Origin of the sequence: Shewanella sp. NFH-SH190041 (assembly GCF_024363255.1) — a bacterium.
In the GTDB taxonomy this organism is placed as follows: Bacteria; Pseudomonadota; Gammaproteobacteria; order Enterobacterales; family Shewanellaceae; genus Shewanella.
In genome coordinates, this window is the sequence record NZ_AP026070.1 from 3,053,362 (window position 1) to 3,111,032 (window position 57,671).

General features: G+C 43.7%; 43 protein-coding genes, 19 tRNA genes and 2 pseudogenes (2 of these 64 only partly in view). 16 read left to right on the forward strand and 48 right to left on the reverse strand.

Features of this window, described 5'->3' with window-relative positions:
* From NFHSH190041_RS13510 to NFHSH190041_RS13530, 5 genes are all read left to right on the forward strand, one after another.
* Positions 1 to 18, forward strand: the 3' end of a protein-coding gene (locus NFHSH190041_RS13510; RefSeq protein WP_261922319.1) for a hydroxymethylglutaryl-CoA lyase. Its footprint begins 873 nt before the window's first position; only the last 18 of its 891 coding nucleotides appear in the window; its start codon lies off the left edge, out of view; it ends in the stop codon at positions 16 to 18.
* A 68-nt stretch (positions 19 to 86) separates the two neighbouring features.
* A complete protein-coding gene (locus NFHSH190041_RS13515; RefSeq protein WP_261922320.1) occupies positions 87 to 794 on the forward strand; it encodes a CoA transferase subunit A in 708 nt (235 codons plus the stop codon).
* 11 nt (positions 795 to 805) lie between these two features.
* Positions 806 to 1,471 carry a 3-oxoacid CoA-transferase subunit B gene (locus NFHSH190041_RS13520; protein WP_261922321.1) on the forward strand — a complete coding sequence of 222 codons (666 nt, stop codon included), beginning with the start codon at positions 806 to 808 and terminating at the stop codon, positions 1,469 to 1,471.
* 288 nt (positions 1,472 to 1,759) lie between these two features.
* Positions 1,760 to 2,185, forward strand: coding sequence for a hypothetical protein (locus tag NFHSH190041_RS13525; protein ID WP_261922322.1), 426 nt, complete (start codon positions 1,760 to 1,762; stop codon positions 2,183 to 2,185).
* Between the two features lie 178 nt (positions 2,186 to 2,363).
* Positions 2,364 to 3,887, forward strand: a complete 1,524-nt coding sequence (locus NFHSH190041_RS13530; protein ID WP_261922323.1) for a winged helix-turn-helix domain-containing protein — start codon at positions 2,364 to 2,366, stop codon at positions 3,885 to 3,887.
* Positions 3,888 to 4,015: 128 nt separating this feature from the next.
* Here NFHSH190041_RS13530 and NFHSH190041_RS13535 read toward each other — a convergent pair.
* Positions 4,016 to 4,705, reverse strand: a pseudogene (locus NFHSH190041_RS13535) (integrase core domain-containing protein); the annotation flags it as partial.
* A 71-nt stretch (positions 4,706 to 4,776) separates the two neighbouring features.
* On the opposite strand from NFHSH190041_RS13535, the gene NFHSH190041_RS13540 reads away from it, so the two are divergent.
* The 5 genes and pseudogenes from NFHSH190041_RS13540 to NFHSH190041_RS13560 all read left to right on the forward strand — a co-directional run bounded on the left by NFHSH190041_RS13540 (position 4,777) and on the right by NFHSH190041_RS13560 (position 14,905).
* Positions 4,777 to 5,900 (forward strand): IS3 family transposase gene (locus tag NFHSH190041_RS13540; RefSeq protein ID WP_261921917.1). Its coding sequence is split into 2 segments (ribosomal slippage): positions 4,777 to 5,029 and positions 5,029 to 5,900, totalling 1,125 coding nucleotides; the frame shifts between segments, so codons are not numbered across the junction.
* 888 nt (positions 5,901 to 6,788) lie between these two features.
* On the forward strand, positions 6,789 to 8,144 hold the full coding sequence (cadB, locus tag NFHSH190041_RS13545) for a cadaverine/lysine antiporter (protein WP_261922324.1): 1,356 nt from the start codon (positions 6,789 to 6,791) through the stop codon (positions 8,142 to 8,144).
* Positions 8,145 to 8,240: 96 nt separating this feature from the next.
* Positions 8,241 to 10,379, forward strand: coding sequence for a lysine decarboxylase (gene cadA, locus NFHSH190041_RS13550; RefSeq protein WP_261922325.1), 2,139 nt, complete (start codon positions 8,241 to 8,243; stop codon positions 10,377 to 10,379).
* A gap of 1,384 nt (positions 10,380 to 11,763) precedes the next feature.
* A complete protein-coding gene (locus NFHSH190041_RS13555; RefSeq protein WP_261922326.1) occupies positions 11,764 to 13,560 on the forward strand; it encodes an acyltransferase family protein in 1,797 nt (598 codons plus the stop codon).
* Between the two features lie 153 nt (positions 13,561 to 13,713).
* A pseudogene (locus NFHSH190041_RS13560) lies at positions 13,714 to 14,905 on the forward strand (IS256 family transposase).
* 404 nt (positions 14,906 to 15,309) lie between these two features.
* Here NFHSH190041_RS13560 and der read toward each other — a convergent pair.
* From der to NFHSH190041_RS13625, 13 genes are all read right to left on the reverse strand, one after another.
* A complete protein-coding gene (der, locus tag NFHSH190041_RS13565) occupies positions 15,310 to 16,776 on the reverse strand; it encodes a ribosome biogenesis GTPase Der (protein WP_261922327.1) in 1,467 nt (488 codons plus the stop codon).
* Between the two features lie 69 nt (positions 16,777 to 16,845).
* Positions 16,846 to 18,033 (reverse strand): outer membrane protein assembly factor BamB, encoded by a 1,188-nt coding sequence (gene bamB, locus NFHSH190041_RS13570; protein ID WP_261922328.1) that lies wholly within the window; start codon positions 18,031 to 18,033, stop codon positions 16,846 to 16,848.
* Positions 18,034 to 18,044: 11 nt separating this feature from the next.
* Positions 18,045 to 18,674, reverse strand: a complete 630-nt coding sequence (locus tag NFHSH190041_RS13575) for a YfgM family protein (RefSeq protein WP_261922329.1) — start codon at positions 18,672 to 18,674, stop codon at positions 18,045 to 18,047.
* Between the two features lie 17 nt (positions 18,675 to 18,691).
* The gene (gene hisS, locus NFHSH190041_RS13580; protein ID WP_261925128.1) at positions 18,692 to 19,966 is read right to left on the reverse strand and encodes a histidine--tRNA ligase; all 1,275 of its coding nucleotides are present in this window, start codon (positions 19,964 to 19,966) and stop codon (positions 18,692 to 18,694) included.
* Between the two features lie 366 nt (positions 19,967 to 20,332).
* Entirely contained in the window at positions 20,333 to 21,448 is a 1,116-nt protein-coding gene (gene ispG / locus NFHSH190041_RS13585) for a flavodoxin-dependent (E)-4-hydroxy-3-methylbut-2-enyl-diphosphate synthase (protein ID WP_261922330.1), read from the reverse strand.
* Positions 21,449 to 21,495: 47 nt separating this feature from the next.
* Positions 21,496 to 22,494, reverse strand: a complete 999-nt coding sequence (locus NFHSH190041_RS13590) for a RodZ domain-containing protein (protein ID WP_261922331.1) — start codon at positions 22,492 to 22,494, stop codon at positions 21,496 to 21,498.
* On the reverse strand, positions 22,494 to 23,276 hold the full coding sequence (gene pilW, locus NFHSH190041_RS13595) for a type IV pilus biogenesis/stability protein PilW (protein WP_261922332.1): 783 nt from the start codon (positions 23,274 to 23,276) through the stop codon (positions 22,494 to 22,496). Before pilW ends, NFHSH190041_RS13590 begins: the two co-directional genes overlap by 1 nt.
* Before the next feature lie 125 nt (positions 23,277 to 23,401).
* Positions 23,402 to 24,523: a bifunctional tRNA (adenosine(37)-C2)-methyltransferase TrmG/ribosomal RNA large subunit methyltransferase RlmN gene (locus NFHSH190041_RS13600; RefSeq protein WP_261922333.1), complete on the reverse strand. Its 1,122-nt coding sequence runs from the start codon at positions 24,521 to 24,523 to the stop codon at positions 23,402 to 23,404.
* A gap of 173 nt (positions 24,524 to 24,696) precedes the next feature.
* Positions 24,697 to 25,944, reverse strand: coding sequence for a serine/threonine transporter SstT (gene sstT / locus NFHSH190041_RS13605; RefSeq protein WP_261922334.1), 1,248 nt, complete (start codon positions 25,942 to 25,944; stop codon positions 24,697 to 24,699).
* A gap of 332 nt (positions 25,945 to 26,276) precedes the next feature.
* Positions 26,277 to 27,164 carry a chemotaxis protein gene (locus NFHSH190041_RS13610; RefSeq protein WP_261922335.1) on the reverse strand — a complete coding sequence of 296 codons (888 nt, stop codon included), beginning with the start codon at positions 27,162 to 27,164 and terminating at the stop codon, positions 26,277 to 26,279.
* A 180-nt stretch (positions 27,165 to 27,344) separates the two neighbouring features.
* Entirely contained in the window at positions 27,345 to 27,815 is a 471-nt protein-coding gene (locus NFHSH190041_RS13615; RefSeq protein ID WP_261922336.1) for a protein phosphatase, read from the reverse strand.
* Between the two features lie 50 nt (positions 27,816 to 27,865).
* Positions 27,866 to 29,134, reverse strand: coding sequence for a DEAD/DEAH box helicase (locus NFHSH190041_RS13620; protein ID WP_261922337.1), 1,269 nt, complete (start codon positions 29,132 to 29,134; stop codon positions 27,866 to 27,868).
* A gap of 329 nt (positions 29,135 to 29,463) precedes the next feature.
* Complete coding sequence (locus NFHSH190041_RS13625) at positions 29,464 to 29,985, reverse strand: methylated-DNA--[protein]-cysteine S-methyltransferase (protein WP_261922338.1); 522 nt, start codon at positions 29,983 to 29,985, stop codon at positions 29,464 to 29,466.
* Positions 29,986 to 30,397: 412 nt separating this feature from the next.
* Between NFHSH190041_RS13625 and NFHSH190041_RS13630 the strand changes: the two genes are divergently transcribed.
* A complete protein-coding gene (locus NFHSH190041_RS13630) occupies positions 30,398 to 32,227 on the forward strand; it encodes an ABC transporter ATP-binding protein (RefSeq protein ID WP_261922339.1) in 1,830 nt (609 codons plus the stop codon).
* 224 nt (positions 32,228 to 32,451) lie between these two features.
* Here NFHSH190041_RS13630 and NFHSH190041_RS13635 read toward each other — a convergent pair.
* From NFHSH190041_RS13635 to gltX, 20 genes are all read right to left on the reverse strand, one after another.
* Positions 32,452 to 32,527: transfer RNA gene (locus NFHSH190041_RS13635), tRNA-Ala, on the reverse strand.
* Positions 32,528 to 32,560: 33 nt separating this feature from the next.
* Positions 32,561 to 32,636, reverse strand: a tRNA-Glu gene (locus NFHSH190041_RS13640).
* 86 nt (positions 32,637 to 32,722) lie between these two features.
* A tRNA-Ala gene (locus tag NFHSH190041_RS13645) sits at positions 32,723 to 32,798 on the reverse strand.
* 33 nt (positions 32,799 to 32,831) lie between these two features.
* Positions 32,832 to 32,907, reverse strand: a tRNA-Glu gene (locus tag NFHSH190041_RS13650).
* A gap of 86 nt (positions 32,908 to 32,993) precedes the next feature.
* Positions 32,994 to 33,069 (reverse strand) — tRNA-Ala (locus NFHSH190041_RS13655).
* Positions 33,070 to 33,102: 33 nt separating this feature from the next.
* Positions 33,103 to 33,178, reverse strand: a tRNA-Glu gene (locus NFHSH190041_RS13660).
* An 86-nt stretch (positions 33,179 to 33,264) separates the two neighbouring features.
* Positions 33,265 to 33,340: transfer RNA gene (locus tag NFHSH190041_RS13665), tRNA-Ala, on the reverse strand.
* 33 nt (positions 33,341 to 33,373) lie between these two features.
* Positions 33,374 to 33,449 (reverse strand) — tRNA-Glu (locus NFHSH190041_RS13670).
* A gap of 86 nt (positions 33,450 to 33,535) precedes the next feature.
* A tRNA-Ala gene (locus NFHSH190041_RS13675) sits at positions 33,536 to 33,611 on the reverse strand.
* A 33-nt stretch (positions 33,612 to 33,644) separates the two neighbouring features.
* Positions 33,645 to 33,720: transfer RNA gene (locus tag NFHSH190041_RS13680), tRNA-Glu, on the reverse strand.
* A gap of 86 nt (positions 33,721 to 33,806) precedes the next feature.
* Positions 33,807 to 33,882 (reverse strand) — tRNA-Ala (locus NFHSH190041_RS13685).
* A 33-nt stretch (positions 33,883 to 33,915) separates the two neighbouring features.
* Positions 33,916 to 33,991: transfer RNA gene (locus NFHSH190041_RS13690), tRNA-Glu, on the reverse strand.
* A gap of 118 nt (positions 33,992 to 34,109) precedes the next feature.
* Positions 34,110 to 34,185, reverse strand: a tRNA-Glu gene (locus NFHSH190041_RS13695).
* Positions 34,186 to 34,304: 119 nt separating this feature from the next.
* Positions 34,305 to 34,380, reverse strand: a tRNA-Glu gene (locus NFHSH190041_RS13700).
* A 119-nt stretch (positions 34,381 to 34,499) separates the two neighbouring features.
* A tRNA-Glu gene (locus NFHSH190041_RS13705) sits at positions 34,500 to 34,575 on the reverse strand.
* A gap of 119 nt (positions 34,576 to 34,694) precedes the next feature.
* Positions 34,695 to 34,770: transfer RNA gene (locus NFHSH190041_RS13710), tRNA-Glu, on the reverse strand.
* 119 nt (positions 34,771 to 34,889) lie between these two features.
* Positions 34,890 to 34,965: transfer RNA gene (locus tag NFHSH190041_RS13715), tRNA-Glu, on the reverse strand.
* 118 nt (positions 34,966 to 35,083) lie between these two features.
* A tRNA-Glu gene (locus NFHSH190041_RS13720) sits at positions 35,084 to 35,159 on the reverse strand.
* An 86-nt stretch (positions 35,160 to 35,245) separates the two neighbouring features.
* Positions 35,246 to 35,321 (reverse strand) — tRNA-Ala (locus NFHSH190041_RS13725).
* 98 nt (positions 35,322 to 35,419) lie between these two features.
* Positions 35,420 to 36,829 (reverse strand): glutamate--tRNA ligase, encoded by a 1,410-nt coding sequence (gene gltX, locus NFHSH190041_RS13730; RefSeq protein ID WP_261922340.1) that lies wholly within the window; start codon positions 36,827 to 36,829, stop codon positions 35,420 to 35,422.
* A 473-nt stretch (positions 36,830 to 37,302) separates the two neighbouring features.
* Here gltX and NFHSH190041_RS13735 point away from each other — a divergent pair, with 473 nt between their 5' ends.
* The gene (locus tag NFHSH190041_RS13735; RefSeq protein ID WP_261922341.1) at positions 37,303 to 37,524 is read left to right on the forward strand and encodes a hypothetical protein; all 222 of its coding nucleotides are present in this window, start codon (positions 37,303 to 37,305) and stop codon (positions 37,522 to 37,524) included.
* Between the two features lie 453 nt (positions 37,525 to 37,977).
* On the opposite strand, the gene NFHSH190041_RS13740 is transcribed toward NFHSH190041_RS13735, so the two are convergent.
* Positions 37,978 to 39,207: an MFS transporter gene (locus tag NFHSH190041_RS13740; protein ID WP_261922342.1), complete on the reverse strand. Its 1,230-nt coding sequence runs from the start codon at positions 39,205 to 39,207 to the stop codon at positions 37,978 to 37,980.
* Between the two features lie 117 nt (positions 39,208 to 39,324).
* Between NFHSH190041_RS13740 and NFHSH190041_RS13745 the strand changes: the two genes are divergently transcribed.
* Complete coding sequence (locus NFHSH190041_RS13745; protein WP_261922343.1) at positions 39,325 to 40,206, forward strand: LysR family transcriptional regulator; 882 nt, start codon at positions 39,325 to 39,327, stop codon at positions 40,204 to 40,206.
* A 231-nt stretch (positions 40,207 to 40,437) separates the two neighbouring features.
* On the opposite strand, the gene maiA is transcribed toward NFHSH190041_RS13745, so the two are convergent.
* The 5 genes from maiA to phhA form a co-directional block, all read right to left on the reverse strand.
* Positions 40,438 to 41,094 (reverse strand): maleylacetoacetate isomerase, encoded by a 657-nt coding sequence (maiA, locus tag NFHSH190041_RS13750; protein WP_261925129.1) that lies wholly within the window; start codon positions 41,092 to 41,094, stop codon positions 40,438 to 40,440.
* Positions 41,095 to 41,105: 11 nt separating this feature from the next.
* Entirely contained in the window at positions 41,106 to 42,092 is a 987-nt protein-coding gene (locus NFHSH190041_RS13755) for a fumarylacetoacetate hydrolase family protein (RefSeq protein ID WP_261922344.1), read from the reverse strand.
* A gap of 690 nt (positions 42,093 to 42,782) precedes the next feature.
* Positions 42,783 to 44,321: a transcriptional regulator TyrR gene (gene tyrR, locus NFHSH190041_RS13760; RefSeq protein ID WP_261922345.1), complete on the reverse strand. Its 1,539-nt coding sequence runs from the start codon at positions 44,319 to 44,321 to the stop codon at positions 42,783 to 42,785.
* 214 nt (positions 44,322 to 44,535) lie between these two features.
* The gene (locus NFHSH190041_RS13765) at positions 44,536 to 44,877 is read right to left on the reverse strand and encodes a 4a-hydroxytetrahydrobiopterin dehydratase (RefSeq protein ID WP_261922346.1); all 342 of its coding nucleotides are present in this window, start codon (positions 44,875 to 44,877) and stop codon (positions 44,536 to 44,538) included.
* Positions 44,878 to 44,973: 96 nt separating this feature from the next.
* Positions 44,974 to 45,771 (reverse strand): phenylalanine 4-monooxygenase, encoded by a 798-nt coding sequence (gene phhA / locus NFHSH190041_RS13770; RefSeq protein WP_261922347.1) that lies wholly within the window; start codon positions 45,769 to 45,771, stop codon positions 44,974 to 44,976.
* A gap of 287 nt (positions 45,772 to 46,058) precedes the next feature.
* Between phhA and galU the strand changes: the two genes are divergently transcribed.
* The 3 genes from galU to NFHSH190041_RS13785 all read left to right on the forward strand — a co-directional run bounded on the left by galU (position 46,059) and on the right by NFHSH190041_RS13785 (position 48,744).
* A complete protein-coding gene (gene galU / locus NFHSH190041_RS13775) occupies positions 46,059 to 46,964 on the forward strand; it encodes a UTP--glucose-1-phosphate uridylyltransferase GalU (RefSeq protein ID WP_261922348.1) in 906 nt (301 codons plus the stop codon).
* A 3-nt stretch (positions 46,965 to 46,967) separates the two neighbouring features.
* Positions 46,968 to 47,981, forward strand: a complete 1,014-nt coding sequence (gene galE / locus NFHSH190041_RS13780; RefSeq protein ID WP_261922349.1) for a UDP-glucose 4-epimerase GalE — start codon at positions 46,968 to 46,970, stop codon at positions 47,979 to 47,981.
* A 334-nt stretch (positions 47,982 to 48,315) separates the two neighbouring features.
* Complete coding sequence (locus tag NFHSH190041_RS13785) at positions 48,316 to 48,744, forward strand: polymer-forming cytoskeletal protein (protein ID WP_261922350.1); 429 nt, start codon at positions 48,316 to 48,318, stop codon at positions 48,742 to 48,744.
* A gap of 213 nt (positions 48,745 to 48,957) precedes the next feature.
* Here NFHSH190041_RS13785 and NFHSH190041_RS13790 read toward each other — a convergent pair whose 3' ends face one another.
* The 8 genes in view from NFHSH190041_RS13790 to NFHSH190041_RS13825 are tightly spaced (at most 46 nt apart) and all read right to left on the reverse strand, a layout consistent with a single transcriptional unit that may run on beyond the window.
* On the reverse strand, positions 48,958 to 49,962 hold the full coding sequence (locus NFHSH190041_RS13790) for an NAD-dependent epimerase (protein WP_261922351.1): 1,005 nt from the start codon (positions 49,960 to 49,962) through the stop codon (positions 48,958 to 48,960).
* 36 nt (positions 49,963 to 49,998) lie between these two features.
* Positions 49,999 to 51,165 (reverse strand): nucleotide sugar dehydrogenase, encoded by a 1,167-nt coding sequence (locus NFHSH190041_RS13795; protein WP_261922352.1) that lies wholly within the window; start codon positions 51,163 to 51,165, stop codon positions 49,999 to 50,001.
* Between the two features lie 16 nt (positions 51,166 to 51,181).
* On the reverse strand, positions 51,182 to 52,198 hold the full coding sequence (locus NFHSH190041_RS13800; protein ID WP_261922353.1) for a glycosyltransferase: 1,017 nt from the start codon (positions 52,196 to 52,198) through the stop codon (positions 51,182 to 51,184).
* Entirely contained in the window at positions 52,173 to 53,321 is a 1,149-nt protein-coding gene (locus NFHSH190041_RS13805) for a glycosyltransferase (RefSeq protein WP_261922354.1), read from the reverse strand. Before NFHSH190041_RS13805 ends, NFHSH190041_RS13800 begins: the two co-directional genes overlap by 26 nt.
* 33 nt (positions 53,322 to 53,354) lie before the next feature.
* Positions 53,355 to 54,305, reverse strand: a complete 951-nt coding sequence (locus tag NFHSH190041_RS13810; RefSeq protein WP_261922355.1) for an EpsG family protein — start codon at positions 54,303 to 54,305, stop codon at positions 53,355 to 53,357.
* 10 nt (positions 54,306 to 54,315) lie between these two features.
* A complete protein-coding gene (locus NFHSH190041_RS13815) occupies positions 54,316 to 55,413 on the reverse strand; it encodes a glycosyltransferase (RefSeq protein ID WP_261922356.1) in 1,098 nt (365 codons plus the stop codon).
* Positions 55,414 to 55,459: 46 nt separating this feature from the next.
* Positions 55,460 to 57,358, reverse strand: a complete 1,899-nt coding sequence (asnB, locus tag NFHSH190041_RS13820) for an asparagine synthase (glutamine-hydrolyzing) (protein ID WP_261922357.1) — start codon at positions 57,356 to 57,358, stop codon at positions 55,460 to 55,462.
* Positions 57,359 to 57,360: 2 nt separating this feature from the next.
* Positions 57,361 to 57,671, reverse strand: the 3' end of a protein-coding gene (locus tag NFHSH190041_RS13825) for a glycosyltransferase family 4 protein (protein ID WP_261922358.1). 856 nt of this gene lie beyond the right edge of the window; only the last 311 of its 1,167 coding nucleotides appear in the window; its start codon lies off the right edge, out of view — the gene reads right to left on this strand; it ends in the stop codon at positions 57,361 to 57,363.

Sequence of the window (57,671 nt, forward strand, 5' to 3'; positions counted from 1 at the left end):
CTGGCATTGAGCCACTGATAGCCACTTTTTACGCACACAGATACAGCGTCCACGGCAGCAATAAACTGCCCGACAAGGAGAAGACAATGTCAGGACTGAATAAGGTTGTCACCAACTATCAGGCGGCACTGGCCGGGCTGGAAAACGATATGACCATCATGGTCGGCGGCTTTGGCCTGTGCGGGATCCCAGAAGGGTTAATATCACAAATGGTCGCAATGCAGGTCAGAGGTCTCACAGCAATCTCCAACAATGCAGGCGTCGATGATTTTGGCTTAGGTTTGTTACTGCAGCAACACCAAATCCGCACCATGATCGCCTCTTATGTGGGCGAAAATGCCACTTTTGAACAGCAGATGCTCAGTGGTGAGCTGGAGGTAATTTTAACTCCGCAAGGTACCTTGGCGGAAAAAATCCGCGCCGGTGGCGCAGGGATCCCCGCCTTTTTCACCGCCACAAGTTATGGTACCCCTGTCGCTGAAGGGAAAGAGACCCGGCAAATCAAGGGCCGACATTATGTGCTTGAAGAGTCACTGACGGCTGATTTTGCGCTGATCCGCGCCTGGAAAGCCGACACCATGGGCAATCTGGTCTTTCGCAAAACCGCAGCCAACTTCAACCCTATGATGGCAACTGCAGGGCAAATCACTGTCGTAGAAGCAGAAGAGATTGTCGCACCGGGTGAGCTGGATCCGGATCATATTCATACCCCGGGGATTTATGTTGATCGGATCATCAAAGGCCACTTTGAGAAACGTATCGAGCAGCGCACCATAAAAACAGCTAAGGCATAAGGAGAGGCGATATGGCACTGACACGAGAACAGCTGGCACAACGGGTCGCCCAAGAACTACGTGACGGTTATTACGTTAATCTGGGCATAGGTATCCCCACCTTAGTGGCCAACTATATTCCCGCAGGGATGGCCGTGATGCTGCAGTCTGAAAATGGTTTGCTGGGGATGGGCGAATTCCCGACGGAAGAGACTGTGGATGCGGATTTAATCAATGCCGGCAAACAAACCGTCACCGCCGTTGCCGGCGCATCGTTTTTTTCATCCGCAGAAAGCTTTGCCATGATCCGCGGCGGACATGTGGATTTAACCGTATTGGGTGCTTTTGAGGTGGATGTTAATGGCTCGATTGCCTCATGGATGATCCCTGGCAAGCTGGTTAAAGGGATGGGGGGAGCAATGGATCTGGTCGCCGGGGCTGACAATATCATTGTGACCATGATGCACGCCGATAAACACGGAAATTCCAAACTACTGCCTCAATGCCAATTGCCGCTGACAGGCTACGGTTGCATTAAGCGAGTACTAACGGATCTGGCCTTTTTGGCCATTGAAGATGGGGCATTTCATTTATTGGAAAGAGCTCCCGGCGTTACTGTGGCAGAAATTGCCGCTAAAACCGCAGGTAAACTGGTAATCCCTGACCATGTGCCGGAAATGCAATTTCAAGCTTTGTGACAGCAAGATCTGACTAAGTTTGGCGAGGTCGGACTAGGTCGAGAGCAGGCTAGGTGCTGTTGACCTTTTACGCTGATTTTGCAGCCACTTGCCGGAAACCTCTGGCGACGATTAACACGCTTTTATCTTGCACAAAATTTAACAACAACAATGGTTCCCCCACCTCATCACTCATGCCCGGCTCTGCTGCAAACCGGGCTTTGCTTGGCCGCTTTTCGCTATCCTTACTGGACTTGAATGTTGAACAGCTATGATACTTACTGCATAGACAAGCAAGCAGGAGGGATAATGCGTTATTCCAGAGGAGCCAAATTATTTCGGCTCACCGCAGTGTTTAGTATGTTATTTGCCCTGATTGGCTTTTCCTATAATGTCTGGCGCATGGAAGTGACCGAGCAAAATGCCAGCCGACGAGAAGCAGCATTTGAAATGTTGCGGGAAATGGCAGCATTGGAACAAATTATCTTTGCAGCCCATTATGACAATGATACGGTAAACGGTAATCCCCGCCTTGGTTGGGTTAGATTAAGTATGATTTCAGATTTGGCGATTCTAATGCCGATTGGCACACAAGATGCCGCGGCTGAATTAAAGCGAGTTTGGCAGCATAATTGGGCGCTGATCAGCAAAAATAAACCGGCTACCAAGGCCGTATTAGCTGCATTGGAACACACCCGTTTACAGGTGCGCAATACCCTTACCACACTGGAATAAATTTCCAGCCACAATGTGAATTAAAGCATTATTGTTGCAACATTAACCTTTGTTAGTCTGCTAGGTTAGATCGCAGAAACAAACTTTGTTTCTGGTCAGTCCACCTCAAGGGCGTATATTGCTAACGCGCTGTTCTGCCTGGTCTGTTCTGACTGAACACTCTACTCTAGGTTCTTACATGATTGATTTAAAATTCAAAATCAATGACTTTGTCCTTTGCACCAATGAAAGTAAAATTAGTTTTCAGGGGCGGGAAATCTGCATCGAACCCAGATTAGCTAAATTACTGAGCTTCTTAGCCAGCAACCCGGAAACAGTATTTTCCCGGGAAGAGCTGATCAATACGGTGTGGGAAGGGGCAATTGTCACTGAGCAGGTAGTCACCCAATCTATTTTCGAGCTACGTAAAATCCTGACCGAATGCGATCAGGCCAGTATTATCACCACTATTCCCAAGCGGGGCTATAAACTCTCCGCTCAGGTTGAATTGGTTTCCTCTTCACCTCAAACGCTGGTCAATGAGCCTCTTTCCGCTCCAGAGCCAGAAACGGTTTCCCCAACACATATTCCGCAGGAAGCGCCTTTTCCTTCAGGCCCCTTAACTCGGGCGGTCAGTAGTTTTAACAGTGATAGCCAAGGGGATAACCTGATATCTCTGCGGCCGACACTGAATAAAATCGCCTTGCGGATGTTTGATATTCTGATCCTACTGACAGTGGGGATTATTGTCGGATACCAAGCGCTGTATCAAACCGGACATAAACATATGCCCGAATATGACAACCAGCTGATCGCCATTGAAGCGCAAAGTAATCCCAATATCCCAGATGACTGGGGCTATTTGTCCTATGGTATTAGCCGTCAACTGCAGACCGCTCTGCAACAGGTCACCACTTATCGGACACGGTATATTTCCGACAATACCAAAACGCCAGGAAAGCACTTAACTGTCAGTATTGAAAGGCAGGATCAAGGGGTTTACTTGCGAGTTAAACTCTACAGCCAATCAACTGATCAAACGATTTACAGCAATAGCCGCTTGCTGACAGATGACAATCTCAGTCAAGCACTGAACAGAGAAACCATTGATTTGTTGATTGCACTGGGGATCACCCCAGAACCTGCGAGGATTTCACTGCAGCGTACCGGCTTGCCAAATCAGAATGAAGCCCTGAAACAAACACTATTGGCGCAATATTATCTCAGCCAACAGCAACCTATGGTCATGAGTCGCGGCATTACATTAATCAATAACCTGCTGATTAATCATGTGGATAATGGCTATCTGCTCGCACAGCGCTATCTGGGCTATGCCGAGATGCAGGCGCTATCTGGTCAGCCCGCGGCGGATCCACTACAGCAGCAATATGGTAAAGCTCTATTGGATTTTCAGCATAGCCACCCAGCACCACACTCCACTCTGTACTGGAATGCCTTGGCGCTTAATGCCCTATACCGTAATGATGATGCGCAAGCCCGCCAGTCACTGGAACAGGCAAAAAGTCTCATCGGAGATTACACCTCTCTGGGTTACATTATTTTCGGCAAGTTACAACAACAAAGCCACCCAAGGTTAGCCAGTGAAGCCTTTAGTCAGGCGTATTATCTCAATGCCAGTCAGCGAACCTACCTATTATGTAAGTCGCTATTAAAAAACTCGCATCTGAACGATAACGCCCCTATTTTGGCTAACATGCATTAGCCTCTATCTGGCCGGATTTATGATATAAATCCGGCCAGATTTCACACGTTATTATTCCCTACCGTGCGGCAAGATAATCATAAAAGTCACTCACCATTGGCAATCTGCTCTGCCATCAAGTGTGTGATTCATAGAGATCGTTTCAATCTTCTCAGCTCCAATTCAAGCCTGTAGTTTTGTTCTTGAAGGGGTTCTTTTGCTGGTTCATAAAGCTCCTGAACCTCTTCAGAATAAGGCGTTTGCTCAGCCATTTCGAAGTATCGCTCCATGGGTGTTTTCCCATGGTGTGCGCTATGAGGCCTCTCCCAGTTGTAGTAATGCTGCCACTCAGCAAGCAGGTTATCTAAATCGTCTGATGCTAACTCTACCGTTGCATAAAACTCAGCTTTATCCGTTTTCTGCGAGCGCTCTACTTTGCCATTTAGGTGAGGTGAAGCAGGTTTATTTGGTCTGAATTTGATTCCATGGATCTTCAATTTCTCTTGGACTTTAAAGGCAAAGAACTCGCGGCCACGATCTGTTTGAATACGCTGAATTGGAAATGGCATTTCATCAATAACGCAATCAATGAAATCCAGTGTGTTAGCAGCAGTTCTGCGGCTATACAGCCTTAAAACCCTATAGCGGGTGCAATCGTCAATCGAGGTGTATTGATAGAGATTCGGCCCTATCTTGCAGGTATCCATTTGTATTCTATCGCCAGGAACTGGGCGAACATACCTGATGTAATCTGGTTTCTTACGATAGGTAACAACAGGCTTTACCTCATTCCGCGTCAAAATCTTATGAATAGTTGCAATTCCAAGAGAGAAGAAATGGCTCCAATTTTTAAGACAGTGATTAAGAGCAAATAATCTGCTTTAATTGTAAACAACAAAAGGAGCAGAGCATGAGCAAAAAAAGGAAAAATCACTCGCCGACATTCAAGGCTAAAGTTGCACTCGCTGCGGCCAAGGGAAACAAGACGCTGGCTCAACTTTCTTCTGAATTTGGTATCCATCAATCCCAGATTGGCAAATGGAAGCAGGAGCTTCTAGATAATGCCTCGACCCTGTTTGAAAGCAAGGCTGACAAGGCTAAAAAGAACGAAGTCGACTGTGAAAAACTCCATGCAAAAATCGGTCAACTGACCATGGAAAATGATTTTTTAGCCAAAGTGCTCGGTCGTTAACGAGAGCACAACGGAAAAATAAAGTCGACCGTAAGGATAAATTGCCCGTTTTACACCAGTGTCGTTTGTTGGGTATTAGCCGCTCTAGCGCCTATTACGAGCCTGCTCCGTTTTCAGCAGAGCAGCTTGAAATCATGCGCCGGATAGATCAAATTCATCTGAAACACCCGTTTTATGGCAGCCGTAAAATCACGCTGGAACTTTGTGCCAGTGGCTTTCATGTCAACCGTAAACGGGTGCAGAGACTGATGCGTTTAATGGACATTGTGCCTCTGTACCCAAAGAAGCAAACATCTCGGCCCAATCAGGCTCATACCATTTATCCGTACTTACTGCGTGAGCTGAGTATTGAGCGGGCAGATCAGGTCTGGGCCACGGATATCACCTATATTCCGATGGAAAAAGGGTTTGCTTATCTGATCGCCATCATCGACTGGCATAGCCGAAAAGTGCTGGCATGGCGCATGTCCAATACCATGGATACACAGTTTTGTCTTGATGCACTCGATGAGGCATTGGCCAAATACGGTAAGCCTGAGATTTTCAATACCGATCAGGGTAGTCAGTTTACCAGTGATGCGTTTACCGGCAGGCTGAAAGAAATGGATATCAGGATTAGCATGGATGGCAAGGGGCGTTGGGTAGATAATGTGTTTATTGAGCGACTCTGGCGGAGCTTGAAATATGAGGAGGTGTATATCAAAGCTTATGGCACTATTACAGAGGCAGAACTTGCTATTGGTGAATATTTCGTGTTCTATAACGAACAGAGATTTCATCAGGGACTGAATAATCACACACCTGATCAAGTCTATTTCGCTAAAAAGAAGTTTGCCGCTTAACCAAACAGATTATTTCTCTTAAAAGATGAAAAATCTGTCTAACCAATTGGGTCCAGCTTAGGCGAAGGAATAGAATGGCAATCAATTTCCCATCTGATTTAGCGGGGCTTTTCCGTTATTCAGCTTTGTTGCTTGGACCGAACAATATCAATATGAGCTGATACCAAGCCATCTGACTGAAGATTAAAACCAGAATATCGCCTTGATATATCAACTAGTAGATATAATCGTCAGCCCAATGGCAAAACAGGCTTAGTATTTGCTCAACATTATTCAACATGTTTGTATCCTCACGCCTTTCACTTACATTCCCCCCTCTTTTGAGTTTCAGCAATAGTTTTTGAGACAACCTACCCCACTTATCGGGTTGATTTTTGCGCTATTACTTCCATGCGAAAGTAAATCTCTCATGGACAGCTAATGACGCTATCAAGATAGGGTGAAGACGGCGAAAATCTGTACATTTATCTCATCTTGATAATATCAACAAATATTATTATTAACTGAAATTCATGTTTATATTTTATTGATCCTTATCAACATGCTGTTTTAAAACAACTTATTTCATTATTTAATTGAGGAATCCCTGATTTAATCATTTATCTGTCAATGAGTGAATCATGATTTTCCCCGCCTAGATTCGAGGCGTAGTCTTGCTACCGAAACGAAGGCTGCCGCTTTCAACCCAAGCTTTCCGGCAGTTTTCAATCGTCCTTTATTAAATAAGGTGCTTGCCACTTCAACACACATATATAGGTATAGGGCTTAACTAGTAAATAGGTTACTTATATATGATGAGGCTTGTCTGAATAGATAGCCTGCTGAAGCGACAAGACTGTCTATATCTTCAGCCTAAGGGCCGAAGGTGTTCAATGAGATGGAGACAGTATGTCCGCAACTAAAAAAATTGGCTTAATTGCCTGTATCGGTGTGGTAACCGGTAACATGATGGGGAGTGGTATTGCACTGCTGCCCGCCACGCTAGCGAAAGTTGGTTCTATTTCAATTTATAGCTGGATTATTTGTTTGGTCGGTGCACTGAGTTTGGCTTTTGTGTACGCACGACTGGCAACAAACAACCCACAACAGGGTGGTCCAATCGCATATGCCGGTGAAGTGTCACCTGCTTTCGGTTTCCAAACTGGTGTGCTGTATTACCATGCTAACTGGATCGGTAACCTAGCAATTGCGATTACCGGTGTATCTTACTTATCAGTGTTCTTCCCAATCCTGAACGAGACGGTTCCCGCAGCCATCGCTACTATTGCGTCTGTATGGATTTTTACCTTCATCAACCTGCTTGGCGGCAGCTGGGTGAGCCGTTTGTGTACTCTGGGTCTAGTACTGATCCTTATCCCAATTATTGGTACTGCTCTGGTAGGTTGGTCTCACTTTGACCCAACTATCTACACCCAGAACTGGAATACCTCTCACGGAACCAACAGCCACGCTATTGTAAGCGCTGTACTGATCACTCTGTGGGCCTTCGTTGGGGTCGAATCTGCGGCTGTATCTTCTGGACTGGTGAAAAACCCACGTAAAACTGTGCCGCTGGCAACCATGCTAGGTACTGCACTGGCCGGTGTTATTTACATCCTGTCTACTCAAGTTATCTCTGGTATGTTCCCTGCTACTGAAGTGGCTAACTCAGGTGCGCCATTCGCCCTGGCAACCACAGCAATCTTTGGTAAGTGGACCGCACCATTCGTTTCAGCCTTCACTGCGCTGGCCTGCTTTACCTCTCTGGGTAGCTGGATGATGCTGGTAGGCGAAGCCGGTAAACGTGCCGCAGCAGATGGTAACTTCCCTAAAATCTTCGGTGAAACTGATAAGAACGGTGTAGCGAAAAAAGGTTTAATTCTGGCTTCTACCATGATGACCATTCTGATGATTGCCATCACACTGTTCAGCTCAGGTGACGGTCATGCTTCAGGTCTGTTCAACATCCTGACTACTGATGCGGTATTACTGACCATGCTGCCTTACTTCTACTCAGCTGTGAACATGATCCGCTACGAAGGTATGACCACTCGCAACGGTTTCGTAATGCTGTTCTCTGGTGTGGCCTGTGTATTCTGTTTCATCGCTCTGATTGGTGCAGACCCATCCGCACTGAGTGCAACCTTCATCGTATCACTGGCTATCTTCGTCTTCTACGCTCGCAAACTTGGTCTGAAACAACATGTGGACTGGGTTGCTAACAAGCTGAAAGCAAACAAATCTGACGAAGCTACTGCTCACTAGTAATACCTAATATCTAAAAACTCATTTTTTTCCAAGGCATCCTCTCTCTTCCTCTGATTCAGAGGGGGTGCCCTCACTCAGCCTGGAGAAATTCAGATGAACATAATTGCAATCATGAATCACCTAGAGGCCCTGTTTAAAAAGGTGCCCATACAGGAACTGCAAACTGCTCTAGAAGCAAAAGGTTACCAAGTAATCTTCCCAGAAAACGCACAGGATTTAGTAAAACTGATTGAAAACAATGCCCGTATCTGCGGTGTGGTTTTCGACTGGGATTCCTACTCCATGGATCTGTGCAAAACCATTAATGCACTGAACGACAAACTGCCACTGTTCACTTTTGCTAACGAACAGTCCACTCTGGATATCACCCTGACCGACCTGCGTCTGAATATCCATTACTTTGAATACACCCTGAACTCTGCTGCTGACATCAGTGTTAAGATCCAACAGGCTGTTGATGCATATAAAGATGCCATCCTGCCTCCACTGACTAAAGCACTGTTCAAATATGCTGAAGAAGGTAAATACACCTTCTGTACTCCAGGTCACATGGGCGGCACAGCATTCAACAAAAGCCCTGCGGGCAGTATTTTCTACGACTTCTACGGTGCTAACACCTTTAAAGCGGACATCTCCATCTCAATGCCTGAGCTGGGTTCGTTGCTGGACCACTCAGGTCCGCACAAAGAGGCCGAAGAGTATATTGCCCGCACCTTCAATGCTGACCGTTCTTACATTGTGACCAACGGTACCTCTACCGCCAACAAGATTGTCGGTATGTATTCAGCACCAGCCGGTAGCACAGTATTAGTTGACCGTAACTGCCACAAATCACTGACTCACCTGATGATGATGTCAGATGTTACGCCAATTTACTTCCGTCCAACCCGTAACGCCTACGGTATCTTGGGTGGTATTCCACAAAGTGAATTCACTAAGTCAGTGATCGCTGAAAAAGTGGCTGCAACACCTGGTGCAACCATGCCTAACTATGCGGTAGTAACCAACTCCACATACGATGGTCTGTTCTACAACACCAAGTTCATCAAAGACACTTTGGAAACTAAGTACATCCACTTTGACTCAGCTTGGGTACCATACACTAACTTCAACCCAATCTATGAAGGCAAGTGTGGTATGAGCGGTGAAGCTATGCCAGGCCGAGTATTCTATGAAACTCAGTCTACTCACAAACTGCTGGCTGCCTTCTCTCAAGCATCTATGATCCACGTTAAAGGTGATATTGAAGAAGAGTCTTTCAACGAAGCCTTTATGATGCATACCTCTACTTCTCCACAGTACGGTATTGTGGCTTCTGCTGAAATTTCAGCAGCGATGATGCGGGGTAACACTGGTAAGCGTCTGATCCAAGACTCCATTGACCGCGCTATCCGCTTCCGCAAAGAGATCAAACGTCTGCGCAGCGAAGCTGATTCTTGGTTCTTCGATGTATGGCAACCAGAGAACATCGACAAAACTGAATGCTGGAAACTGGATCCAAAAGATTCATGGCACGGTTTCAAAAACATCGATGACGACCATATGTACCTTGACCCAATCAAGGTTACCATCCTGACTCCTGGTATGACTGAAGATGGCGAACTGGCTGAAACCGGTATCCCTGCCAATATCGTATCTAAGTTCCTGGATGAGCATGGCATCGTGGTTGAGAAAACCGGTCCTTACAACATGCTGTTCTTGTTCTCAATCGGTATCGATAAGCCAAAAGCGATGCAGCTGCTGCGCGCTTTGACTGAGTTCAAACGTGGTTATGACCTGAACCTGACCATCAAGAACATGCTGCCATCTCTGTATGCAGAAGATCCAAGCTTCTACAAAGACATGCGCATCCAAGAGCTGGCTCAAGGTATCCACAAACTGACAGCTCAATACAAACTGCCTGAACTGATGTTCAAAGCCTTCGATGTTCTGCCAGAAATGAAGATGACTCCTCACGCTGCATGGCAAGAAGAGCTGAAAGGCAACATTGAAGAAGTACCATTACACGATATGGTAGAACGTATCAGTGCCAACATGATCCTACCTTACCCACCAGGGGTACCTCTGGTTCTGCCAGGTGAAATGGTTACTGAAGCATCTCGTCCAGTACTGGACTTCTTGGAAATGCTGTGTGAAATCGGTCAGCACTACCCAGGGTTCGAAACTGACATCCACGGTGTATACCAACACGAAGATGGCAGTGCAACTGTGAAGGTTGTTAAACAAGCCTGATATGACTAGGAGGTTATTAACCCACTAATCAATATCATTCTTGAAAGCCCGGCAGAGTCTCCACTGCCGGGCTTTTTTATTGCCTAACTGATGCCACATTTTGTTAATTCAATGTCGACGGGCGCAGCGCAGATTATAACGGTACTAAGGTTTCGGCAGCTGGCCGCAATATATCAGACTTCCTCCATCTCTTTCTTTTACAGCAAATCACTCTGGCAACATCCTGTCTGTTTGCCATTATCGGGATATCTGTCAGCGACCGGGGTCGACCTCTGGACAATAAAAAATCACTGATCGGAAATAAATTTACCTGCAGCATCAGTCACCTAGATATTGCCTTTTATCCGGATAATATAGTCAAATGCCAGCTCATCAAAAAATTGAACAACGCCGAATCACTAAATCACAGGTCTACCACAATGGTTACCATGACATCTTCCAGTATCAAACGGCGAAGTTTAACAAGCAGCGCATATTCATAGTTGTTACGCTGCCCTTTCATGTCAAGCCGTTGATAGGGATAATTATTCACTAGAGGGGTATTGACTAAGTGACGTTGAAACCAAACACATCAGAATAAGGACGTTTTGCTGTGACTGCGCTGACGGTATTACTGATAACGTCCAATGCGGATAAGCCACGCTTTTTGTAGGATTCGACCACAGACAACCCCCGCGAGCGAAGCTGCTCGCCACAATAAGATGTAGTGCCAAAGCAAATTATGCGCTAAATAACCTTCCCTCGCAGGCACTGCTCAGCCTCATTGTTGGTCAGCGGTACGTCTTTGCGGGCCAGAGGCCCCAAAGCCCAGCTTCGTATTTGAACAGATGCTGGCATCTCTCTGCATACCTTGTTGCCGGACATTGCGCACCCTTTTACAGCCAATCTGCGATGTATCGCCTTAGTCTAACCATACGACTGCGCCAAAGCGCCTCGGCCAGTTGGTCTGATCTGCCATTTGTTGCAAATTGCGCGTCACATAAGTTCAGCAAAACTAATGTTGGCTTATGACCAGTCAGTGATATAGCGCATTGATCGGTGACAGCAACTGCAATACGCACCTCATCCAATGAGGATTTTGCCATTTCCGTATTAAGGAAAAACGCCAATCTGATGTCGGTGACGAGGGCGTTGAGCTTTTGCCACTCGACCTTAGCTTGTAGTGAGTCACGGGCAAGAGAGTGAGATAATTGACATAAGTTTTTGCTCTAACGGTCTTCGTATTCACGCAGTTTTTCCAAAGATGACAGATAAGTGTACTGGCTTCTTCCAAATTACTGACGTTCGGAGGCTTAGCAGCAAAATATTCACAATTTCAAATTAGGTATTATAGAGCTTTAGCGATAGAATGCCGCATTGTTTTTTGTGTCGATAGATTTGTGTTATGAAGTTTAGAAATGATATCCAAATTTTACGTGGATATGCGGTTTTGCTTGTAGTTTTATTTCATTTAGGGTTGTCTCAAATTAAAAGTGGTTTCTTAGGAGTTGATGTTTTTTTTGTTATAAGTGGTTTTTTAATGGCCGTCCTTTATGATCATAATGACAAAAAAAATTTTTTCTTGAGAAGAGCTAATAGGCTTTTACCTGCTTATTTTGTGACAATTATAGCAACTATTATTGTCGCTATTTTTGTTGTTACTCCTTTTGAATTTCAATCAGTAATTAAACAGTCATTATTTGCATCTATTTTTTCATCAAATATTGGCTATTGGTTGGAAAATTCATATTTTAGTAAAGACGCATTTAACCCATTATTAAATCTTTGGTCTTTAGGTGTTGAGATTCAGTTTTATTTGATCATCCCTTTATTATGTTTTATTTTCAGAAAAATAAAATTTTCTATATTTGTTGTATTTGTAGTATCTCTATCTTTATGCTTAATAATTTTAACTATATCACCTAAAACTTCTTTTTTTATGATGCCATTAAGAGTGTGGCAATTTTTAATTGGTTTTTATATTGCTAAATATCTATCGTATAAAGGGAATGTAAAATTTACTAACTTTTCATATTTTGGTTTGATTTCATTGTTAGGTTTATTCGCTATTCCATTCTTTAAAGTTGATGGCGAAAGTTTAAATATATTAAATGGCCACCCAGGAGTATTTTCAATTATAGTTTCGTTTTTAACCGGAATTATATTATTGTTTGGATTACCCCAAATTATTGAAGAAACCAAAATAGGGAATATTTTTATTTCTATAGGAAAGTATTCTTATTCAATTTATTTAGTTCACTTCCCAATCATTGTTTTATTTTTATATCAGCCATTTAATGGAACCATTCTTCATTCTGAAAATAAAATTGATCTAGTTATATTGCTTATTTTAATTGCAATATTTTCATTTTTGATGTACAGGTATGTCGAATCTATAAAGCCTAAAAATATAACTAGAAAATACATCATATCAATATGTTCTATAAGTATTTTGTTGATATTAGGTAATTTTTTTCAAAAAATGTATTATTCAGAAGCAGAAAATAATATTTTTAATGTAAACTCAGATAGGGGTGTTTATCGATGTGGAAAAATTTCCAGAATTTTACATCCAACTGCAATTGTATGTGATTTGACCCCTTCAGTAACAAAACCAACTGAAAATATTTTACTAGTTGGAAATAGTCATTCTGATTCAATAAAACAAGCATTTGTTGATGTAGCAGAAAAAATAAATAAAAAAGTATTTTTTATGGTTACCAACACTCCTTTAATGAAAGGGGATTCTATTAATGTTGGAGAATTAATTAGTGAAGCAAAGCGCAGAAATATAAGTTCTATTGTTTTACATTATAGTCCTGAAAGTATTAAGTCAAGTACTATTAAAGATTTAGTCGGTAAGGCAAATACTCAAAATATTAATATTTCCCTTATAAATCCTATTCCGACTTATTCTAAAAGTGTTCCAAAATCGTTATATGAAAATATCCATTTTGGAAGGTCGTTTCCTTATATTACAAAGAGTGACTATTTGAAACATAACGAAGCATTTTTAGAAGCTGTAAAAAAAATAAAAAACAACAACTTTAAAGTTTATGATGTTGTGGACTATTTTTGTAAAAATCAATGTCAAGTAGCAGATAAAAATGGAAAGCCATATTATTTTGATGGGGGACATTTGACTATTACTGGCAGTCATATTTTAGATAATTTATATAAACAAGTTATTTCTAACTCTTAAAAAGATAAATTTAAGTTTCTCGTCGCGTTAACCCTGTACTTTATAGTTGGGAATATGCACGGCGAGAGAATAATTTATAACATAGTTATGCTTCCACGGTAGTGTTCATAATTCTACGGCATTTGATTAAAATTAATCCAAAAGGATATTCAAATGACCAAACCTACTTTTGATATGGACGCTGCTATTGAGGCATTACGTGCGGGGAAAGATTTGACCGGTAAAGACGGTATTTTAACCCCGCTTATCAAACAACTTACTGAAGCGGCTCTTAACGTAGAGTTAGACCAGCATCTTCAAGATAAACAGCCCGATAATCGCAAAAATGGAACGACTACCAAGCAGGTTAAAACAGGGACTGGCCGTTTTCAGCTGAACACGCCCCGTGACCGCGATGGCAGTTTTGAGCCTCAGTTAGTGAAAAAGTATCAGACTTATCTCACTGATGAGATGGAGCGAAAAATCATTGCGCTGTTCTCTTTAGGAACCAGCTATCAGGATATCCGAGCCCATATTGCTGATTTATATGGCATTGACGTCCCCAACGGTACCATCAGTGCCATTACTGACAAACTCTTACCAGAGCTTCAAGCTTGGCGAGAGCGTGATTTAGACGCACTGTATCCCATCCTCTGGCTTGATGCGATTCACTATAAAATCAAAGAGAATGGCCGTTTTGTCAGCAAAGCTGTGTACACGATTTTGGCGCTCAATGTCGAAGGCAAAAAGGAGCTCCTAGGACTATATATCGCTGAGAGTGAAGGCGCACATCAGTGGCTGAGTATACTGACCGATCTTCCGCGGTATCAAAGATATTCTGATTGCCTGTGTAGATGGGCTTAAAGGCTTGCCAGAGGCCATTGAAACCCTTTATCCACATACGGAAATACAGTCCTGTATTATTCATCAAATCCGCAATTCCCTGAAGTACGTGGCGTCCAAGAATCAAAAGGCGTTTATGGCGGACTTGAAGTGTGTCTACAAGGCCGCCACGCTGAATGCCGCCGAAATGGCGCTGGATGAACTGGAAGCCAAATGGGGCGATAAATATCCTATGGTGATTAAAACAAGTGGACACTGTTACCGAGTTACTTTAAGTACCCGGCCTACGTACGTAAGGCCATCTATACCACCAATGCCGTTGAGGCCGTACATCGTCAGTTCCGTAAACTGACAAAAACCAAGGGGGGGTTTTGCCAACGAGAACAGTTTGCTCAAATTGCTCTACGCCGGGATATTGAAGGCTCAAGCGCGGTGGTCATACCCGATACAAAATTGGAATTTGACGCTGTCTCAGTTATCAATCCATTTTGAGGGCAGACTCGAAGCCTACATCGATCTGTGAGTGAGCGTGACACAGAAATTTGAACACCCTCTATATATATCTATCCAACATAAACATCATATTTTACAACCATTTGTTGTCATGAGTATTGTATATACTACTGCTTTCATATTACCAAAAATAAAAGTAAATAAAAATCTTGGAGATATATCTTATGGAATCTATATATGGCACTTCCCAATTATTCAATTTTATATTTATAAAGGATGGTTTGGCACATATTATTATGGTTTTATAATGACACTTCTTACTGTTTTTGTTTTTTCATTTTTAAGTTGGCATTTAATTGAAAGTAAATTAATCCATAGAAAATAATTCAGATAAAAACGCACAGCCCTAGGACTGTGCGTTTTCCATCAAACTAAAATTGATACTCACCGATCTCAATTGGCGAAGTCAGGCTATCAAGCTTTTTTATTCTTGATATGGGCCATCATACGCTTACGACGACGCTCCTGACTCAACGTCAGTTTTTCAACCTTACCCTCAAATGGGTTATCCCCTTCCTGGAAGCGCAACTGAATTGGAGTACCAACAACTTTTAATGACTTACGGAAGTAGTTCATCATATAACGCTTATAGGAATCAGGTAGTTTACTGACCTGATTACCATGTACCACCACAATTGGTGGATTGTAACCACCTGCGTGGGCGTATTTCAGTTTCACGCGGCGGCCATTAATCAGTGGTGGCTGGTGATCATCCTGCGCCATCTGCATGATCCGAGTCAGCATAGACGTGCCTACCCGACGGGTTGCACTCTCATAGGCTTCCTCAATGGATTCAAACAGGTGGCCAACACCTGTACCATGCAATGCAGAAATAAAGTGGATACGTGCAAAGTCGATAAAGCCTAACCGGCGATCCAACTCACTCTTCACCCGGTCTTTGACATTCTGGTCAATACCATCCCATTTATTGACTGCAATCACCAGTGCGCGGCCCGCATTCAGCACAAAGCCCAATAGACCAAGATCCTGCTCTGCAATACCTTCGCGCGCATCGATAACCAACAGTACCACGTTGGCATCCTCTACAGCTTTTAAGGTCTTAATCACAGAGAACTTTTCAACTGCCTCATAAACCTTAGCGCGGCGGCGTACACCGGCAGTATCAATCACCACATATTCCTGGCCATCACGTTGCATTGGAATATAGATACTGTCACGAGTAGTACCAGGCTGATCGTATACCACCACCCGCTCTTCACCGAGGATACGGTTTGTCAGAGTTGATTTGCCGACATTAGGCTTACCGATAATCGCCAGCTTGATTGGCTGCGCCTGTAAACGCGCCTGCTCAGCTTCGGCTTCTTCTTCAGAGTACTCCCGCTCATCAGCAGCTTCCTCTTCTTCACCCTCACGGTCGACACCCAGCGCTTCTGCATAAGGCGCTAGGGCATATTCAATCATATTGGTGACGCCACGGCCTTGAGCCGCTGCCATTTGATACACTTCACCCAGGCCCAATGACCAGAATTCAGCACAAGCAGAGTCAGCGTCAATACCATCTACCTTGTTTGCAACCACAAAGGTGGTTTTTTCACGGCTACGCAGATGCTGAGCAATGGCCATATCTGCGGCGGTCAGACCCGCGCGGGCATCACACAGAAACAGCACTACATCTGCTTCTTCAATTGCAGCCAGTGACTGTTCAGCCATCTTGGTTTCAATACCTTCTTCGGTACCATCAATACCGCCGGTATCTACCACAATAAATTCATATCCGGACAAATGAGCCCGACCATATTTTCGGTCCCGGGTCAGACCGGGATAGTCAGCCACCAGCGCATCTCGGGTGCGGGTGAGTCGATTGAACAGGGTCGATTTGCCCACATTTGGACGACCCACCAGGGCCACTACAGGGATCATGTTTTGCCTCTTTATCAATAAAAAGCCCCCGGAAATCACTTCCGGGGGCTTATTGGTATTTCGCCTTGCTTAAGGAAGTGTCACAGCCACAATTTTACCACTGCGGCTTTGCACATAAAGTTTGCCATCGGCAACGACAGGTGAACTATACAGCCCATCACTATCGACTCGGATCCGTCCTACAATCTCGCCATTACTGCGGTTAAGAAAATGCAGGTAGCCATCAAAATCACCAACTACGACATAATCTTTATATACCACAGGTGCCGTTAAACGGCGGTTGCTCAGCTCACTGTTGCTCCACAACTCCATGCCATTTCGGCGATCAACTGAGTAGATCCGACTGTGATCGTCAACCAAGAACAGGCTGACACCCGCAACAGCCAGATCATGGAAACTGGAATATTTACGAGACCACAAAATGCGACCGCTGCGCAGCTCCATGGACACAAGATTACCGTTATAACTGACCGCATACAGATTATCACCGATAATCAGTGGGGTCATATCCACATCGGCCATACGGCTAAATTCATTGCCGCCTTGTGGGGTATAAATCGCCTGTTCCCAAGCGGGCTGACCATTATTTTTCACAATAACAGCCACCTTGCCTTCAGCGGTGCCAACAAAGAAGCCTCCGGCTTCATAAGCGGCGCTGCCACTCCCGCGTAAGGTCAGGCTCGGCATCATGCTCTCATAACTCCACAGATGTTTACCGCTATCAACATCAAAGGCTTCTAATGCCCCGGAGCCGGTATTAACCACCACGACATCTTCTGCCACTGTGGGCAAAGACAGTAATTCGCCGTCAGTCATCGCATGCCAGACTAACTTACCATCATCAGCATTCAGTGCCGCTAATACGCCACTTTCACTGCCAACAAAAACTTTATCCCGCGCAGCCGTTAAACCAGCCGCCAAACGCGCGCCTTTGTTTTTTGCCAGCACGCCGTCCTTGAATGCCTCGCTGAAGTCCTGCTGCCAAACTAACTCCCCGGTTTGCTCATCAAATGCCTCAACCAGTCCATGACGGTCAGCGGCAAAGATTTTGTTATACCGAACTGTTGGTTGCAGCCGAGAATAATACTGGCCAACCCCATCACCTACCTGGGCTGACCAGATAATTTCAGGAAAAACCTTGGCATTGAACTCTTTAAGTTCACTGACAGGATTTTCTACCACATCAGAAGAGGAACAGGCGGCCAGCAGAGACAAACTCAACCCGGCGGCCAGCAGGGTTTTACACCAGGACTTCATCGGCTATTTCCTTATGCCTTATTCAGGTTATCTATTTTCATCTGCAGTTCAGGGGATTGACTTTGTCCCAATGCCATCAGCGCATCACGTGCAGCCAGATAAGCACTGCGAGCTTTGTCAGCCTCGCCCTGACGAGCTAAAAAATCACCTTTTAATTCATCACGCTGTGCGGCAAAAGCCGGATCAGTCACTGTCTCAAGCGTCGATAGCGCGACACCCAACTGTCCCTGTTGTGCTTGGATCCGAGCCAGACGCAAAGTTGCGACTTCTGCCAGCCCTTCTCCAGGTTTGGCAGCAATCACTTTTTTCAGGGCATCTGCCGCTTTCGTCAGTTCGCCAGCATCTACAGCACTTTTAGCCAACATCAGATCCAATAGCGCCTGATAACCAACTTGACTGTGCGCTTTGTCAAAGCTGGCAACGGCACCGGCCATAGCCGTAGCATCCAATTTTTGATTACTGATCTGCTGGAAAGCAACGGAGGCATTTTCCGCATTATCAACCGTTGTTGCCGAGTAATGATTCCAGGCGTACAGGCCGCCTAGCCCCACTACCGCACCGATAATGATAGAGGTGCCATAATCTTTCCAGAACTGTTTAATAGCATCGACTTGTTGTTCTTCTGTGCTATAGATTTCCACGCGCACATCCCCTTGAATTAAATAAGTTCTGCCAGTACGGTCGCCAATGATTCCCGGGCAACCAGTTGTTGTTCGTTATCATTACGCAGCGGCTTAACTGCAACCTGATTCGCTGCCAGTTCAGTTTCACCGATAATCAGTGCCACTGCTGCACCGCTCTTATCTGCGCGCTTCATCTGTTTTTTGAAGTTACCGCCGCCGCAATGGCTCATCACCTTAAGGCCTGGCACAGTGTTACGCAACTCTTCAGCGATTTTAATCGCTTCGATGCGACAAGAATCACCCATGGCCGCAACATAGACATCCACAGCAGGCGCAACGTCATCAGTCAGTGCCAAGGTATCAAGCAGCAGCACAATGCGCTCCAGTCCCATCGCGAAACCAACGGCTGGAGTCTCTTTACCACCTAGCTGACTGACCAGACCATCATAACGACCGCCAGCCAGTACCGTACCCTGAGCGCCCAGACTATCCGTCACCCACTCAAATACGGTGCGGTTGTAATAATCCAGACCACGCACTAGACGCGGATTGATACGGTATTGGATACCAGCCGCATCAAGTAGTTCACATAATTGATTAAAATGATTTTTTGACTCTTCGCCCAGGAAGTCCATCAGCGCTGGAGCATCGGCCAATAATGCCTGCACCTGCTGATCTTTGCTATCCAATACCCGCAGCGGGTTAGAATACATCCGACGCTGAGAGTCTTCATCCAGCTTATCTTTATGTTGTTCAAGGAAGGCAACCAGTGCTTCACGGTACTGGCCTCGCTCATGGTTATCACCCAGAGTGTTGAGCTCCAGAGTCACATGCTCAGTCAGTCCCAGCAGATGCCACAGGCGGTTAGATAACATTAACACTTCAGCATCAGCATCAGCAGACGCAATACCATAGACTTCAACACCAAACTGGTGGAATTGACGGTAACGCCCTTTTTGAGGACGCTCATGCCGGAACATGGGCCCCATGTACCACATACGTTGTTCTTGATTGTACAGCAGACCATGCTCATTACCGGCACGTACAGTAGAGGCTGTGCCTTCTGGACGCAGACTCAGGCTGTCACCGTTACGATCAGCAAAGGTATACATTTCTTTTTCAACAATATCAGTAACTTCACCGATAGAACGCTTGAAAAGATCAGTGCTTTCCACAATCGGAGTACGGATTTCGCTGTAACCATAGGCACTGACGGCGCTGCGCACAACCGCTTCCACTTTTTGCCATAATGGGCTCTGGGTTGGCAGAATGTCGTTCATTCCGCGAATCGCTTGGATCTGTTTTGCCACTGTATCGACTCGTTTACTCTGGTTAGTCACACTAACACTTGATGATTGAATAATTGCTGGCTGACACTGGGCGTATCCGGTAACCAGGTATTTGGTTAGGCGTACTAAGCAAATAGCTTGTATAAAAACCGATGTCAGATCAGTCAGTTCTGTCTTTTCCGGCAATGCGTCTTTATTCTGTCGTTGCTTTATCAACGCGAATTAAGACCGCAAACCGGTTGCCGGACCCCCTGCCCAGTGGCAGAAATTCCGGGGGATATAATAAAAAACGCCCGGTATTATAGGCGTTTCCATACTAAACGTAAAACACGCTGTCATGGGCAACAATGACCATAACAACCGGCACTGTGTGCTGGTATGCAGAGGTTATTCTGATTTATCAGCCACCGGGATCCGCTGGGCAACTAATGCGGCCTGTGCGCGGATCCGAGTTTCCAACTGATCAACCAGATCGTCATTGTCCAATCGCTCTTTTTGACGTTGACCATCAATGTAAAATCCGCTCTTACGGTTACCGCCTGTCAAGCCCAGATCAGAAACCAAGGCCTCACCCGGACCATTCACTACACAGCCGATGATAGAAACATCCATTGGTGTGACAATATCTTCCAAGCGCCGCTCAAGTTCATTGACCGTGCCAATCACATCAAACTCCTGACGGGAACAAGATGGACAAGCAATAAAGTTAATACCGCGGGAGCGAATTCGCAGGGATTTAAGAATATCAAAACCCACTTTGATTTCTTCTACAGGATCGGCGGCCAACGAGATACGCAAGGTATCACCAATCCCCTCAGCCAGCAGCATACCCAATCCCACGGAGGATTTAACCGCACCAGAGCGAGCGCCACCGGCTTCAGTAATCCCCAGATGCAGCGGCTGCTTAATCTGTTTTGCCAGTAAACGATAAGACTCCACCGCAAGGAACACATCCGATGCCTTAACACTGACCTTAAACTGATCGAAATTCAGTCTATCGAGAATATCCACATGGCGCATCGCTGACTCTAACAGTGCCTGAGGTGTCGGCTCATGGTACTTATCCATCAGATCTTTTTCCAAAGAGCCGCCATTCACACCAATACGGATAGGGATATTTTTATCCCGCGCACATGCCACAACACTGCGGATACGCTCCTCATTGCCAATATTGCCCGGATTAATCCGCAGACAATCAGCACCATATTCCGCCACTTTCAGTGCAATACGGTAGTCAAAATGAATATCAGCCACCAAGGGTACCTTGGCTTGCTGTTTAATCAGCTTGAAGGCCTCAGCCGCTTCCATCGTTGGCACGGAAACCCGGACAATATCTGCACCGACATTTTCCAATGCTCGGATTTGCGCCACGGTCGCCGCTACGTCTGTAGTGCGGGTGTTGGTCATGGACTGCACCGCTATCGGGGCACCATCACCAATGGGGATGCCCCCGACATAAATACGGCTTGACTGACGGCGTTTTATTGGAGTTTCGTTGTACATCTTGACTTAACCTGCTTTGGCACTGTTAAAAATGGCCGGAGAATGGATCATCCCCGAGGTAAGGTAAAACGCGCTACCTTGCCGGCGGGGTAATCCGCCAGACTGATATTCTCGCCGTTATATTTCAGGGTGACAACCTGTGGTGCCCCGATAACTAAATTAAATGGCGGAACACCTGTCACATTAAGAGGGTGAGTTGCTTTTTTAACGCCGTGGATCAGCACCTTGCCTGTTGCATCCTCCACTTTCATCCAGCAGTCACCGCTTAAGTTTAAAGACAATTTAGCGGTGTCAGTCACCTCAGCGGGTAGTGGCGGAATATCATCGGCACTAGCCGGTGTCACCGTCGTAGTATCATGCGTTACCGCAGGAGACGCTGGGATAGTGGCTGATTGCTGTGGTGCGGATGTTGGTGTCGCCTGTGGCTCAGGCTTAGCTGGCAGGGTCAAACTTTCATCCTGCGCCGGATCCATATCCCCTTGTTGCAAATCAACGGGGGTCTGTTGAGCGCTGGTATCAGCAACGGGTATACCCGCAGCTTCGCCACCCATCTCTTCAGCAGCAGCGACCTCTTCAACACTAGGGCGGGATAAATCCAACTCTGTGCTATCTGATGTTTTCTGCATCCACCACAACACCAAAAGTGCAACAGAGACTAACGCAATCACCCAGGTCACTAGAGTCAGACGGTTATCACCGGCTTTTTTAGCTGTTTTACGGGAAAAACTCTGCATAGCCGGCTCAGTTTCACTGGGCACCTGGTGTTCCAGACAGGCCATAACGAGGGCTTCATCTGCCCCAACGATACGGGCAAAACTCCGTACATAACCCCGGGCATAGGTTGCCGAAGGCATATTATCGAATTTATCGGCTTCGATATTTTCAACCAGAGACGGTCGCAGATGTAAGCGGGAGGCAATGTCATCAATCGTCATACCTGAGGCCTGGCGAGCTTCGCGTAAGATGGCCCCAAGGGTTGCGGTCAGTTCCTTCGTTGGTTCAGTTACCGTTTCATCCTTGAGTAACTCTTTCTGATCTTCAGTCATTAATTAAAATTAGCCCGGTATTGCTTGGCCTGTTCAGAGGCCGGAAACTTCGCCAGTAAAGTGATACCTAGCTGTTTCGCGGCATCGGTATTATGCAGGCCCTGCTCAATTTTAATGCCAAGCGCCAAACTCTGAGCCGATTCAATCGCTACCCTGTGGTAACGGGCCAGTTCATTACGTGCTAACGGATAATCCTGCTGGATTAGCGCCAGCTCGGTTAACTCAAGCAGTGAACTTGCCCGGCGGGGCTCATATTTCAGCGCCATTGTGAAATAGCGTCTTGCCTTATCCATTAATCCCGCTTCCCGGCTACAAATTCCTAAATTCTCATAGCTGGAGGCGATACGGGTATAGTCCGGGGTATTGATGGCAGCCAGAAACATCTGTTCTGCTTTATCATACTTGCGTTCCTTACACAGAAACACCCCGAAATTATTTTTTGCATCGCCGGATGGATTACGGGTTTCCACAGCATCCCGATAGGCCTGTTCAGCCCGCGGAATGTCTCCTACGGTTTGATAGTAATACGCCAGTGCAACATGCACTTCTTCCAAGTCAGGTGCGTGGCCATAAGCCTTATCCAAGTTGTATTTGGCTTGCTCACTGTTCCCCCGGCGTAAATAAGTCAACCCTAATTGCATCCGCTCACGGGCGGCTGCAGTACGATCAAACTTTCTCTCCTTTACCGGAATATCAGTGCCACTGTATGTTTGCTCGGTAACACATGCCGCTGACAGTACACTCAGCAACAGTGCCCCCAGCATTGGCAATCCCTGCTTCATGACTTCTACCTGACTGGTTGGCCTGTTGACCCGGCGGCACTCATTGCCATAGGGCCAGATACACAGCTATAACAGAGACACTAACGGCCTCTGTTTAACAAAAAGATAACTGTGCAAACAATGAATTAGCTTATTTTGACTGAAATTTGCTGCTCTTGCATGCGTTTTTTCGCTAAACGCTTAGTGCGGTCGCGAACATCACCGGCCAACTGGCCACAAGCGGCATCAATATCATCGCCGCGGGTTTTACGCACGATAACTGTCAGGCCATAGTCCATCAGCACTTTGGCAAAACGATCAATCCGAGAATTGGATGACCGACCATATGGGGAACCCGGATATGGATTGAAAGGAATCAAGTTAACTTTACAAGGGGTGTCTTTCATCAACTTCGCCAGCTGATGCGCTTGATCGGTTGAATCATTGATATGATCCAGCATGACATATTCTAGCGTCACACGACCACGATTTGCATTAGAGCGACTGATATAGTCACGGATCCCAGCCAAGAACATATCCAGTGGATATTTTTTATTAATAGGTACCAACTCATTGCGCAAATCATCCGTCGGCGCATGAATACTCACCGCCAGCGCAACATCCAATGCATCAGCCAGTTTAGACAATGCAGGCACTACCCCAGACGTCGATACAGTCACCCGACGCTTGGATAAACCAAAGCCAAAATCATCCAGCATAATATTGATAGCTGGGATCACATTGGCTAAGTTCAGTAACGGTTCACCCATGCCCATCATGACTACATTCGAGATAGGGCGCTCACCGGTTTCTTTGGCAAAGCCCAAAAAGTGGGAAACCCGCCAAATCTGACCAGCAATCTCTGCCACTGTCAGGTTACGGTTAAAGCCCTGCTGGGCGGTTGAGCAAAAAGCACATTCCAGTGCACACCCTACCTGGGAAGACACACACAAGGTGGCGCGATCATCTTCAGGAATGTATACGGTTTCGACTTCTTGGCCTTCACCAACATTGATGGAAAACTTGATAGTGCCATCAGATGACTTCTGATAGCTGGAAATTTCTGGTGCGCGGATTTCGCAACGCTCATTTAGCTTAGCCCGCAGTACCTTGTTGATATTGGTCATCTCATTGAAGTCACTGACACCAAAGTGATAGATCCACTTCATCAGCTGATCAACGCGAAATGGCTTTTCCCCCATTTCCACCAGCATCTCCCGCATCGCATTGCGATCCAGGTCCAATAAATTGATCTTTGTCTCACTCATCAGGGCTAACCTCAAAAAAACCGAAAACCTGCAACAGGGCGGGGAATTATACAGATATGGGGCTGTTTTAGCCAGATCTGCCACATTGCAGCGAAAAGGGAGCCGAAGCTCCCTTAAATCATGCTGTTTTAACGGCATGCGCCGTTAAACGTCGTTATTGCCTTTGGCAAGTCTTAGCCTAACTCAGCACCTGTGCGGCTTAGGCTTTGCTGCCGGGAGGCTGACTCACATGCGGCAGCGGTAAAGAGCACGTCGGTGGAACTGTTCAGGGCGGTTTCTGCCGCATCCTGGATCACCCCGATAATAAAGCCGACCGCAACGACTTGCATCGCAACATCATTGGAGATCCCAAATAAGCTACAAGCCAGCGGGATAAGCAATAGTGATCCACCGGCAACCCCAGAGGCACCACAAGCAGAAACTGCGGCCAAAATACTGAGCAGTAATGCCGTGAAAATATCCACTTCAATGCCCAAAGTATGCACCGCTGCCAAAGTCAGAATAGTGATAGTAATCGCTGCGCCACCCATATTAATAGTGGCCCCCAGCGGAATGGAGACAGAATAGGTGTCTTCATGCAACTTAAGCTTTTCACACAAGGCCATATTCACTGGGATATTGGCAGCACTGGAGCGAGTAAAGAAAGCGGTAACACCACTTTCACGCAAACACTGAAATACCAATGGATATGGATTACGGCGGGTCATCACAAAGACAATCAATGGATTAACCACCAAGGCGATGATCGCCATGGCGCCAAGTAACACCGCCAGCAGTTGCAGATAACCGGCTAACGCCGCAAAGCCGGTTTTGGCAAATGTGGCCGCGACTAAGCCAAAAATACCGATAGGGGCCAGACGGATAATAAAACGCACCATTTGAGAGATGCTGTGGCTCATATCCGCAAACACCTGCTTGGTACTATTGCTGGCATGATGCAGGGCAAAGCCTAAGCCAACCCCCCAAGTCAAAATACCGATATAGTTACCAGTCAATAAAGCGTTAATCGGGTTATCCACCAGCTTAAATAGCAGGGTATGAATCACTTCACCAATGCCTTCTGGCGGCGTGGCTCCCTGAGCCCCAGCGGCCAAAACCAAGGTAGTCGGGAACAGAAAACTCATCATCACGGCAGTTAAGGCTGCCGCAAAGGTGCCAAACAGATACAGCACGACAATAGGCCGCATACTGGTTTGCGTATTTTTCTTCTGATTGGCAATAGAAGATGCCACGAGAATAAAGACCAAAATAGGGGCGATGGCTTTTAACGCACCAACAAACAGACCACCGAGAAACTCAACCTGTTTAGCCCCTTCCGGAGACCATTGTGCCAGTGCAACACCGGCGAGGATCCCCACTAAAATTTGCAGTACGAGACTGCCGTTGACCACCCGGGCCAACAAAGATTTTTTCTGATTCATGCCTTGACCTTTTTATAATATCGGAGCCATTTTGCTGGTGTCCCATAAAAACAGACATTACTGCCGGTTTTTCACCTCTGACTCTTCGAGAAGCCTGACTGTCCTTCACGCAGTCAGATAAAGAAGGGTTGTATAGGATGTGTCGGACTTTGTCTAGCAAATGGTGTGATCCGTGCTGCAGTTTAAAAACCACTGCACAAAACATCGACAAACCGGACTATAACAGTGGTTTGTCAATGCTTGACGCGACAATAGGCATGATATCCCCACGGACACATCAGAACCGATGTGTTAACTTAATCGATCAGGCTAATATACCGCAGGGAAACACTTCAGTCACTCCACCCCCGACGGGCACCATTTAGCATGGCATGAATAAGTTCATCGGCGTCAAACTTGGTTAGCGCCTCATTGGCTCCCACTTGGTGAGCTTGGCTGACACTTATCTCACTGGACAGTGAAGTATGCAGAATAATATAGGTCTCTGCCAGTGCCGGGGTATTACGCACCTCGAAAGTCAGCTCATAGCCATCAAGCCCTGGCATTTCAATATCACTGACCAGAATATCCACAGGGTGCCCTGCACGGGCATTTTCCTGCATTAATTCCAACGCACTGACCCCGTTATCAGTTACCTGATAAAAGATATTCAGCGCATCTAACGCATCAGACAATTGTTTGCGGGCCACTTTAGAATCATCCACCAACAAAATCTTCATCGGTTTTAGCATTTCCCGCTGCACATCCGTCACGGCAGCATAATGCTTATCAAATGGGAAGATATGAGACATCAGCAGTTCAACATCCAATAATTGGATCAACTGCTCATCGTGTCGAGTGACACCTGTGATAAAAGCTCTTTTCCCCAAGTTAGTTGGCGGCGTTTCAATATCATGCCAATTACAATCGATAATACGGTCGATGCCTCGCACCAGAAAACCGGTCAACTGCCGATGACAATCAGTAATGATAATAAAAGACTGTGCCCGCTCGGCATCAGTGATCGCCGGATAGCCTACAGCTTTGGCCATATCGACGACAGGAATAACCTTGCCTCTGAGGGTTGTTGCCCCAAGAATTGCCGGATGGCTACAAGGGATCTGGCTTAAAGGCGTGTAAGGGACAAGTTCTCTGATTTTCAGTGTGCCCAGGGCAAACAGCTGTTTTGATGTCAGCCGAAATAAAAGCAGCCCCTGGGACTGGCTGGCTTTGGACGTCATGGTTATTACCACCTGCTACAAGTGTCATGCTAAAGTTGCAGGTGGACTTATAACAATTCAATCAAGCAATTACAATTGCATACCTCTATGTGAACTCGCACCAGCCACTATAAAGAGGCATATCGCGTCCGTTTGCCTACAAATGCAGCAAACTAGGACAACGAATCAGCCAACACATTATTATTGCATGGCGTAAATCACATCAAAGACAAACTGATCCCAGCCATCGCGATTAAATGCCAGCTCATGCACAGCTCTAACCTGACTCACAGCATGAACAGGAGCTGCCCCGATACTGACCAAATAACAGGCCATGACCAACGCAGTCCATTCATTGCCCGTAGCACAGTGCAGCAAGACAGGCATATTCTGCTCTCGGCATTGCTGGATATCCGCCACAATGTTAGTGAGTTGTTGCGTCAGTTGTGCAGTCACCGGCTCACTTAGCAACCCTGGCGTAGTCACAGCTGGCAACAGGCAGTTAAACTGCTGCAATCCTGACAATCCGGCCTTTATCCCATCACTGAGCGGCGTTAAGGAATAAATACATTGTATGCCAGCCGACATCAGGGCTGCTGGCGTCCATGCCTCACTTGCTGGACTACACCGCCCAGCCACTTCACCTTCAATCAACCAAAAAACATGTTGCATATAGTTTCCTGCTAAATCATGGAATGCTCAACCTAGGCACTATGAAGAAATCAGGGCTGCTGGTTTTTGACTGATGGCACAGTTTTATTATCTGGCTTACACCCTTTTGATACTTTTTTGCTCTGACTCACAGGCTTGGCTGACGCTGTGACAGAGCTTTGCTCCGGAGTAAATTCAAACCCAGGAAATTGCTGACGCGGCAATCGTAACTTATGTTTTTTTTCTATCACCCGAAAATGATGAAACTCATCAGGACAAATCAATGAAAACGCTTCACCACTGGCGCCAGCACGGCCAGTGCGACCGATACGGTGAATATAGTCCGCCGGGCTGCGAGGTAATTCATAGTTAACCACCGCCGGTAAACCGGTAATATCAAGTCCCCTTGCGGCAATATCTGTGGCGATAAGCAGTTTAATGCGGCCCTGTTTAAAGCCATCCAATACACTGCTGCGATTACCTTGGGATTTATCACCATGGAACACCTCTGCCCGGATCCCCGCACGCTGTAGTTTCTGCTGTAACCGATTACAGGTTTGCTTGGCATTAGCAAAAACTAACACTTGCGGCCACTGGTGTTGGGCTAGCAGTTTAATCAGAAGTTGTGTTTTACGGGGCTGTTCCACCTCATACACCTGCTGATGAATATCCGCCGGCTCAGTCTGCTGACATAAATCAATCACTACAGGCTGGTTAAGTAGACTATCCGCCAACGCTGCAACCGTATCACCAAATGTGGCAGAGAAAAACGCGGTCTGTCGCCGAGTGGGTAATTGGGCAAACAGTGCATTCAACTCGTCACTGAACCCCAGTCCCAAAAGCTTATCGGCCTCATCCAGTACCAGATACTCAAGCTGGGCTAATTTCAGGGCATTTTTCCCCAGTAGATCCAATAAACGGCCAGGAGTCGCCACAACGATATCCGCCCCACCCCGTAGCGCCAACATCTGCGGATTAAGCGACACACCACCAAATAAGGTGACAATTTTCAATGGCCGATTTAACTGTGCCCCGTAGCGATGTAGATCTGCCCCCACCTGTTGAGCCAATTCCCGACTAGGCAATAACACAAGCGCCCGAACCTGATTACCCCGAGCGTTAGCGGCACGACCAGAAAGCAATTGCAACAGTGGTAAACCAAAAGCTGCCGTTTTCCCAGAGCCAGTATTAGCTCTCACCCGAATATCAGCCCCGGCCAGCATAGGGGCAATACTGTGTTGCTGTACTGCTGTCGGCTGGTTAAAGCCCAAAGTATCCAACTGCTGACAAAGAGAAGGAATAAGTCCTAAAGACTGAAATGAGATGGGGTGGGTTTGCATAAAGTGATTATGTCGCAATAAATAATATCAGGTCCGCATCATACCTGAATTAAAGGCTAAACGCTCACACCATGCCGCTGAGAAGATATAACGTACTCGACAATGCGCTTAGTACAACCAGCATAAACGCACAACAAATTTACCTAGGCATAAAACGCGAGCATTAACAATGCCGAAGCAACTGGCCGCCATGATCAAACAGCTTATGATTCTGAATACTCCAGCACTCCATAATGCATCTCATGATATGCATAATGCTGACACAATGACGTTAATGGTCAGATTTAGCAAACCTTCAACATTCATACCGCATCAGTCGCTTCAGTGGATTACGCATAACGCTGTTCCAAATCCAGCAAAAATTGCTTCATTTCCACCCCGTAAGCATATCCGGTTAACTTGCCACTTTTCCCAATCACCCGATGACAGGGCACAATAATGGCTATCGGATTCGCCCCATTGGCGGCCCCTACCGCACGACAAGCATTGGGACGATTAATCCGCTGAGCAATATCCACATAAGCGCAATGATGGCCATATTCTATCGCCAATAGCGTTTGCCAGACTTGTTGCTGAAAAGCCGTGCCGCGCATATCCAGCGCTAAATCAAACTGCTGACGCTGCCCAGCAAAATACTCATTCAACTGTGTAGCTGTCTTGACTAAATGCGTGGTAACCGCTTCAACATCAGGATGATGAACAACTACAGTCACCGGGCTGGGCTGATCTTCACGTAATACGGATACCAGTCCCTGTGCCGAGGCGGTTAACTGTAATCGCCCCACAGGGCTGTCAACCTGACACAGGCCTAAAAGATCGGATGATTGTTGATAAAAAATCGGCGCTAACATGCTGCTCTCCTGCGAATAAATGCCTAGGGGCTCCCCTGCCATACCATCGTGTTGAGGGATAATACCAAGCCAGTCGCTTAGAACAAACTATTACGATTGCTCGCTCCACACTGATGTAGCTGATAAATAGATGTAAGTCATCACATACGCTATACACTGCAAATAAAGCCGCTTTTGATAAGGCACCTAATACTGAAAGCATGCTATTGCTATCAACTTAGTCTGGTTATGTTTAATCAATTATGTTTAATCGTTTATCAGTAATTCCTTGAAGAGGCGTGATGATATTTATTCTTGCTTCACTATCGCTAAATATGACATCACCTCAATGACTTGTATAAATTTAAGCCAACGTGTGTAATACCGGTTAGGCCTACGGTATAAGTGTCCGCGATAATCACAAAGGAAGCTCATGTTCAATCTCTTCGAACGTTGGATGGATCCCCTGCCCTCCCAAGAACCACAGCAACCACCAAAAGGTATTTATGCCTTTTGCCGTCACTATACCCGTGGATTTGAACTGCCACTGATACTCATGTCACTGCTCACTGCCCTACTGGCTATTTTAGAAGTCAGTTTATTTGGCTTTATGGGGCAACTAGTTGATTGGTTGGTTAAAAAAGATCCCGATACCCTGCTACAACAAGAAGGACTGAAACTACTGGGGATGGGGCTGATGCTGTTGGTCGTACTGCCGTTACTGACGCTGCTGCACGGGTTAATTGTTTATCAGGGATTACTGGGCAATTATCCCATGTCTATTCGCTTTTTAGCCCACCGATATTTGTTAAAGCAAAGTTTGGCATTCTATCAAAATGATTTTGCTGGCCGGGTAGCAACCAAGGTGATGCAAACCTCGCTAGCAGTACGGGAAACCGTCACTAAATTATTGGATGTTCTGGTCTATATCTTCGTGTATTTCACCGCTATGTTGGTGATGATTGCGAATGCCGATTACCGCTTGGTTATCCCTATGCTGATTTGGCTAGCCGGCTATATTGCACTGCAGTGTTATTTTGTCCCACGCCTCAAAGCTGTGTCAGCACAACAAGCAGATGCCCGCTCCATGATGACCGGCCGCATTGTCGACAGCTACACCAATATTACAACCGTTAAACTATTTGCCCATACTGACCAAGAAGCTCATTACGCTAGAGCTGGTATGAAGGAATTTCTTAATACGGCTTACCGGCAAATGCGCTTAGTCACTGGATTAAATGTCAGTGTACAAAGTTGTAATTATCTGCTGACTTTTATTATTGCAGCACTGTCAATTTACTTGTGGCAAGACAGCGCCATTACTATCGGTGCGATTGCGGTTGCGGTCAGCCTGGCACTGCGACTTAATGGTATGTCGGAGTGGATGATGTGGGAAGTCAGTTCACTGTTTGAAAATATCGGCACGGTTGCTGATGGCATGTCTACCTTGGCAAATCCCATCACAGTCACAGATAGCGACGATGCTAAGCCGCTTTATGTCAATGCGGGTCAAATTGATTTTCGCCATATCAGTTTTAACTATGGTGAAAAAGAAGCTGTTATCGATGCGCTGGATCTGTGCATACAGCCAGGCGAAAAAGTAGGCCTAGTGGGGCGCTCCGGTGCAGGGAAGTCCACTTTAGTGAACCTCTTGATGCGTTTTTATGATGTCAATCAAGGGGAAATACTGATTGATGGACAGAATATTCGCACGGTAACGCAAGACTCGTTGCGACAGCAAATCGGTATGGTGACCCAAGATACCTCCCTGCTACACCGTAGTATCCGCGATAATATTCTTTATGGTAAACCTGATGCCACTGACGCCGCATTACAGCGGGCGATTTCACTCGCCCAGGCAGATACGTTTATTCAACAACTCAGTGATCCCAACGGATTACGGGGATTAGATGCCATGGTTGGGGAGCGAGGCGTTAAGCTTTCTGGTGGTCAACGTCAGCGAATCGCCATTGCCCGGGTACTGCTAAAAGATGCCCCCATTTTGCTATTGGATGAAGCTACATCGGCATTGGATTCTGAAGTGGAAGCTGCTATCCAACAAAGTCTCAATCAACTGATGCAGGGCAAAACTGTCATTGCCATTGCACATCGCCTATCAACAATTGCGGCAATGGATCGTCTTATTGTGCTGGATAAAGGCAAGATAGTTGAACAGGGAAGTCATCAACAACTTATCGAAAAAGGCGGAATCTATGCTCAACTATGGGCACACCAAACCGGCGGTTTTCTTGGGGTTGATTAATATGCTACTTCCCCAACTTCATATAATGTAATGCTCAAATCGCTCGTCTAGCGATATTCATATTGGCAGCATAAATGGTGGGGACAATTCGTGTTAATGGCAGGAAAGATACTTAACGATATGAACTTTAAACGATTATAACTAGCTGTATATAACCAAACGCTCAGTGTATTAATAAAATACAGATATAAAAAGACCACCGTTTCCGGTGGTCTTCTTGATATTGGTGGAGCTATGCGGGATCGAACCGCAGACCTCCTGCGTGCAAGGCAGGCGCTCTCCCAGCTGAGCTATAGCCCCAATTTCTGTCTTAACAACAAAAATTAGAATATGTGGTATCCCCTAGGGGATTCGAACCCCTGTTACCGCCGTGAAAGGGCGGTGTCCTAGGCCTCTAGACGAAGGGGACCCCGGACTGCATTAGACTCTGCAAAGAGTGAATACTCATTAAACCCTGTAGGCTAAGGTTTAACGCTATCTTCCATTAAGAAAGATTGGTGGAGCTATGCGGGATCGAACCGCAGACCTCTTGCATGCCATGCAAGCGCTCTCCCAGCTGAGCTATAGCCCCAATTTCTGTCTTAACAACAAAAATTAGAATATGTGGTATCCCCTAGGGGATTCGAACCCCTGTTACCGCCGTGAAAGGGCGGTGTCCTAGGCCTCTAGACGAAGGGGACCCCGGACTGCATTAGACTCTGCAAAGAGTGAATACTCATTAAACCCTGTAGGCTAAGGTTTAACGCTATCTTCCATTAAGAAAGATTGGTGGAGCTATGCGGGATCGAACCGCAGACCTCCTGCGTGCAAGGCAGGCGCTCTCCCAGCTGAGCTATAGCCCCAATTTCTGTCTTAACAACAAAAATTAGAATATGTGGTATCCCCTAGGGGATTCGAACCCCTGTTACCGCCGTGAAAGGGCGGTGTCCTAGGCCTCTAGACGAAGGGGACCCCGGACTGCATTAGACTCTGCAAAGAGTGAATACTCATTAAACCCTGTAGGCTAAGGTTTAACGCTATCTTCCATTAAGAAAGATTGGTGGAGCTATGCGGGATCGAACCGCAGACCTCTTGCATGCCATGCAAGCGCTCTCCCAGCTGAGCTATAGCCCCAATTTCTGTCTTAACAACAAAAATTAGAATATGTGGTATCCCCTAGGGGATTCGAACCCCTGTTACCGCCGTGAAAGGGCGGTGTCCTAGGCCTCTAGACGAAGGGGACCCCGGACTGCATTAGACTCTGCAAAGAGTGAATACTCATTAAACCCTGTAGGCTAAGGTTTAACGCTATCTTCCATTAAGAAAGATTGGTGGAGCTATGCGGGATCGAACCGCAGACCTCTTGCATGCCATGCAAGCGCTCTCCCAGCTGAGCTATAGCCCCAATTTCTGTCTTAACAACAAAAATTAGAATATGTGGTATCCCCTAGGGGATTCGAACCCCTGTTACCGCCGTGAAAGGGCGGTGTCCTAGGCCTCTAGACGAAGGGGACCCCGGACTGCATTAGACTCTGCAAAGAGTGAATACTCATTAAACCCTGTAGGCTAAGGTTTAACGCTATCTTCCATTAAGAAAGATTGGTGGAGCTATGCGGGATCGAACCGCAGACCTCTTGCATGCCATGCAAGCGCTCTCCCAGCTGAGCTATAGCCCCAATTTCTGTCTTAACAACAAAAATTAGAATATGTGGTATCCCCTAGGGGATTCGAACCCCTGTTACCGCCGTGAAAGGGCGGTGTCCTAGGCCTCTAGACGAAGGGGACCCCGGACTGCATTAGACTCTGCAAAGAGTGAATACTCATTAAACCCTGTAGGCTAAGATTTAACGCTACTCCTTTTTAAAGGAGTGTCCTATCGCCAGCGGCATTAGAACAAAATATGTGGTATCCCCTAGGGGATTCGAACCCCTGTTACCGCCGTGAAAGGGCGGTGTCCTAGGCCTCTAGACGAAGGGGACCCCGGACTGCATTAGACTCTGCAAAGAGTGAATACTCATTAAATCCTGTAGGCTAAGATTTAACGCTACTCCTTTTTAAAAGGAGTCTTCTGTCGCCAACGGCGCTAGAACAAAATATGTGGTATCCCCTAGGGGATTCGAACCCCTGTTACCGCCGTGAAAGGGCGGTGTCCTAGGCCTCTAGACGAAGGGGACCCCGGACTGCATTAGACTCTGCAAAGAGTGAATACTCATTAAATCCTGTAGGCTAAGATTTAACGCTACTCCTTTTTAAAAGGAGTCTTCTGTCGCCAACGGCGCTAGAACAAAATATGTGGTATCCCCTAGGGGATTCGAACCCCTGTTACCGCCGTGAAAGGGCGGTGTCCTAGGCCTCTAGACGAAGGGGACCCCGGACTGCATTAGACTCTGCAAAGAGTGAATACTCATTAAATCCTGTAGGCTAAGATTTAACGCTACTCCTTTTTAAAAGGAGTCTTCTGTCGCCAACGGCGCTAGAACAAAATATGTGGTATCCCCTAGGGGATTCGAACCCCTGTTACCGCCGTGAAAGGGCGGTGTCCTAGGCCTCTAGACGAAGGGGACCCCGGACTGCATTAGACTCTGCAAAGAGTGAATACTCATTAAATCCTGTAGGCTAAGATTTAACGCTACTCCTTTTTAAAAGGAGTCTTCTGTCGCCAACGGCGCTAGAACAAAATATGTGGTATCCCCTAGGGGATTCGAACCCCTGTTACCGCCGTGAAAGGGCGGTGTCCTAGGCCTCTAGACGAAGGGGACCCCGGACTGCATTAGACTCTGCAAAGAGTGAATACTCATTAAACCCTGTAGGCTAAGATTTAACGCTACTCCTTTTTAAAGGAGTGTCCTATCGCCAGCGGCATTAGAACAAAATATGTGGTATCCCCTAGGGGATTCGAACCCCTGTTACCGCCGTGAAAGGGCGGTGTCCTAGGCCTCTAGACGAAGGGGACCCCGGACTGCATTAGACTCTGCAAAGAGTGAATACTCATTAAACCCTGTAGGCTAAGGTTTAACGCTATCTTCCATTAAGAAAGATTGGTGGAGCTACGCGGGATCGAACCGCGGACCTCTTGCATGCCATGCAAGCGCTCTCCCAGCTGAGCTATAGCCCCAAATCTTTATGCATTTGAGTGTGCTACCGTTTCCGTCGGCACCCCCTGAACTGCGAGGCGCATTCTATGCAGCACACCCAAATGTGTCAACGGCTTTTTTAGGAATTTATTCTATTTGCTACAAATTCAACCGCCATGGAGATTCTTTGCTCGCAACGCGTACGGCCAATGAGCAACATGGTCAAATCCAGAGCAGGAGACTGTCCGGCGCCAGTCACAGCAACACGAAGTGGCATACCGACTTTACCCATGCCCACCTCTAATTCAGCTGCGGTTTCTTCAATCACATTATGTAATGCTTCTTGAGTCCACTCAGTCAGCGTCGCCAGTTTTTTCTGAACCAATTGCAGCGGCTCTAATGCCACACCACGTAAGTGCTTCTTGGCAGCAGCTTCATCAAACTCAGTAAAGTCTTCAAAGAAGTAACGGCTAGATGCTGCCAGCTCTTTCAATGTCTTGGCGCGCTCACCTAACGCAGTAACAACCACAGACAATGCTGGACCATTGCTGGTATCAATATTCTGATCAACCATATGCCATGCCAGATACTTGGCAACATATTCAGGATCCAGACTCTTGATATAATGCTGGTTCAACCACAGTAGCTTTTCAGTGTTAAATGCAGATGCAGCTTTGTTGATATCGTCCAGTTTGAAGAATTGCTTCATCTCTTCGATAGAGAACACTTCTTGATCGCCATGGGACCAGCCCAAACGAACCAGATAGTTCAGCAAAGCTTCTGGCAGATAACCATCATCTCGATACTGCATAACGCTAACAGCACCATGACGCTTAGATAGCTTGGCACCATCGTCACCCAAGATCATTGCTACGTGAGCATATTCAGGAATAGGTGCACCCAATGCTTTAAGGATATTGATCTGACGTGGGGTGTTATTGATATGGTCTTCACCACGTACCACACAGGTAATGCCCATATCCCAGTCGTCCACTACGACACAGAAGTTATAGGTTGGAGTACCATCACTGCGGGAAATGATCAGGTCATCCAGTTCCTGGTTAGCGATTTCAATCCGGCCACGAACGTGATCGTCAAAAACAACGCTGCCTTCAGTTGGGTTCTTAAAACGTACCACATAAGGTTCATCGGTATCACGCGGTGCTTTATCACGGCAGCAACCATCATATTTCAGGCGTTCACCTTTGGCAGCCTGCTCTTCACGCAGTGCTTCAATGCGTTCACGGGAACAGTAACACTTGTAAGCAGTGCCCTCTTCCAGCATTTTTTCGATAATTTCGTTGTAACGATCAAAGCGTTTGGTTTGGTAATATGGACCTTCATCCCAGTTCAATCCCAACCATTCCATGCCTTCCAAAATAGCGTCAACGGCTTCTTGGGTAGAACGCTCGAGATCGGTATCTTCAATACGCAGGACAAATTCACCCTGATTGGCACGGGCATGCAGCCAGGAATACAGAGCGGTACGAGCGCCGCCAACGTGCAAAAAGCCGGTAGGGCTTGGTGCAAAACGCGTCTTGATAGTCATAGTGAAACACTAACCTATAAATGTCGCCTGAGGATTCAGGCTGTCACAGAAAAAAGTGGCCACTATTCTAACAGCCAAAGGCTATAACAGAAAAGGGACGACATTGCGCGCTAGGTTACATTTGTAGCTCGCTGTTGCAGTAATCCTTACCCACATCGAAATTAATCTGACCTAGCAGGCATAAAATGGCTTGTGACTACTGGGGGGCTGTCAAGGAAAATCAACCTGGTAATGGCGGGAGAAAATGTTTTTGGCATAACAAAACATCACAGTATTGTGATGGCTAATCTAGATAACTAAGCCGTAATAAAGAGGCCAAAGGGTGATAGAAATACCGAGTCTTACGTCAATAACAAATCTAGGATCATATTGTTGATAGAAAATTCTGCGCTATCAATATCCCCAATTGCACTTATCAACCTAAGCGCCACTCCGCTATGCTGTGACAAACAGGCCTTTATCGGAGCAAGATTATGGCGAATGTCAGTCAATCCGCCTCATTGGAGAGTATCGCCGCATATTTAAAGCTGGCCAATAACTGTGACCGTCTCACCGCCATGAATGACGCTAAAGAAGTCATGCACAATCTGGTAGGGATGCGACAAAAGGGATTTATTACCGGCTGGTATTTCGATGAATATGGTCATTTAGAGCTATTGCCCAGCGATGCCATCATGGCTCGTCTGCAAGACTGAGCCGCTCTTTGTCACAATCCTAATCACAAGCCTATTTATGTAGTGGCTCAGTTAGTGGATCAGTCGATAGCCTCAAGCCGCTATCGCCCCATCGACTGAGCAAAGATGCTCTATTGCTAAACCTGCAAGAAGAGAACATTAATCCAGCAAAACAGAGACCTCCCCCTGTAGTTTGAGGTAAAAAATACCATGTGAGGAGTAATCCCCCCCACGCCAAACGGCATATCACCTTCTCCCCTGCCCTTTATCCATTAATAAAGAGTTATTTGTTTTATATTCACCTCAAACATCATCGGAATAATCGTATTTCGGCCCCAAGCTTTATGTAGCATTATCTCAGCACGTACTTAACCGTTTAATCCTTAATCCTTAAACACCGGATGGTAACGCCCTACGCTTATATATTGTTATGAAGAACCTTAGAGAACCATATCGTAGCCACAATATTCGGGATTAAACCGGCGCATTAATCGTTTGGGGTCTTTGCTGGCGTTGTTGGTAACGAGCCAAATACCACTGCAAGCAAAATAGCAACGTCAATAAAAGAACTGAGCCGACAACCACGCCCTGCCAATGAGCATAATGCCAAAATGGCATTAAGAAAGGACCGCCCGCTGCCGCCCCCAAATAGTAACAGCACAAATAAAGTGATGTGGCTTTTGCCCTATGTTGCTGTGCCCGCTGCGCAACAAAACTATTACAGCAGGAATGGATCAAGAAAAAGCCCCAAGCGGTAATCAGAAAACCTGCCACTATCGCTGGCAGATTATCGACCACGGTCAATACCGTTCCAACCAGCATAGCCAATACGCCTTGGCGGAATAATCTGGTGTGGCCTTGACGCGCAATCTTTCCAGCTGAACGCCATGACACCAGCGTGCCACTGAGATAACACAAAAAAATCAACGTGGCACCAAATCGGCTCAATGAGTACGGCGTTTGCATCAGGTGCAACTGAATAAAACTGAACTGATTCACCATCACCATAAAAGCTAAGGCGCCAATAAGATAGGTTAATCGCAGCTGCATATCCGCTAAATGCTGTCCAAATCCGTGTAAATCCTGGGCAAAGCGCTGTATTAATGTGGCATCAGCTAATACTGAGTCTGGCGTGGCGCTACGAGGTAACCAGTGCATCACCAATAACACCGCGCTGACAGTCAACCCGGTTAACACCCACATAGCTTCATGCCAAGAAAGGTATTGCGCCATTAAGCCACCAATTAAACGACCAGTGATACCGCCAAGACTATTCGCTGCAATGTATACAGCTGCGGCCTTGAGCAACAAGGCACCGTCCAGCTTATCGCGAAAATACGCCATCGCAGTGGCCGGTATCGCTGCCAACAAAATCCCCTGCCCGAGTCGGATACACAACAAGGCTTCAAATGACGTTGCCCAAATCAACAATAAATTAGACAGCGCCAACAAGCACAGGCTAATCACAATCGGCCGCCGTCGGCCAATTCGATCCGAAATAACAGCCATCAATAACAGAGAAAAAGCCAAGGTAAAAACCGTTGCTGAAAGCAGTAAGGTTGCCCGGCCGGGGAGGATATGAAAATGTTCTGCAATTAATGGCAACATACCCTGCATAAGATACAGATTGATATAAATCACCACAGAAGCAACAGACAGTGCTCGGATAAGCTGGCGAGCTTCAGCATTAGACAGGGATGGCATTATCGCCCCGGAAAACCACCAAAATGACAGACCAGCAGCATAGCAATAGATTAAAGATAGGAATAATAGATAATTTAAGCTAAAAATATTGATAAAACTTATATTTAAAATATCTATATGGAAATCCGTCAACTGCAACAGTTTACTGCACTGGCCAAACAGCAAAGCTTCACCCTCGCGGCCCGAGAACTGAATATGGCGCAACCGGCATTGAGCCAAAGCATTAAGAAATTAGAACGTCAACTTGGCGTGACCTTGGTTAATCGCAGCGCTGGACAACAGCGCAGAGCCGTTACCTTGACAGCAGAAGGCAAAATACTACTAGAGCATGCCAGACTGATCTTAGGGCAGGTACAACAAGCTAAAACTCAAATAAGAGCGATGGCAGCGTTACAAGCCGGAGAAGTTCGTATTGCCGTCCCCGGCATGCTGGGTTCATTTTATCTGCCTTCCCGCTTGATGGCATTTAGGCATAGCTACCCAGACTTAAAACTTTCGCTATTTGAAGGCGGTACCCGGGATGCGCTGCATATGCTAGAACGAGAGGATGTCGATGTTGCCATTATCACGGCCCAAGATCTGCGCGATGAGTTTGAGCACCGCCTGTTAGTTAGAGAACAAATGGTAGTAGCCATGAGCCCAGAGCACTCGCTGAGCCAGCAGCAACATGTCAGCTTGCCAGAGTTTTTTGCCCATGAACTAGTGATGTTTAAAACCGGTTACTTTCACCGTGAATGGATGCTGACTCAAGCCAATACACTGGGGTTAACGGCCAATATTGCCTTTGAAACCAATCTGATTAACCTGATTAAACAACTCATCAGCCAAGGGTTTGCCATCACTAGCTTGTTGCAAATGGCCATTAGCAAAGCCGACGGCATTATCAGTAAGCCATTTGAACCGCCAGTCTTTTTAGATTTACATATCGCGTGGAAAAAACACAAACCTATTGGTCGGGCTGATATGGCATTTATACAATTTTTGCTAGTAAACGCCTGAATATACCTGCTTAATGGAAATAGGCACGACAAAAATAAACATCGTGCCTATTTAAGTTTGGTGACGCAACAAGGTTTCTTTTTATCTGACAGGGTTAAAGTTGCTTGAGTTATTTGACTTAGCCCAACCTGCTTACTCCCCATTGACTGAAGCCCATCGGACTAAGACTACATAACGGATCATACGCTCCCTAATTCGCCTCAAGTCATACCGGATATAAAGACTCAAGCACTAAGTTGCAACTGCATCAGCTTGCCGCTCAGGAGCAGCATCTTGAAATGCCGCCAAACGGTTACAATGCTGGCTTATGCGGACAATATAGGGAAAGTCATCCAGTGGCACATTGAAACGCTTGGCATTGTACACTTGTGGTACTAAACAGATATCAGCAATTGTTGGGCTTTCTCCATCGCAAAATGGGCTATTGCGCCTTGCTTGTTCCTGCTGCAGCAACATCTCAAATGCCGTTAACCCCTTGGTGATCCAGTGACGATACCAGTGATCTCGAGCGTCAGTGTCTTGTGACATATCATGGGTAAGATATTGCAGCACGCGCAAATTATTGAGTGGATGCACATCACAGGCGATCAGATTAGCTAATGCCCGTACCCGGGCACGCCGCTGAATATCTGCGGGAAGTAGTGCAGGCTCCGGATAGCGTTCTTCCAAGTATTCCAATATGGCCAGTGATTGAGTCAATACCAGCTCATCATCCACCAATACCGGAACCAACGCCTGAGGATTAAGCGCTAAATACTCAGTCTGATGCTGTTGGCCGCCATCTTTAACCAGATGAACTGCATGATGCTCACAGGTTAACCCTTTCAAATTGAGGGCAATTCTGACCCGATATGCAGCACTAGAGCGCCAGTAACCGTAAAGTTTCATCATAGCTGCCCTTATTGTGAATAACGTACAACCTGCTGATCAATAGCTCCGAAAATACTTTCGCCCTGCTTATCACGCATTTCTATCCGAACCCTGTCTCCAAAGCCCATAAAGGGTGTAGCAGCCGTACCACCTGCAACCACTTCTAACATACGTTTTTCAGCTAAACAGCTAGAGCCGGCACTACGGTCATAGTTAGAAATCGTGCCAGAACCGATAATGGCGCCAGCACCAATGGGACGCGTTTTTGCCACATGAGCAACCAACTGGGCAAAGTTAAAAGTCATATCAACCCCGGCGTTAGGCTGACCAAACAGTTCGCCATTAAGGTAAGTCACTAACGGTAAATGAACCTTAGTATCTTGCCAGCATTCACCCAACTCATCAGGCGTTACCGCGACAGGAGAGAAACTACTGGAGGGTTTAGACTGGAAGAAACCAAAACCTTTAGCCAATTCAGCCGGAATAAGGTTACGCAAAGAGACATCATTGACTAACATCAGCAACTTGATATGTGCCCCGGCATCTACATCCGAAATCCCCATGGGGACATCATCTGTCACGACGGCAATTTCAGATTCAAAATCTATTCCCCAGTCCTCACTACCCAATGGGATATCAGCCTTAGGCGCAATAAAACAATCTGAACCGCCCTGATACACCAGTGGATCAGTCCAGAAACTCTCTGGCATCTCGGCGCCACGCGCTTTACGTACTAATTCCACATGATTGACATAGGCACTGCCATCTGCCCATTGATAGGCTCGAGGCAATGGTGATAAACACAAATCCTCATCAAATGGGACACAGTTAGGTATTTGACCGGCATTCAGCTGTTCATACATTCGAGTCAATGGCCCGATCAGCTCTTGCCAGTCATCAAGTAACTGCTGCAAAGTAACTGCAATATCGGGAACCGCGACTGCACGGCTGAGATCCCGACTGACTAACATTAACTGCCCATCTCGGCGTCCATTTCTGTAACTGGCTAATTTCATCGTCTCTTCCTTATTTCCCAACGTCGGCACAACACAATAAGATATGTACACTGACAGTTGTTGACGTCTTGGAATTAGATGTACCTTAACGGGACGAAAAAAGATACCGCAACAGCCTGAATACTCTCCAACTGGATAACGACCTAAATGTAAAGCGCGGCTTACTATGATGGTTTTTATGGCGGTAGTTTTTATGACTAACTAGTTTTTATGACTAACGTGTGGCTAACGTAAATGGAATAATTGATCGAACCTAAATATTCTGCACACCTTTGGTAAGGAAAATCACCCTGTGATAAGCAGTATTTCCCTGCATCCCCATACAGACTCATCATCTAGTCATACATCATTAATCGCCAATTATCTGCTTTAGTGGCTATCCGCTTTTAATGAATTGTATTTCTGCAAACATACAGAAAGTATAAGTTAATAATCCCTGTCAAAAGGGAACGTCCCAAGTAAAAACAAACATTTTATTAGTATTATCTACGGGAGGAATTTACAAATAAGCTCTAGAGTCTGTTGACCTTTCAAGTTTGTTTTTACTGCGATTTTGGGGTTATTTATGCAAGGTAGAGGGATAGGTAGTTACACTACCTGATAAACCGATAATGCCGCATATAACAAAAGGCTGCAGTAAAATTTTATGATTCAACTGCAACCGATGTCCTGACAGGAAATTGCCAAACTTTATTTTGGCTTGTTGATTTTATATTCACGCAACTTATTAGCAATGGCGGTATGACTGACGCCCAGTTTTTTGGCTAATTGTCGAGTACTGGGATAAGCGGGATATAACCGACGCAGTAATCCCGCCTCAAACTGTTTCATCGCCTCATCCAAAGTACCTTCAAATTGATTATCAAAATAACCAAACCCTTCAGCATAGGATGGTAATTTAAGCTGCTCGACTGTTAATTCACCGCTACCATCCCACATGGATACCGCGCGGAAAATCGCATTTTTCAATTGGCGCACATTCCCCGGCCAGGCATAGGTCATTAATTGATCACGACAGGCCGCAGAAATACGCCGGACAGGGCTAGATAACTGTTGACTGTAATGCTCTAAAAACATCTCAGTTAATGGCAAAATATCTACCCGACGTTCACGCAACGAGGGCATATGAAAACTCAACACATGAATGCGGTAATACAGATCTTCGCGAAACTCACCGTTTTGACATAATTCAGCCAGATTTTTCTGCGTTGAACAGATAATTCGGATATCGGCACGGACCTCCTCATTACCTCCCATCCGTCTAAAGCTGCCATCTTGTAGCATTCTAAGTAATTTCACCTGAGCTGCCGGTGACATTTCAGCAATCTCATCCAGAAAAACAGTGCCGCCTTCTGCTTCAGCAAACAATCCTTGTTTCACAACGTTATCATCAGCAACAAAACCAAATAGTTCTTCTTCTGCCACACTATCGGGTAACGCTGCACAATTGATTGCAATAAAAGGATGCTCTCGCCGCATACTGGCATCGTGGCAAGCTCGGGCCATCAATTCTTTACCTGTACCGGTTTCTCCGGTAATCAATAAGGGAGCATCCAATTGGGCCATTCGTTTGGCTTGTTCAACAACCAATTTCATTTTGTCACTGATGGCCAATACGGTATCAAATCCAGCAGTATGATTTTGTAATGCATTAAACTGTTTTCCCACTCTAGCGGGAGATTTTAGCGATACAACTGCACCGGCTAAAATGGCTTTATCCTGCTCATCCGGCAAGTAAATTGGCAACATCTCAGCCAAATATTCACTTTGCCCAATATGAACCCGGGTTGCCTGTGCTAATACCTGGGATTCTCCCAACCAACGGCTAAAATTAAATCCTTGTACCCAATGGTTTAACGGCTCATCTAGCACTTCATGTTCCGCCATGGCTAAGGTCAACAGGGCAGACTCATTAACCACCCGAATACGGCCCTTACTATCTAGAGAAAAAACGGAATCTGGCAGGGTTTTAAGTAGCGTTTTCAGCGCATAATGCTCCTGCTCCGAGGGCATAAATGCCACTGTACGCACATCATTTACCGCTTCAACTTTGCGGATTTGCGGCATCAGTTCACTGAGTGTATCGAAACTGACCTCCGCAAACTGCAGATACAAGAAACCTTTATTACTGGCATCAATTGCCATTAAGTTAATGCCATGCTGCTCCAGCACAACCAGAATATCCTTGGCCAAACCGACCCTATCCTGACAACTGACTTCCAAGCGCATATCCGGTATTCCCTTTTATTCTGCCAATAGATCAAATATTCCATTGTAAAGCTGACGGGATTCAAACTCACAATGGCGTGATATCACACAAAGCTATAAGTTAAAAGGTAATGTAAGGCGTGGCAAGAGTTGTTTACAGAGATAACCGCAATCATTAAGTATAAAAAAGGTGTCAGAACAAGAAGTTCTAACACCTGTTTACAACACCATGTTATCAACTACGGGGGAGTGCATCCGTTTTCGCTGCCATAATAAAATCATTGTGATGTAAACCACGAATCGAGTGGGACCACCAAGTGACGGTGACTTTCCCCCACTCCACCAAGATGCCAGGATGATGAAACTCCGTCTCTGCCAACTCAGCAACTTGATTGGCAAACGCCATGGCTAATTTAAAATTCTTAAAGGGATAAACACGTTCTAATTGCATGATGCCATCACGCGTTTCCACACACCAATCAGGAATTTCTCGTATAAGCTCAGCTAATTCATGCTCTGTAACTTTTGGTGCATCAGCCTGACAGGCTTCACAGGATAATGTGACTAAGTCATTCATACCTAACTCCCTTGTATTAACTTTATGACCTCTAACATGACCGTTTCAATGGTTCATGATTAATTTCCATATAAAATAAAAATGTCTGAATACCCATTAACCTACGGCGGATTTAGGGTCAAATAAAGGAGGATGCAGCCCTAACTGCCGAGCGGATTTAATGCCCAGCATAATATCCTGGGCTGATATCTCATTGAGCATATCAATGCTATCAATAACGAAATAAATTGGCTGCAGAATATCAATGCGGTATGGCGTTCGTAACACATCTAACAAATCAAACTCTTTTCTTTGCGGTTGATCACCGAGGGCATAAAGGGTCTCAGCAGGAGAGCTGAGTATCCCGCCACCATAAATACGCAAATCGCCGTGAGTATTACGCAATAAGCCAAATTCCACCGTAAACCAATACAATCTGGCCAGATAAACCCGTTCATCTTTGGAGGCATTTAGCCCTAACTGACCATATAACTCAGAAAACCTGGCAAAAGCTGTATTCGTTAATAACGGGCAGTGACCAAAAATTTCATGAAAAATATCCGGTTCTTGCAAATAGTCAAACTCATCTTGGCTACGAATAAAGGTCGCCACTGGAAACTGGCGATGAGCTAACAATTCAAAAAAGCGGGCAAATGAGATTAATGCTGGTACAGGCGCTGTGCGCCAACCAGTCGTCTGCTGTAAAACGTCGTCAACTTCACTCAGTTGCGGAATCCGATGTTTCGGGAGTTGTAGCGCATCCATACCATGCAAATATGCTTGGCATGCCCGTTGCGGCAAATGTCCTTCTTGGCGTTGATATAATTGTTGCCAAATATTGTGCTCTGATACTGAATACTCGATAGTGCCGTCACTATTAGCTTCTTTGGCAACATAACTGCTGCACTTCTCCATGCCGAATCCTCCGCCTAAGCCCCAAATATCATCATCAGATAATTGCTACTGCTTGTTAACTCAGCAGAGTAATTTAATCGCTCGCTACAGGCTATCACCCGTAACAGATTAATTACACATGAGCATTACCAATTGAATTTAAAAGATAAAAATCAAAAAAGGAATACTACTTGTCATAATTATAAAGAAGCCAACTGTGATTTTCTTCGCTAGGAGGATGGCAATTGTCATAAGGTGCATTACAATATGACACCATTTTATTCAGCCCATCTAGCCAGCCTAAACCAATGATTAAACATAAAATCCGCAAAGCTGTTATCCCCGTAGCAGGTCTTGGTACCCGCATGCTGCCAGCCACAAAGGCCATCCCTAAAGAAATGTTACCTATTGTGGATAAACCGCTGATTCAATATGTGGTACAAGAAGCCATTGCCGCAGGCATTAAAGAAATAGTGCTGGTGACCCATGCCAGTAAAAATTCTATTGAAAATCATTTTGATACTAGTTTCGAGTTGGAAGCCCAACTGGAAAAGCGGGTAAAGCGGCAATTGTTGGAAGAAGTACAAGCCATTTGTCCTAAAGATGTCACTATCATAGGTGTACGCCAAGCTCAGGCGAAAGGGTTAGGACATGCCATCTTGTGCGCCAAACCCGTGGTTGGTCATGAGCCTTTTGCGGTATTACTGCCTGATGTCATTATTGATGACGCCAGTAGCAATGCACAAAGGGATAATCTGGCTGAAATGGTACGTCTCTATGATGCCACGGAAGTTGGCCAAATTATGGTAGAAGGCGTCCCTGAGCAACTAGTTAATCAATATGGTATTGCTGATGTTAACGGCATTGCCATGCAACAGGGAGAGTCTCAACCACTAAAGCAATTGGTTGAGAAACCTGCGTTAGATGAAGCCCCATCCAATCTTGCGGTTGTCGGCCGTTATGTATTACCGGCTGATATCTGGGGACTACTGGAAAAAACCCCTGTAGGAGCAGGAGATGAGATTCAGCTGACAGATGCTATTGCCATGCTGATGGAAAGCCAAACCGTGAATGCATATTACATGAAAGGGAAAAGCCATGACTGCGGCAATAAGCAGGGCTATATGCAAGCAATTGTTGAATATGGCATCCGCCATCCAAGCGTAGGAGAACAATTCCGTCAGTATCTGAAAAATATCGTAGAAGGGCTATAACATATGACTATTCTTGTTACTGGCGGGGCCGGTTATATCGGTAGCCATACTGTGGTTGAGTTACTCAACCAAGGCAATAATGTTGTTATTTTGGATAATCTCTCTAATGCCAGTTATGAGTCACTGGCCAGAATTAGCGAAATTACGGGTAAAACCCCAATGTTTTATCACGGGGATATTTTAGATAAAGTTCTGTTGCGAGAAATATTCTCTAAACATCAATTTAAATCCGTTATCCATTTCGCTGGACTCAAAGCCGTTGGAGAGTCTGTAGCTAAGCCTTTAAAATATTACGAAAATAATGTTTCAGGTACGATTGTATTATGCCAAGTAATGGCTGAGTTTAATGTCAAAAATTTGGTTTTTAGCTCCTCTGCCACCGTGTATGGCGATCCAGCTAGCCTACCAATAAAAGAAGACTTCCCCACCTCAGCCACTAACCCATATGGGCAGTCCAAATTAATGGTTGAACATGTGCTAGCGGATCTTTATCAGTCAGATCATAGTTGGAATATCGCAAGACTACGCTATTTCAATCCGGTTGGTGCACATGCTTCAGGTAGGATAGGTGAAGATCCAAATGATATTCCTAATAATCTAATGCCTTTTATTAGTCAGGTTGCCGTTGGTAAGCGAGAAAAATTAAGCGTATTTGGCAATGACTATGACACACATGATGGTACTGGGGTTAGAGACTATATCCATGTTGTCGATCTTGCTATCGGACATTTAAAGGCGCTAGCAAAACTTGACACAAAACCGGGGCTAGTGACCTATAACCTTGGAACGGGCACAGGCTATAGCGTATTAGATATGGTAACAGCCTTTGAGAAAGCTTGTGGTAAAACAATTGCTTATGAAATTGCACCACGCAGACCAGGTGATATTGCAGCCTGTTATGCCGATCCTCAAAAAGCTAAAAAAGAATTAAATTGGGTAGCGACTCATTCCTTAACCGATATGGTCAATAGCAGTTGGCATTGGCAATCAAATAATCCAAATGGGTATAGATCATAATCTACTTTAACTACAATACCAGCACCAGATTAAAACTGTGCTGGTATTCCCTAGCCTATTCCCTGCGCAATTATGTCATAACCTAGAAAGCAGGATTAAACCGCAATAACGAAACCATACTAGATTCATCTATTCAATGTTTATATTTTTAACATATTTAGTAAATAAAAATAATTAATATAGAAATATTAATAGATATATCATAGTAAATTCCCTAAATATCAATAACATTCCATAAAAATAAAACATATTATTCAATTTAAACTCTGCTTAATACTTGTATCCTACAAAATATGCAGTAAGATCACACAAAAGAATCAGATTAAAGACAATTATGTTTGGTAAAAAAAAATCAATAACAGGACTGACTTATATTGCCCAAGGCACCAGAGTCACAGGAGAATCTCATTTCGCCGGAGATGCGCTTGTCGGTGGTGAAATTCATGGGACAATTCAATCAGAAGGGACGGTTACTATTGAGCCATCAGGCTTAATTAGTGGTGACATTGAATGTCAAGAAATCAAAGTTTCTGGATTACTTCAAGGAAAATTACGCTGTGAAAGACTTGTAATAACAGGTACTGGTACAGTTGAAGGTGATGTTTCTAGTAATCATATGGAAATTTTTGAGGGTGGGCAATTTATTGGTGTGAGAGTTAAAGATAAACATATCGATAGATTAGAACAACAGGCTGTTGTAGATGATAAAAAACTACAAAAAATAATGGAACTTGACGATAAAAAAATTAAAAAAGCACAATAATATAACTCTTTATAACAAGGCCCCAATTCATGGGGCTTTCGCTAGATGAACTATAAACGTCTGTTATTTGAATAATATTTCCCGAAACTATTCTGAAGCACAAATTATATAACTATTCACAAATAGACATATTGCTTTCTTCGATAAAGTATAAAATTTAAACCGACAGCCAGCATTGAAAGATGATAACTGTCAGTTCAAATCGTTCACCCACTATTTATAAAACTCTTTATACCACTCTACAAATCGCTTAACACCAGAATTAACGTCTACCTTAGGCTTGTAACCCACCTCATTAAATAGATCTACCGTATCTGCCCACGTAGCGTGGACATCACCTGGTTGCATAGACATCAAATTTTTATTAGCCTCGATACCCAAGGCATCTTCTAACGCAGCAATAAAGTCTAACAGCTTTACTGGGCTGCCATTACCGATATTAAACACCCGATAAGGCGCAGAACTAGAAGCAGGTGTACCCACATCAACTGTCCAATTATAATTAGGCTCAGGCACCTTGTCTTGCACTCTGATAATACCTTCAACAATATCGTCAATATAGGTAAAATCACGACTCAGGTTACCATTGTTATACACATCAATGGCCTCCCCCTCAATAATGGCTTTGGTAAATTTGAACAGTGCCATATCTGGTCGGCCCCAAGGACCATATACAGTAAAAAATCGAAGCCCAGTAGTCGGAATGCCATACAAGTGAGAATAGCTGTGAGCCATCAGCTCATTGGCTTTTTTAGTTGCAGCATAAAGAGATACTGGATGATCCACACTGTCACAGGTAGAAAATGGCATCTTTTGATTTAAACCGTAAACAGATGAAGAAGATGCATATACCAAGTGTTCCACCTTGTTATGCCGACAACCTTCCAATATTGCTAAATGCCCTATCAAATTACTATCTGCATAAGCCATAGGATTTTCCAATGAATAGCGAACCCCAGCCTGTGCAGCAAGATGAATAACACGATCAAACTTTTCTTCTGCAAAAAGGCTTGCAATACGAGGTCTATCCGACAAATCCATTTTAATGAAATGAAAATCAGCAAAAGAACTAAGAGTATCAAGTCGTGCTTGTTTCAAATTAACATCATAATAATCATTAAGATTATCTATACCTATAACCTTATGCCCTAAAATACATAGACGCTCACTTACTTTTGCACCAATAAAGCCAGCGGCACCAGTAACTAAATACTTCATACAGAACCTTAAAAAAACGATATATACCGAAAAAACTCAATCATTACCAAATAAATCACGTGTAAAGACTTTATCAACGACATCACTAAGTTCTTCGGCCATGCGATTAGATATAATGATATCTGCTTCAACTTTAAAAGCTTCAAAATCTTTAATCACCCGTGAGTTAAAGAACTCCTCTTCTGAGAGCACAGGTTCATAGACAATAACCTCAATCCCTTTTGCTTTAATACGCTTCATAACACCTTGAATTGCAGAAGCTCTAAAATTATCTGACCCAGATTTCATAATCAGTCGATATACGCCAACCACTTTGGGTTGTTTTTCAATAATGGTATCAGCAATAAAATCTTTTCTAGTAGTGTTGGCATCAACAATGGCTCGAACAATATTATTTGGTACTTTTTTATAGTTAGCCAACAGTTGTTTAGTATCTTTAGGTAAGCAATAACCACCATAACCAAAAGATGGATTGTTATAATGATTACCAATACGAGGGTCTAAACCAACACCCTCAATAATCTGGCGAGAATTCAATCCATGACTCTGAGCATAAGTATCTAATTCATTAAAATAAGCAACACGCATAGCCAAATAAGTATTGGAAAATAACTTAACAGCCTCAGCTTCAGTAGAAGCTGTAAACAATACAGGAATATCTTGCTTTATCGCAGCTTTAGTTAACAATTCAGCAAAAACTTGTGCACGCTTTGATCTTTCACCGACAATAATGCGTGATGGGTAAAGATTGTCATATAAAGCCTTTCCTTCACGCAAAAATTCTGGAGAAAATATAATATTTTTTGTATTAAACTTTTCTTTTATTGCTTTAGTATAGCCTACTGGAACAGTAGATTTAATAATCATTACTGCATCTGGATTAACGTTTAATACTTGCTTAATTACAGACTCAACGGAACGAGTATTAAAATAATTAGTTACAGGATCATAATCAGTTGGTGTCGCAATAACCACAAAATCTGCATTTTTATATGCTGACTCCGCATCCAAAGTTGCGACTAAATCCAATTGTTTATTGGATAAAAAATTCTCTATTTCTGTATCAGCAATAGGTGATTTTTTTTGATTAATTAAATTAACTTTATCTTGAATAACATCTACAGCAACCACTTTATTATGTTGTGCTAAAAGCACTGCATTGGACAGACCAACATAGCCTGTACCAGCGATAGCAATTTTCATTACGCTGAAACTCCAGTTATAATTTAAAACTTTGATATAAATTTAAATAGTATTTTTTTTGATTTAGCAAATCATATTGAGAAGCACATAATAACGCATTATGACTATAAGTTTTGTAATTATTTATAATATCTGACAGTGCATGTTTTACACTATCTAAATTATTCTCAACGAGAATCCCGTTGTCTTTAATAAGTTCTGGGCATCCACCTACATCGCTCAATATCATAGGTAGACCTGACGATGCAGCTTCAAGTGCTGCCATAGGCATACCTTCACTGTCAGATAGCAATATAAAGATGTCATAATCAGAAAATTGATCAAAATTCTTGATTTCACCTAAAAATCTAACATTGTCAGGAGTAGCATATGTATCCTTCAATGGACCATTACCAATAATATCTAGATTTATATTGTCAATCTCTTGGACACTTTCTATAAGTAAATCCACTCGCTTTGGTGCTGCTAGCCTTCCTAAAAAAATAACCTTAAATAAATCAATATTAGTTTTAGGACTAGACAAAGTTTGAGGAAACACAGAGTTTCTTATACAAACTAATTTGTCTGATGCAATTCCTATTTTATTTTTAGCATTTTCTAGATCCATTTCTGAGACACATAAGATTGCATCAGAAAAATAAGACAACACTTTTTCAATAAAAACAAATATATTTTTAAGCTTACCACCATTATATAAGCATGACCAACCATGAGAAACATATATTATTTTACTTGATACAAATAATTTGAGTAATCTTGAGTACAATCCAGCATTAGCAGAGCTTGCAATGATAAGATCAATTTTGTTTTTCTTTATAAAAGATAATATTTTTATCAGTGTAACAATAGAAAACCTTGACTCTAATTTTTTTTCAAATAAAGTGTCATTTACTTTTGTGTTATCAGTTAGCCAACCTGGCTCATTTGTGACAATAAAATGATTGAAATCGTCCTTGAATAATTTAATCTGATCGCGAACCCAAGTCTGAGCACCGCCAACTTCTGATTTAGTGATTACATGAAGAACGTTCATTATCTACATCTGCTAAATTATTTTTAACATTAATTAAATTACTATAAATCGAAATCCATTTACTTGCTATTTGGGTGATTGAGTAATTTTCAATTACATGCTTTCTTGCTTTTAAGCCTATTTGCTGTCTGTCATGCTCGGCTAACTTAAGCATATCAGTAAGAGCACAAGCAAGTGCTTCTGAATTTCTAATCGCAACTACAGCACCATGCCCAGATATTGCTTTGGTCGTCCCACCACAATCTGTAGCAACAACAGGTCGCTGACATGACATCGCTTCTAGTAATACCAATGGCAAACCTTCCCAAGCAGAAGACATAACAAAAATATCAGCTGCACTCATCCAGTCTTGCACATCAAACCTTGCACCAAGAAACATAATAATATCGTCAAGCCCTAAATGACTTGAAAGTTCCCGAAGATCAGATTCATCTTCACCCACGCCAATCACAACTAGCTTAAAATAGCTATTTTTTTGTTTTAACAAAGATAATGCATTAAATAAATTAGGATAATCTTTGGCCTCTGTTAACCGACCTACTGCAAGCAATAGTATCTGATTATTATCTAAGTTTAGAGATTTACGATTTTGTTCTCTTGCTTCAGCATAAAATTGAAATTTTGTAGTATCAATACCGTTATAAACCGGAATCATTTTATGTTCGGGACAAGCTCTAATTCTTTTATAAATTTCAACAGCCTCATCACTTACATTGGTATTTTTATCGCAAAGAAAATCTGTATATCTATACATTAATGTTCTAAGCTTGCCACCTTCATTTATACTGTGAGCAGTACAAATTAAAGGTTTTTTGATACCAAACACCCGTAATATTCTTGAAAATATATTAGCGTGAAACATATGGCTATGAATAATATCTGGCTGAAATTTATTAACAATTCTCTTAGCCTTTAATAACCCTTTTAATAGACCAACAGGCGTCTTTTTAACAGATAATGAAATTGTTTCTACCAAGTTATTTTTTGGAGACAACACTTGCTCTCCGGTTATTGAAATAATTTGTACCTTATGTCCAAGAGTAACAAATTCATCGGCTAAATCACAAACCTGCTTTTCTCCTCCACCTATTTTTAATCCTGTTGATATGAGTAAAATATTCATTTTGAAATTCCTAAAATGTAGATAATACGCAACTCATGAAAAACCCCAACCAAAGTATGGCAAATTAATTCTAGAATAATAAGTATAAATCAATGTTAACAAAAACAAAAATATATATAAATATTTTCGCCAACTTGACAGGTATAAACCAGCAATAAAAACTAACAAAATAGAGCTTTCGAATATTCTAGCTGTTACAGGAGTAAAAAAATAAGTTGATAAGTAAAATCCTATACTAGAAATTTCAAATGTATGTATTTTGAAAAAAACCTTACCTTGAAACCAAAATAACATCAAAATAACAAACCATAGTATGAATGCTCCTCCACTAACAGAAATATCACTGAAATTATATTCATTAGCTTGTCTTGCTCCAAGATATAAAGTTAGAATTGGAATAACAATCGCTATAATAAAACCCAAAACAAATAAAGCTAAAAGCTTAACATCTCTTGCTAGCTTTAACTTCGTTAAAAATTTAACAACAAAATAAATAAACACAACAAAGAAAAATGATGCATGTATCAAAGGAGTACATAACATAACAAATAGTTTTATTTTTTTATTTGTTAGATACCATGCATATATAAATATTGAAACGGCCAACCCTTGACGAAGATGAATAATATAGTTTTTTATAACTTGAGGATATATTAAAATAAGAACCATTAAAAAAACATGTTTTATATTATTTTTTACACACACATAAAATGTTAAGAATGAAGAAAAGAAAATAAATATTCTGACTACATTCTCTGGTGAAAATAACAGTCCTAAACAAAAATTTATCGACAACCAAATTGGTTCATTAAAAATAAACGACAACTCTCCTTTAGAAATATTCGAAATTATTAATGTAAAAGCGTTTGTTACATATAATAAATAATTAGGTCTATCTAACATGCCATCTATAGGAAAGCCCCAAGTTAATATAGACGCATAAATTAATGCAAAAATAAAAATCGTAGTTTGATATAATCTCACATTAATACTCTTAATTATATAATAAACTCAACCATTGTTTTAAAATAAATTCATTTGAATAATTTACCGATGATTTTTTAACATCTAGATAATTAAAAATTAAGTTTTTTTTCAAAATCTTATCTACCATTAAAGATAATTCTCCGATATTAAATTGTTTAATCAAATACCCATTAACTTCCGGAATTATAATCTCGCTTGGTCCATTTTGACAATCAAAAGACACGACTGGCGTACCAAGGGTAATTGACTCGACTAGTACATTTGGGAAACCTTCATAAAGACTTGTCATCAAAGTTAAATTAGCGCCTAAATAATAAGGTTTAATATCTTTTTTAAAGCCTTCAAAATCAACAAATTTGGAAACACCAATCTTTACCGCTAATTGTTTCAAATCTTGCTCTAAAGAGCCTTGTCCAACTATTTTAAGTCGTAACCCAGGATATTTGTTATAAATACGAGAAAAAACTTCAATTGCATAATGAAAGGCTTTTTGCTCTTCTAAACGCCCAACACAAAGAATGTAGTTGCCTTTTTCTATATTATTGAAATTAATATTTTCTGAAAATTTTTCAATGCTGCTATTAACGGGATTATAGATAACTGATGACTTATTTTTTAAAGCAGGGATAACTTTAAGTAAATCATTCTGCATTCCATTGCATTGATTAATGACATGATCAGCTTTGGCATAAAACTTTTTAATTGTAAATCGAACGAGAAAACTAATCTGGTCTGAATTTATATTCTCAGAAATAGTATTAATATTTCTTGTAATAATTTTAAACTTTCGAAATAAAGTATAACGAACAAAAATCGACATTATTGTTAATTCATAATTGAATACTACTAATTTTTGAACATTATTTTTTTTAATAAAATCTCTTAGTTTAAAAAATGCTTGTCTAGCTTGATTAACTTTTAATTCTTTAATCGCAACTTTTTTACTAACTCTATCTAAAAATACTGAATTTTTTAAATTCAAAACTAATAGAGTCACGTCCCACCCTTGCTCAGCCAATCCATTAGAAATATTCACACAAACGCCTTCAGCGCCACCTCCAGCAAGGGAACTAATCAAAAAAGTCACTTTTTTATTATGATGCATTTTTATTTTTCACTTTATAAACATCCCTGTTTTAATCAATAAATTACTAAATTGGCACAGTTCTATTTCGCAACCAAGATTGCAGCATAAGTATATCCCAAAGATGATATTCCCAATTTTCTTTACCGGATAAATGTTCATGCCATTTCCGCTGAACTTCGATTGGGTTTAAATATCCATCTTGCTCTATTAACTGGGGATTTAATAAATCCTCAGCCCAGTCTCTTAGCGGACCTTTTAACCACTCCCCGATAGGAACACCAAACCCCATCTTAGGACGTTCTATTAACTCACGTGGCACATACTTGTATAGTAAATTACGCAAAACCCATTTATCGTGCCCAGCCCCCATCTTCATACTTTGAGGCAAAGTCCATGCCCATTCAACTATACGATGGTCAAGCAATGGCACTCTAGTTTCAAGTGATACAGCCATTGCTGCACGATCAACTTTTACCAAAATATCATCTGGCAAATAACTCAATGTATCAGCATATAACATTGAGTCCTCAAAAGAGTTAAATTCTAGATCTTGAGAATTTAAAATATACTGAGGCTCTTTAATCCCCGGTGTTAAACCATCTTGCTCTAACCAATGGCTTACAAACTGACGATAAAAATCAAACTCAGTAGAAGCAGTTAAAAGCGACTGACCAAGATGTTTTTTTCGGCCCCATCGACCATTACTTGAAAGTGGTATTAAGTAGCTTAATCCAGCAACAACTTTATTAATTCCTTTAGGGAAAGTCGTCAGTTTCTGATATGTATTTTTTGCCCTAGTGTACCGACTATAACCACCAAATATCTCATCACCTGCATCACCAGAAAGTGATACCGTCACATGCTCTTTTGCCAATTTAGAAACCAAATATGTTGGAATTTGTGAAACATCAGCAAAAGGTTCATCATAAATATTGGGCAGTAAAGGGATAACATCCAATGAATCTTTTGGAGTAACATATAATTCTGTATGTTCGGTCTTTAAATAATTAGCAACAGCCTTAGCGTGCTCAGCTTCATTATACTGTTTTTCATTAAAACCAATGGAAAAAGTTTTCACCGGTCTTGCTGACATTGACTGCATCAATGCCACAATAGTAGATGAATCAACCCCACCAGATAAAAATGCCCCAATAGGGACATCGGCCATCATTTGCTGGGAGATGGTTGTTTTTAACAAGCTATCTAAATGCTCTACAGCTGAGCAGGGTGTCCCATTAAAAGGCTCAGCCATTCCTTTTTGAGCTGCCTGTTTCAAACTCCAATAAGGAACTGATTTAAGAGGAGTATCAGAATTACCATCAATAACTAAATAATGCCCAGACTGTAATTTATATATGCCTTTGTATATTGAATATGGAGCAGGAATATAACTGTGTCGAAAATAAAGAGGCAATACAGAACGATTTACTTCGTTATTAAAATCAGGATGATGAACCAATGATTTTAACTCTGATGCAAATAGAAAAGCATTATTCTGCCAGCCAAAATATAAAGGTTTTTCGCCCATTCTATCCCGAGCAAGAGTCAGTTTGGCTGTTTGTTTATCCCACAAGGCAAAAGCAAACATGCCAACGAGACGTTGAAGTGCAGCCTCGATTCCCCAATTAGCGATAGCAGCCAATAAGGTTTCTGTATCAGAATGCCCCCGCCAAACAGGGGATAAATTATTTTCATCTAATTCTTTGCGAATTTCTAAATGATTATATATTTCACCATTAAATACGATAATATAACGACCGCATTCTGACATCATAGGTTGATGTCCTGCTGGAGATAAATCAACAATGGCTAAACGACGATGCATTAATGCAATACAATGTTGTTGATCTACCCATGCATCACCATCATCTGGACCACGATAAAAAATTGCATCTGACATTTTCTGTACAATTTCTTTATCTATAATTTTAGATGGTTGCCAAAAACCACTGATACCACACATTATTAGTTACTACCTGTTATTACACTGAATATCAATTTAAATTTTTCAACTACAATTTCAGGAGAAAATTTACGCTGGCACAGAGTAATAGAGTTTTGTTTCATTTCTAATAATTCATCCTTTGATAATTTAGACAAACAAGACATTGCTAAAGCAAGTGATTCTATATTCTGATGTTCAAAAAATATTCCGTTATTCTCAATCATATCAACCAGACCTCCTGTTCTAGAAAACAAACAAGCATTGCCTGTTGATAATCCTTCTAAAGCAAACATTGACAAGCCTTCATATCTACTAGGTAACAAAACTACAT

Bases quoted from the DNA above. Each gene is read 5' to 3' on its own strand.
- NFHSH190041_RS13600 (WP_261922333.1), bottom strand. From the start codon at position 24,523: ATGAGTGAGACAAAGATCAATTTATTGGACCTGGATCGCAATGCGATG.
- ispG (WP_261922330.1), bottom strand. From the start codon at position 21,448: ATGTACAACGAAACTCCAATAAAACGCCGTCAGTCAAGCCGTATTTAT.
- galE (WP_261922349.1), top strand. From the start codon at position 46,968: ATGACTATTCTTGTTACTGGCGGGGCCGGTTATATCGGTAGCCATACT.
- NFHSH190041_RS13525 (WP_261922322.1), top strand. From the start codon at position 1,760: ATGCGTTATTCCAGAGGAGCCAAATTATTTCGGCTCACCGCAGTGTTT.
- NFHSH190041_RS13630 (WP_261922339.1), top strand. From the start codon at position 30,398: ATGTTCAATCTCTTCGAACGTTGGATGGATCCCCTGCCCTCCCAAGAA.
- der (WP_261922327.1), bottom strand. From the start codon at position 16,776: ATGATCCCTGTAGTGGCCCTGGTGGGTCGTCCAAATGTGGGCAAATCG.
- NFHSH190041_RS13530 (WP_261922323.1), top strand. From the start codon at position 2,364: ATGATTGATTTAAAATTCAAAATCAATGACTTTGTCCTTTGCACCAAT.
- sstT (WP_261922334.1), bottom strand. From the start codon at position 25,944: ATGAATCAGAAAAAATCTTTGTTGGCCCGGGTGGTCAACGGCAGTCTC.
- phhA (WP_261922347.1), bottom strand. From the start codon at position 45,771: ATGGAGAAGTGCAGCAGTTATGTTGCCAAAGAAGCTAATAGTGACGGC.
- gltX (WP_261922340.1), bottom strand. From the start codon at position 36,829: ATGACTATCAAGACGCGTTTTGCACCAAGCCCTACCGGCTTTTTGCAC.
- maiA (WP_261925129.1), bottom strand. From the start codon at position 41,094: ATGAAACTTTACGGTTACTGGCGCTCTAGTGCTGCATATCGGGTCAGA.
- NFHSH190041_RS13765 (WP_261922346.1), bottom strand. From the start codon at position 44,877: ATGAATGACTTAGTCACATTATCCTGTGAAGCCTGTCAGGCTGATGCA.
- cadB (WP_261922324.1), top strand. From the start codon at position 6,789: ATGTCCGCAACTAAAAAAATTGGCTTAATTGCCTGTATCGGTGTGGTA.
- tyrR (WP_261922345.1), bottom strand. From the start codon at position 44,321: ATGCGCTTGGAAGTCAGTTGTCAGGATAGGGTCGGTTTGGCCAAGGAT.
- NFHSH190041_RS13800 (WP_261922353.1), bottom strand. From the start codon at position 52,198: ATGAACGTTCTTCATGTAATCACTAAATCAGAAGTTGGCGGTGCTCAG.
- NFHSH190041_RS13610 (WP_261922335.1), bottom strand. From the start codon at position 27,164: ATGACGTCCAAAGCCAGCCAGTCCCAGGGGCTGCTTTTATTTCGGCTG.
- NFHSH190041_RS13520 (WP_261922321.1), top strand. From the start codon at position 806: ATGGCACTGACACGAGAACAGCTGGCACAACGGGTCGCCCAAGAACTA.
- NFHSH190041_RS13790 (WP_261922351.1), bottom strand. From the start codon at position 49,962: ATGAAGTATTTAGTTACTGGTGCCGCTGGCTTTATTGGTGCAAAAGTA.
- NFHSH190041_RS13740 (WP_261922342.1), bottom strand. From the start codon at position 39,207: ATGCCATCCCTGTCTAATGCTGAAGCTCGCCAGCTTATCCGAGCACTG.
- NFHSH190041_RS13795 (WP_261922352.1), bottom strand. From the start codon at position 51,165: ATGAAAATTGCTATCGCTGGTACAGGCTATGTTGGTCTGTCCAATGCA.
- asnB (WP_261922357.1), bottom strand. From the start codon at position 57,358: ATGTGTGGTATCAGTGGTTTTTGGCAACCATCTAAAATTATAGATAAA.
- NFHSH190041_RS13590 (WP_261922331.1), bottom strand. From the start codon at position 22,494: ATGACTGAAGATCAGAAAGAGTTACTCAAGGATGAAACGGTAACTGAA.
- NFHSH190041_RS13805 (WP_261922354.1), bottom strand. From the start codon at position 53,321: ATGAATATTTTACTCATATCAACAGGATTAAAAATAGGTGGAGGAGAA.
- NFHSH190041_RS13735 (WP_261922341.1), top strand. From the start codon at position 37,303: ATGGCGAATGTCAGTCAATCCGCCTCATTGGAGAGTATCGCCGCATAT.
- NFHSH190041_RS13625 (WP_261922338.1), bottom strand. From the start codon at position 29,985: ATGTTAGCGCCGATTTTTTATCAACAATCATCCGATCTTTTAGGCCTG.
- NFHSH190041_RS13555 (WP_261922326.1), top strand. From the start codon at position 11,764: ATGAAGTTTAGAAATGATATCCAAATTTTACGTGGATATGCGGTTTTG.
- NFHSH190041_RS13785 (WP_261922350.1), top strand. From the start codon at position 48,316: ATGTTTGGTAAAAAAAAATCAATAACAGGACTGACTTATATTGCCCAA.
- galU (WP_261922348.1), top strand. From the start codon at position 46,059: ATGATTAAACATAAAATCCGCAAAGCTGTTATCCCCGTAGCAGGTCTT.
- NFHSH190041_RS13745 (WP_261922343.1), top strand. From the start codon at position 39,325: ATGGAAATCCGTCAACTGCAACAGTTTACTGCACTGGCCAAACAGCAA.
- NFHSH190041_RS13755 (WP_261922344.1), bottom strand. From the start codon at position 42,092: ATGAAATTAGCCAGTTACAGAAATGGACGCCGAGATGGGCAGTTAATG.
- cadA (WP_261922325.1), top strand. From the start codon at position 8,241: ATGAACATAATTGCAATCATGAATCACCTAGAGGCCCTGTTTAAAAAG.
- NFHSH190041_RS13815 (WP_261922356.1), bottom strand. From the start codon at position 55,413: ATGCATCATAATAAAAAAGTGACTTTTTTGATTAGTTCCCTTGCTGGA.
- bamB (WP_261922328.1), bottom strand. From the start codon at position 18,033: ATGAAGTCCTGGTGTAAAACCCTGCTGGCCGCCGGGTTGAGTTTGTCT.
- NFHSH190041_RS13515 (WP_261922320.1), top strand. From the start codon at position 87: ATGTCAGGACTGAATAAGGTTGTCACCAACTATCAGGCGGCACTGGCC.
- NFHSH190041_RS13620 (WP_261922337.1), bottom strand. From the start codon at position 29,134: ATGCAAACCCACCCCATCTCATTTCAGTCTTTAGGACTTATTCCTTCT.
- pilW (WP_261922332.1), bottom strand. From the start codon at position 23,276: ATGAAGCAGGGATTGCCAATGCTGGGGGCACTGTTGCTGAGTGTACTG.
- NFHSH190041_RS13615 (WP_261922336.1), bottom strand. From the start codon at position 27,815: ATGCAACATGTTTTTTGGTTGATTGAAGGTGAAGTGGCTGGGCGGTGT.